The organism is Marinobacter zhanjiangensis (assembly GCF_014651935.1).
In the GTDB taxonomy this organism is placed as follows: Bacteria; Pseudomonadota; Gammaproteobacteria; order Pseudomonadales; family Oleiphilaceae; genus Marinobacter; species Marinobacter zhanjiangensis.
This window is the reverse complement of the sequence record NZ_BMXV01000005.1, coordinates 170,989-228,659: the sequence shown is the minus strand read 5'-3', so window position 1 is coordinate 228,659 and position 57,671 is coordinate 170,989. Positions and strand designations below refer to the sequence as shown.

Annotated in this window: 52 protein-coding genes (1 of these 52 running past the window's edge); 15 read left to right on the top strand and 37 right to left on the bottom strand. The window is 61.9% G+C overall.

Features of this window, described 5'->3' with window-relative positions:
• Window positions 1-399, bottom strand: the beginning of a protein-coding gene (gene ppc / locus IE079_RS12085; protein ID WP_189576754.1) for a phosphoenolpyruvate carboxylase. The gene continues 2,274 nt to the left of window position 1, outside the view; 399 of the gene's 2,673 nt are visible here — the first part of the coding sequence; its start codon is at window positions 397-399; the stop codon falls past the left edge of the window.
• A gap of 172 nt (window positions 400-571) precedes the next feature.
• Between ppc and IE079_RS12080 the strand changes: the two genes are divergently transcribed.
• The gene (locus IE079_RS12080) at window positions 572-799 is read left to right on the top strand and encodes a hypothetical protein (protein ID WP_189576752.1); all 228 of its coding nucleotides are present in this window, start codon (window positions 572-574) and stop codon (window positions 797-799) included.
• Between the two features lie 75 nt (window positions 800-874).
• Here IE079_RS12080 and IE079_RS12075 read toward each other — a convergent pair whose 3' ends face one another.
• The 5 genes from IE079_RS12075 to cysM all read right to left on the bottom strand — a co-directional run bounded on the left by IE079_RS12075 (window position 875) and on the right by cysM (window position 6,778).
• Entirely contained in the window at window positions 875-1,219 is a 345-nt protein-coding gene (locus tag IE079_RS12075; protein ID WP_189576750.1) for a pilin assembly protein, read from the bottom strand.
• Between the two features lie 177 nt (window positions 1,220-1,396).
• On the bottom strand, window positions 1,397-2,251 hold the full coding sequence (gene mazG / locus IE079_RS12070; protein WP_189576747.1) for a nucleoside triphosphate pyrophosphohydrolase: 855 nt from the start codon (window positions 2,249-2,251) through the stop codon (window positions 1,397-1,399).
• Window positions 2,248-4,485, bottom strand: coding sequence for a GTP diphosphokinase (gene relA, locus IE079_RS12065; protein WP_189576745.1), 2,238 nt, complete (start codon window positions 4,483-4,485; stop codon window positions 2,248-2,250). Before relA ends, mazG begins: the two co-directional genes overlap by 4 nt.
• Window positions 4,486-4,525: 40 nt before the next feature.
• Entirely contained in the window at window positions 4,526-5,857 is a 1,332-nt protein-coding gene (gene rlmD, locus IE079_RS12060; protein ID WP_189576743.1) for a 23S rRNA (uracil(1939)-C(5))-methyltransferase RlmD, read from the bottom strand.
• A gap of 27 nt (window positions 5,858-5,884) precedes the next feature.
• Complete coding sequence (cysM, locus tag IE079_RS12055; RefSeq protein ID WP_189576741.1) at window positions 5,885-6,778, bottom strand: cysteine synthase CysM; 894 nt, start codon at window positions 6,776-6,778, stop codon at window positions 5,885-5,887.
• A 285-nt stretch (window positions 6,779-7,063) separates the two neighbouring features.
• Between cysM and IE079_RS12050 the strand changes: the two genes are divergently transcribed.
• Complete coding sequence (locus IE079_RS12050) at window positions 7,064-9,952, top strand: ATP-binding protein (protein ID WP_189576739.1); 2,889 nt, start codon at window positions 7,064-7,066, stop codon at window positions 9,950-9,952.
• A 5-nt stretch (window positions 9,953-9,957) separates the two neighbouring features.
• Here IE079_RS12050 and pdxJ read toward each other — a convergent pair whose 3' ends face one another.
• The 13 genes from pdxJ to rpoE form a co-directional block, all read right to left on the bottom strand.
• Window positions 9,958-10,692, bottom strand: a complete 735-nt coding sequence (gene pdxJ / locus IE079_RS12045; protein ID WP_189576737.1) for a pyridoxine 5'-phosphate synthase — start codon at window positions 10,690-10,692, stop codon at window positions 9,958-9,960.
• A 12-nt stretch (window positions 10,693-10,704) separates the two neighbouring features.
• Complete coding sequence (gene recO, locus IE079_RS12040; protein ID WP_189576735.1) at window positions 10,705-11,430, bottom strand: DNA repair protein RecO; 726 nt, start codon at window positions 11,428-11,430, stop codon at window positions 10,705-10,707.
• An 8-nt stretch (window positions 11,431-11,438) separates the two neighbouring features.
• A complete protein-coding gene (gene era / locus IE079_RS12035; protein WP_189576733.1) occupies window positions 11,439-12,356 on the bottom strand; it encodes a GTPase Era in 918 nt (305 codons plus the stop codon).
• Window positions 12,353-13,042, bottom strand: coding sequence for a ribonuclease III (gene rnc, locus IE079_RS12030; protein WP_227712473.1), 690 nt, complete (start codon window positions 13,040-13,042; stop codon window positions 12,353-12,355). Before rnc ends, era begins: the two co-directional genes overlap by 4 nt.
• On the bottom strand, window positions 13,042-13,416 hold the full coding sequence (locus tag IE079_RS12025) for a DUF4845 domain-containing protein (protein WP_189576729.1): 375 nt from the start codon (window positions 13,414-13,416) through the stop codon (window positions 13,042-13,044). Before IE079_RS12025 ends, rnc begins: the two co-directional genes overlap by 1 nt.
• A gap of 38 nt (window positions 13,417-13,454) precedes the next feature.
• On the bottom strand, window positions 13,455-14,285 hold the full coding sequence (gene lepB, locus IE079_RS12020) for a signal peptidase I (RefSeq protein ID WP_189576727.1): 831 nt from the start codon (window positions 14,283-14,285) through the stop codon (window positions 13,455-13,457).
• 11 nt (window positions 14,286-14,296) lie between these two features.
• Window positions 14,297-16,099, bottom strand: coding sequence for a translation elongation factor 4 (gene lepA / locus IE079_RS12015; protein WP_189576725.1), 1,803 nt, complete (start codon window positions 16,097-16,099; stop codon window positions 14,297-14,299).
• Window positions 16,100-16,304: 205 nt separating this feature from the next.
• Window positions 16,305-19,031: a bifunctional diguanylate cyclase/phosphodiesterase gene (locus IE079_RS12010; protein ID WP_189576723.1), complete on the bottom strand. Its 2,727-nt coding sequence runs from the start codon at window positions 19,029-19,031 to the stop codon at window positions 16,305-16,307.
• A gap of 297 nt (window positions 19,032-19,328) precedes the next feature.
• Window positions 19,329-20,696 carry a DegQ family serine endoprotease gene (locus IE079_RS12005; protein WP_227712495.1) on the bottom strand — a complete coding sequence of 456 codons (1,368 nt, stop codon included), beginning with the start codon at window positions 20,694-20,696 and terminating at the stop codon, window positions 19,329-19,331.
• A 180-nt stretch (window positions 20,697-20,876) separates the two neighbouring features.
• The gene (locus tag IE079_RS12000; RefSeq protein WP_189576719.1) at window positions 20,877-21,365 is read right to left on the bottom strand and encodes a SoxR reducing system RseC family protein; all 489 of its coding nucleotides are present in this window, start codon (window positions 21,363-21,365) and stop codon (window positions 20,877-20,879) included.
• Between the two features lie 12 nt (window positions 21,366-21,377).
• A complete protein-coding gene (locus IE079_RS11995) occupies window positions 21,378-22,391 on the bottom strand; it encodes a MucB/RseB C-terminal domain-containing protein (RefSeq protein WP_227712494.1) in 1,014 nt (337 codons plus the stop codon).
• Window positions 22,392-22,464: 73 nt separating this feature from the next.
• Window positions 22,465-23,052, bottom strand: coding sequence for a sigma-E factor negative regulatory protein (locus IE079_RS11990; RefSeq protein ID WP_227712472.1), 588 nt, complete (start codon window positions 23,050-23,052; stop codon window positions 22,465-22,467).
• Window positions 23,049-23,660 (bottom strand): RNA polymerase sigma factor RpoE, encoded by a 612-nt coding sequence (gene rpoE, locus IE079_RS11985; protein ID WP_227712471.1) that lies wholly within the window; start codon window positions 23,658-23,660, stop codon window positions 23,049-23,051. Before rpoE ends, IE079_RS11990 begins: the two co-directional genes overlap by 4 nt.
• A 218-nt stretch (window positions 23,661-23,878) precedes the next feature.
• On the opposite strand from rpoE, the gene nadB reads away from it, so the two are divergent.
• From nadB to IE079_RS11960, 5 genes are all read left to right on the top strand, one after another.
• Window positions 23,879-25,483 (top strand): L-aspartate oxidase, encoded by a 1,605-nt coding sequence (nadB, locus tag IE079_RS11980; RefSeq protein WP_189576715.1) that lies wholly within the window; start codon window positions 23,879-23,881, stop codon window positions 25,481-25,483.
• A gap of 49 nt (window positions 25,484-25,532) precedes the next feature.
• Complete coding sequence (locus tag IE079_RS11975; RefSeq protein ID WP_189576713.1) at window positions 25,533-25,793, top strand: FAD assembly factor SdhE; 261 nt, start codon at window positions 25,533-25,535, stop codon at window positions 25,791-25,793.
• A complete protein-coding gene (locus IE079_RS11970) occupies window positions 25,777-26,295 on the top strand; it encodes a hypothetical protein (protein WP_189576711.1) in 519 nt (172 codons plus the stop codon). Before IE079_RS11975 ends, IE079_RS11970 begins: the two co-directional genes overlap by 17 nt.
• Window positions 26,285-27,283, top strand: coding sequence for a CAF17-like 4Fe-4S cluster assembly/insertion protein YgfZ (gene ygfZ, locus IE079_RS11965; RefSeq protein ID WP_189576709.1), 999 nt, complete (start codon window positions 26,285-26,287; stop codon window positions 27,281-27,283). The genes IE079_RS11970 and ygfZ overlap by 11 nt, the downstream gene beginning before the upstream one ends.
• An 83-nt stretch (window positions 27,284-27,366) precedes the next feature.
• Complete coding sequence (locus IE079_RS11960) at window positions 27,367-28,200, top strand: HDOD domain-containing protein (protein ID WP_189576707.1); 834 nt, start codon at window positions 27,367-27,369, stop codon at window positions 28,198-28,200.
• 107 nt (window positions 28,201-28,307) lie between these two features.
• Here IE079_RS11960 and ung read toward each other — a convergent pair whose 3' ends face one another.
• From ung to IE079_RS11940, 4 genes are all read right to left on the bottom strand, one after another.
• A complete protein-coding gene (gene ung / locus IE079_RS11955; RefSeq protein WP_189576705.1) occupies window positions 28,308-29,042 on the bottom strand; it encodes a uracil-DNA glycosylase in 735 nt (244 codons plus the stop codon).
• 3 nt (window positions 29,043-29,045) lie between these two features.
• Window positions 29,046-30,578, bottom strand: a complete 1,533-nt coding sequence (lysS, locus tag IE079_RS11950) for a lysine--tRNA ligase (RefSeq protein ID WP_189576703.1) — start codon at window positions 30,576-30,578, stop codon at window positions 29,046-29,048.
• 54 nt (window positions 30,579-30,632) lie between these two features.
• Window positions 30,633-31,728 (bottom strand): peptide chain release factor 2 gene (gene prfB / locus IE079_RS11945; RefSeq protein ID WP_189577064.1). Its coding sequence is split into 2 segments (ribosomal slippage): window positions 30,633-31,655 and window positions 31,657-31,728, totalling 1,095 coding nucleotides; the frame shifts between segments, so codons are not numbered across the junction.
• A 124-nt stretch (window positions 31,729-31,852) separates the two neighbouring features.
• Window positions 31,853-32,413, bottom strand: coding sequence for a zinc ribbon-containing protein (locus IE079_RS11940; protein WP_189576701.1), 561 nt, complete (start codon window positions 32,411-32,413; stop codon window positions 31,853-31,855).
• Between the two features lie 168 nt (window positions 32,414-32,581).
• On the opposite strand from IE079_RS11940, the gene leuS reads away from it, so the two are divergent.
• From leuS to holA, 3 genes are read left to right on the top strand one after another with little or no spacing between them, the layout of a single operon-like run.
• On the top strand, window positions 32,582-35,167 hold the full coding sequence (leuS, locus tag IE079_RS11935) for a leucine--tRNA ligase (RefSeq protein ID WP_189577062.1): 2,586 nt from the start codon (window positions 32,582-32,584) through the stop codon (window positions 35,165-35,167).
• A 32-nt stretch (window positions 35,168-35,199) separates the two neighbouring features.
• Window positions 35,200-35,754 (top strand): LPS-assembly lipoprotein LptE, encoded by a 555-nt coding sequence (locus IE079_RS11930; RefSeq protein ID WP_227712470.1) that lies wholly within the window; start codon window positions 35,200-35,202, stop codon window positions 35,752-35,754.
• On the top strand, window positions 35,751-36,752 hold the full coding sequence (gene holA / locus IE079_RS11925) for a DNA polymerase III subunit delta (RefSeq protein ID WP_189576698.1): 1,002 nt from the start codon (window positions 35,751-35,753) through the stop codon (window positions 36,750-36,752). The genes IE079_RS11930 and holA overlap by 4 nt, the downstream gene beginning before the upstream one ends.
• Before the next feature lie 3 nt (window positions 36,753-36,755).
• Here the strand turns inward: holA and IE079_RS11920 are convergent, their stop codons facing one another.
• The 8 genes from IE079_RS11920 to bioB form a co-directional block, all read right to left on the bottom strand.
• The gene (locus tag IE079_RS11920; protein ID WP_189576696.1) at window positions 36,756-37,019 is read right to left on the bottom strand and encodes a hypothetical protein; all 264 of its coding nucleotides are present in this window, start codon (window positions 37,017-37,019) and stop codon (window positions 36,756-36,758) included.
• Window positions 37,020-37,155: 136 nt separating this feature from the next.
• A complete protein-coding gene (locus tag IE079_RS11915) occupies window positions 37,156-38,946 on the bottom strand; it encodes an acyl-CoA dehydrogenase C-terminal domain-containing protein (RefSeq protein ID WP_189576694.1) in 1,791 nt (596 codons plus the stop codon).
• A gap of 277 nt (window positions 38,947-39,223) precedes the next feature.
• The gene (locus tag IE079_RS11910) at window positions 39,224-41,023 is read right to left on the bottom strand and encodes an acyl-CoA dehydrogenase C-terminal domain-containing protein (RefSeq protein WP_189576692.1); all 1,800 of its coding nucleotides are present in this window, start codon (window positions 41,021-41,023) and stop codon (window positions 39,224-39,226) included.
• 240 nt (window positions 41,024-41,263) lie between these two features.
• A complete protein-coding gene (locus tag IE079_RS11905; RefSeq protein WP_189576690.1) occupies window positions 41,264-41,962 on the bottom strand; it encodes a putative metalloprotease CJM1_0395 family protein in 699 nt (232 codons plus the stop codon).
• Between the two features lie 198 nt (window positions 41,963-42,160).
• Window positions 42,161-42,406: a flagellar biosynthesis protein FlgE gene (locus IE079_RS11900; protein WP_189577060.1), complete on the bottom strand. Its 246-nt coding sequence runs from the start codon at window positions 42,404-42,406 to the stop codon at window positions 42,161-42,163.
• 259 nt (window positions 42,407-42,665) lie between these two features.
• Window positions 42,666-43,367 (bottom strand): dethiobiotin synthase, encoded by a 702-nt coding sequence (gene bioD, locus IE079_RS11895; RefSeq protein ID WP_189576688.1) that lies wholly within the window; start codon window positions 43,365-43,367, stop codon window positions 42,666-42,668.
• A 116-nt stretch (window positions 43,368-43,483) separates the two neighbouring features.
• Entirely contained in the window at window positions 43,484-44,665 is a 1,182-nt protein-coding gene (bioF, locus tag IE079_RS11890) for an 8-amino-7-oxononanoate synthase (RefSeq protein WP_189576686.1), read from the bottom strand.
• A complete protein-coding gene (gene bioB / locus IE079_RS11885; RefSeq protein WP_189576684.1) occupies window positions 44,665-45,720 on the bottom strand; it encodes a biotin synthase BioB in 1,056 nt (351 codons plus the stop codon). Before bioB ends, bioF begins: the two co-directional genes overlap by 1 nt.
• A gap of 49 nt (window positions 45,721-45,769) precedes the next feature.
• On the opposite strand from bioB, the gene IE079_RS11880 reads away from it, so the two are divergent.
• On the top strand, window positions 45,770-46,609 hold the full coding sequence (locus IE079_RS11880; protein ID WP_189576682.1) for a ComFC family protein: 840 nt from the start codon (window positions 45,770-45,772) through the stop codon (window positions 46,607-46,609).
• On the opposite strand, the gene IE079_RS11875 is transcribed toward IE079_RS11880, so the two are convergent.
• A complete protein-coding gene (locus tag IE079_RS11875; RefSeq protein WP_189576681.1) occupies window positions 46,559-47,662 on the bottom strand; it encodes an NAD(P)/FAD-dependent oxidoreductase in 1,104 nt (367 codons plus the stop codon). The genes IE079_RS11880 and IE079_RS11875 overlap by 51 nt on opposite strands.
• Before the next feature lie 346 nt (window positions 47,663-48,008).
• Between IE079_RS11875 and IE079_RS11870 the strand changes: the two genes are divergently transcribed.
• The 4 genes from IE079_RS11870 to cmoB are packed head-to-tail and all read left to right on the top strand — an operon-like array spanning window position 48,009 to window position 51,225.
• A complete protein-coding gene (locus IE079_RS11870; protein WP_189576680.1) occupies window positions 48,009-49,028 on the top strand; it encodes a serine/threonine protein kinase in 1,020 nt (339 codons plus the stop codon).
• 49 nt (window positions 49,029-49,077) lie between these two features.
• Window positions 49,078-49,443: a PA3694 family proteiin gene (locus IE079_RS11865; protein ID WP_227712468.1), complete on the top strand. Its 366-nt coding sequence runs from the start codon at window positions 49,078-49,080 to the stop codon at window positions 49,441-49,443.
• 10 nt (window positions 49,444-49,453) lie between these two features.
• Window positions 49,454-50,215: a carboxy-S-adenosyl-L-methionine synthase CmoA gene (gene cmoA / locus IE079_RS11860; RefSeq protein WP_189576679.1), complete on the top strand. Its 762-nt coding sequence runs from the start codon at window positions 49,454-49,456 to the stop codon at window positions 50,213-50,215.
• A gap of 14 nt (window positions 50,216-50,229) precedes the next feature.
• Entirely contained in the window at window positions 50,230-51,225 is a 996-nt protein-coding gene (cmoB, locus tag IE079_RS11855; RefSeq protein ID WP_189576678.1) for a tRNA 5-methoxyuridine(34)/uridine 5-oxyacetic acid(34) synthase CmoB, read from the top strand.
• Window positions 51,226-51,305: 80 nt separating this feature from the next.
• Here cmoB and IE079_RS11850 read toward each other — a convergent pair whose 3' ends face one another.
• From IE079_RS11850 to hflX, 5 genes are all read right to left on the bottom strand, one after another.
• On the bottom strand, window positions 51,306-52,601 hold the full coding sequence (locus IE079_RS11850) for an adenylosuccinate synthase (RefSeq protein WP_189576677.1): 1,296 nt from the start codon (window positions 52,599-52,601) through the stop codon (window positions 51,306-51,308).
• A gap of 85 nt (window positions 52,602-52,686) precedes the next feature.
• On the bottom strand, window positions 52,687-53,877 hold the full coding sequence (locus IE079_RS11845) for an ATP phosphoribosyltransferase regulatory subunit (protein ID WP_189576676.1): 1,191 nt from the start codon (window positions 53,875-53,877) through the stop codon (window positions 52,687-52,689).
• 194 nt (window positions 53,878-54,071) lie between these two features.
• Window positions 54,072-54,953, bottom strand: a complete 882-nt coding sequence (hflC, locus tag IE079_RS11840) for a protease modulator HflC (RefSeq protein ID WP_189576675.1) — start codon at window positions 54,951-54,953, stop codon at window positions 54,072-54,074.
• A 2-nt stretch (window positions 54,954-54,955) separates the two neighbouring features.
• Window positions 54,956-56,167 (bottom strand): FtsH protease activity modulator HflK, encoded by a 1,212-nt coding sequence (gene hflK, locus IE079_RS11835; RefSeq protein WP_189576673.1) that lies wholly within the window; start codon window positions 56,165-56,167, stop codon window positions 54,956-54,958.
• 145 nt (window positions 56,168-56,312) lie between these two features.
• Window positions 56,313-57,608, bottom strand: a complete 1,296-nt coding sequence (gene hflX, locus IE079_RS11830) for a ribosome rescue GTPase HflX (protein WP_189576671.1) — start codon at window positions 57,606-57,608, stop codon at window positions 56,313-56,315.
• Window positions 57,609-57,671: the final 63 nt, after the last annotated feature.

Genomic DNA, 57,671 nt, shown 5'->3' with positions numbered 1-57,671 from the left:
CTCCAGACGCAGGTCCGACACCTTGCGGTGCAACTCACCGGCATCGACGCCGCCCTGCTTGAGGCGGCCGAAGACATCCTCCAGCGACTCCACCGTCAGATCGGATTCATGCCCCCGTTTGCGGCGGATGCCGTGGTACTGCTCGGCCAGATTGGCCAGGTTCAGGAACTGGTTGAAGGCGCGGGTGACAGGCAGCAACTGGTCATCCCGGAGGTTGCTCAGCAAACTCACCAGTCGCTGACCAGAGCCGCTTTCGTGACGCCGGTCGGCTTTGGCGGCTGCACGGATTTCCTCAATCAGGTGATAGATGTCTTCGCCCGGATAATTGCGGATATTTTCACCCAGCAACTCACCCAGCAGGCGAACGTTCTCTCTCAGCTCGGGGTGCAGTTCGGCCACGGCAGCTTCCTTTTGGTCAAAATCGGTTCGTTTATAAAAGGTAAGATCAATTGACGAATGCTTAACACTATACTGATACTGATAGTGATGACACAGCCGAACCGCAAGGGTCTGGTGCTCTGAGAAGGGAATTCGTTAAGCTTCCGCACCGACACCATCGAAAGGAGATGCAATGAAAGTTACCGACCTTCCCAGGCACTGGCAGGAAGACAAGAAGACTGCCGATCGCACCCACGACTACAACCTGCGCCTGCCCCTGGAAGACGCCGCCCGGGTGGCCGCACTGGCGGAAATGTACCCGGATCGCAGTGAGGCGGATATTCTCAATGACATGATTGCGGCAGCGCTGGATGATCTGGCGGAGAGTACGCCGCTGAAGGAGAAGCTGAAGCGGTCTTGAGCGGGCGCTATAAGGGCGGCTCAAACCCCTCTCCCTTGAGGGAGAGGGAATGTACGTCTAAACGGCGGGGTAGTCTCAGGCTACGGAAACCAGTTGCCGGCGCTTGAGGTCTTCCATGTGCTTCTGGCCGAGAGCAATAAACCGGGGTGTCAGGCCAACGTCTTCGTAGATCTCGAACCCGTCCTCGTCATACGCCACAACCTTGTCGCCTTCCACGTAGGGGAAGGAGGTTTCCAGCTCGTCCAGAGCGGCGGACAAGAGGTCGCGCATCAGGTCCTGGGGCGATTTCATGGGATAGAGGGTGGCCAGCTTCGACAACTCTTCATGGTGGTTGTCGGCCAGCTTGACGTAGTAGGGATCGCGGGTCAGACGACCCTTGGCGTGTTTGTCCCAGTGTGTAACCAGATCACGGATCTTCATAATAATGCTACTCCTGCCTTCAACTGCGGCCCGATTGTTGTCGATCTGAGGGCTATGACGAGGGGGAGACATTACCGGCTTTCCCTCTCAACCCGCAGTGTAGTCGAATCGTGCAGAATGCAAGCCACGAAATCGGTAACGAATTGTACTTATTTGTGATTTTCCCCGGCCTGCTGCTCACTTTCCCTGTGAACGCTCCACACCCTTGACCGAGTTCCAGATCTCATCAAGAGCCTCCAGGGGTTCGTCTTCCATGGTTCTGCCCTGCTCCCGCAATATCGCTTCTATGGCCTGGAATCGAGCCTCGAATTTACGATTGGTACGACGCAATGCCTGGTCCGGATTGACTTTCAAGAAGCGCGCCAGATTCACACAGACAAACATCAGGTCGCCCAGTTCGTCTTCCACGGCATCCTGCGCCGCCGGATCCTGTTGCGCATTCTGCCAGGCCTCCCGGAGCTCTCCCAGTTCCTCCTCGAGCTTGTCGAAGACCGGGTTGATATCCGGCCAGTCAAAGGCATAACGGGAGGCCCGGCGCTGCAGCTTGTCCGCCCGGGTCAGCGCCGGCAGGGAACCGGGGATATCGTCCAGACGGCTGCCGGGTTGCTGAGGCTTCGCCTCACCCTTGCTCGCCCGCTCCTCGGCCTTGATTCGTTCCCAGCTGGCGGCGATCCATTCCTCACCGGGCCGGTTGTCGGGATCCACCCGGCTTTCCAGGGTGCCTTCCGGAAATACATGGGGGTGCCGGCGCAACAATTTCTGCACCAGGGTGTGCACCACTGCATCAAAATCGAACAGTGCCTGCTCCCGCCCCATCTCGCTGTAGAAGATGACCTGAAACAGCAGATCCCCCAGTTCCTCCTTCAGGTGGCCATAGTCTTCCCGCTCGATGGTGTCGGCCACCTCATGGGCTTCTTCCAGAGTGTGGGGCACGATGGTGCGGAAGGTCTGTCTGGTATCCCACGGACAACCGGTATCGGGATCCCTGAGGCGTGCCATCAGGGTTTTCAGGTCCTCGATGGTATAGCTCATGACCGTTTGCGCCTTACCTCGATGATATTTGGCAGGTTGCGGATCTGCGCCAGCAGCCGGGCCAGCTGCTCCAGGCTGTGGATTTCCACCGTGACCAGCATGGTGGCGGTGTTATCGTCGGGGTCCGACAGGGTATTCAGGGACAGCACATTGCTGCGGGAGGCTGTCAGCACCTCGGTGATGTCCCGCAGCAGGCCGTAGCGGTCGTAGGCCTGGATTTCGATATCCACCGGGTAGGTGGCCTCGGGCTGGCCGCCCCAGCTGACCTCGATAATCCGGTTGGGCTCATATTCCTTGTGGTGGAGGAAGGTCAGGCAGTCCTGACGATGCACGGTGACACCGCGCCCCACGGTGATGTAGCCACCGATGGCGTCCCCCGGCAGCGGCTTGCAGCACTTGGCCACCTGGGTCTTGAGCTTGCCCACGCCGCGGATCTGTATGTCCGATTCGGTATCGTACTGACGATTGCGGTTGCCCAGCAGCTTGAGGTCCAGCTGTTTTTCCCGGGGGTCCAGCATCTGCTGGCCGACGTGAGCCACATGGGTGGGCCGCAGGTCGCCGGCGCCGATGGCGGCAAACATGTCGTCCGCCGCCGGCTGGTTGACCTTGCGGGCAAGCTCGTTCAGATCCACGTCGTAGATCGACAGCCGCTTGAACTCATCCTCCAGAATGGCCCGCCCGTCGGCAATGTTCTGCTCACGGTTCTGTTGTTTGAACCAGTGGGTGACCTTGGCCCGGGCCCGTGAGGTCTGGATATAGCCCAGGCTGGGATTGAGCCAGTCACGGCTGGGCGCCTGGTTGTTGGAGGTGAGGATATAGACCTGATCACCGGTTTTCAGCGGATAGGTCAGGGGCACGATGCGGCCGTTGACCCGCGCACCACGACAGGCATGCCCCACCTCGGTGTGCACCCGGTAGGCGAAGTCCACCGGTGTCGCGCCCTGGGGCAGGTCGACCACGTGGCCCTCTGGGGTGAACACATACACCCGGTCGGAGCCGATATCGCTGGTCAGGTGATCCGACAGGCCGGACAGGTCACCCAGCTCCTCCTGCCACTCCAGTACCTGGCGCAGCCAGTTGATCTTGGCCTCGTAGCCGGTCGAGCGGTTGCCGGTGTCGGTGCCCTTGTAGAGCCAGTGGGCGCAGACTCCCAGTTCCGCTTCCTCATGCATGTGATGGGTACGGATCTGCACTTCCATGACCTTGCCCTCGGGCCCGATCACGGCGGTGTGGAGCGACTGGTAGCCGTTCTCCTTGGGGTTGGCGATGTAGTCGTCAAACTCGTTGGGAATGTGCCGCCAGAGACTGTGGACAATACCCAGGGCGGCGTAGCAGTCCCGCATTTCCGGTACCAGGATGCGCACGGCGCGTACATCGTAGACCTGGGAGAAGTCGATACCCTTGCGGCGCATCTTCCGCCAGATGCTGTAGATATGCTTGGCGCGACCGGCCAGTTCGGCGTTGATGCCAGAACGGCGCAACTCGCTGCCCAGATCCCGCAGGACTTTCTGGATGTAGCTTTCCCGGTCCAGCCGCTTCTCGTCCAGTTGCCTGGCGATCTTCTTGTAGGCGGTTTCATGCAGGTAGCGGAACGACAGGTCCTCCAGCTCCCACTTGATATGGCCGATACCAAGCCGGTGGGCCAGGGGCGCATAGATATCGAACACTTCCCGGGCCACCCGCATGCGTTTCTCGTAGACGGCGTTTTTCACCGCCCGCAGGGCACAGGTCCGCTCCGCCAGCTTGATCAGCGCCACCCGCACGTCGTCGATCATGGTCACCAGCATCTTGCGGACGTTGTCCAGCTGGCCTTCGTTCTGGCCCAGCACATTGCCCTTGAGAGGGTGATGGATGGATGAGATGGCGGCCATCTGCCCCACCCCATCGATCAGCCTGGCCACTTCGTCACCGAACTCGCCGCGGATTTCCTCAAGGCCGATACGGCCCTCACGCACCGCCCGGTAGAGAATCGCCGCCACCAGGCAGGCCTGATCCAGGTGCAGTTCCACCAGTACCTGGGCCATTTCTATGCCGGTGCGGAAACTGCTCGCTCCCGGTGCCCACAGGCGGTCTTCCTGTACCGCCCGGAGGTCGATCTCGGCGCTGAGTTCACAGGCCCGCCGGAACTGGTCCGGATTCTCCAGCCGGGTCTGGGCGGCAATCTGGCGTACCCAGCCCTCGATATCCACCTGTCCGTCGGCGGTAACGGCGTAGTCTTCCCGTACTTTTACCATGGCATTGTCTCTGTCCTTACCAGGCCAGGCCCTTGTGTGTTCAGTTCTTCTCGAACAGGGCGATGGACTCTACATGGGTGGTGTGCGGAAACATGTCCATCACACCCGCCTGCTTCAGGCGGTACCCCTTGCTGACAATCACGCCTGCGTCCCGCGCCAGGGTGGCGGGATTACAGGAGACGTACACAATTCGCCTGGCACCGAATGCCGTCAGGTGCTCGCAGATTTCCTGGGCACCGGAGCGCGGCGGGTCTATCAGGATGCGATCGAAACCCTCCGAGGCCCAGCTCTCACGGGTAAAGTCACCGTGCAGATTGGCGCCATGGAAGGCTACATTGTCGAGCCCGTTGCGTTCAGCGTTTTCGCGCCCGCGCACCACCATGGCGTCATCGCCCTCCACTCCGACCACCTGGCCAGCCTTGCGGGCCAGCGGCAGGGTAAAGTTGCCCAGTCCGCAGAACAGGTCCAGCACCCGGTCCCCCGGTTGCACATCCAGCCAGTCAACGGCTCTGTGTACCATGCGCTGGTTGATGTCGGCATTGACCTGGGTAAAGTCCATGGGATGAAAGCCCATGGTCAGGTCAAATTCCGGTAACCGGTAGCTCAGCCGTTCCTCGCCCTCTTCCGGCCAGATCCGGTGGACGGTATCCGGTCCCTTCGGCTGCAGATAGATATGCAAACCATGGGCCTGACCGAAGGCCACCAGGGCCGCACGGTCGGCATCGCCAAGGGGGATCATGTTACGGAAGATCATGGCCGCATCGTCGTCGCCACAGGCCACTTCCACCTGGGCAATATCCTGGTGGGCCTGCAGGGTGTAGAGCAGCCGCCGCAGGTCATCAATGTGCTCCCCGATACGCGGATCCAGCACCACACAGCGGTCAATGTCCGCCAGGAAGCTGTTGCGCTTCTCCCGGAAACCCACCAGCACCGAGTCCCGCTTGGGCACGAAACGTACCCCCAGACGGGCCTTGCGGCGATAGCCCAGGGAGGGCGAGCGCATGGGCTCGATCCATTGCTCCGGCTCGATACCCCCGAAATGGGCAAAGTGCTCCCGCAGGGTATTTTCCTTGAACCGGATCTGGGCATCGGGGGCCATATGCTGCAGGCTGCAGCCACCACACAGGTCGGCGAAATCACACGGTGGTGAGACACGCTCCGGTGAGGCCTCCAGCACTTCCTCGGTACGCAGCTCGTCGAACTTGCTGCGGGTGGAGATCATCTTTGCCATCACCCGCTCACCGGGCAGTGCACCATCCACGAAACGGGTCTTGCCCTCTTCGCGGGCAATGCCCCGGCCATCATGGCTGAATGCCTCGATCGTGCAAGGCAAGGGTTCCCTGGGCAGGGGCTTCCTGCGTCTGCGACTCATATACAAGGTCTCTGGTCAGTAAAACAATCAGGCGCCCGGGAACACCCCGGTGGACAGGTATCGGTCACCACGGTCACAGATGATGGCCACGATCACGGCGTTTTCAACCTGTTCGGAGAGCTTGAGCGCCGCCGCGATGGAGCCACCGGAGGAGACGCCACAGAAAATGCCCTCTTCCCGGGCCAGCGCCCGCATGGTGTTCTCGGACTCTTCCTGGCCCACATCAAGCACCTCATCCACCCGTGAGGCGTCGTAGATCTTTGGCAGGTATTCCTCGGGCCAGCGGCGGATGCCGGGGATGGACGAACCTTCCTTCGGCTGCAGGCCAATAATGCGGATGTCCGGGTTGCGCTCCTTCAGGTAGCGGGAGACGCCCATGATGGTACCGGTGGTGCCCATGGAACTGACGAAATGGGTCACAAGCCCCCGGGTCTGTTCCCAGATCTCGGGCCCGGTGGTGCGGTAATGGGACAGCGGGTTATCCGGGTTGGCAAACTGATCCAGCACCAGCCCTTCGCCCTGCGCCTGCATGCGTGCGGCCATGTCCCGGGCAGCTTCCATACCCTCTTCCTTCGACACGGTGATGATCTCGGCACCATAGGCACGCATGGAAGCCCGGCGCTCCTCGCTCATGTTGGCGGGCATGATCAGCTTCATCCGGTAGCCCTTGATGGCGGCCGCCATGGCCAGGGCAATACCGGTATTGCCGCTGGTGGCCTCGATGAGGGTATCTCCGGGCTTGATCTCGCCACGCTTCTCCGCTTCCTGGATCATGCTGACGGCCGGACGATCCTTGACCGAGCCTGCCGGATTGTCGCCCTCCAGTTTGGCCAGGATGACGTTGCTGGTCTGGCCGGGCAAGCGCTGCAAGCGCACCAGCGGCGTGTGGCCGACATAGTCCTCAATGGTGGGGAAATGCATGACGTTCCTGCTCCTCGTCGAGATGGGCTGCACAGCTTTTCAAAACGCGTATGTTACACTTGAAGAGCCTTTGAGACAGTTTTCTGCCGTTAAGTTCAGAAAGCAAAAACAGAACGGTATTACCACACTTCTGAGGTGCGCATCATACGCGTAACCGGGCACCTCGCCCAATACAGGTTCCCGCTATAACCATTGCCGCTGGCTATAAGCAGGCTTTGGCAACCACAATGCCGGAAAAGGGCGCCGTTTCGTACCAGGGATCGGACAAGGGGTAGGCACAGACGTATGCGTCGTTGGGGTATTCGTAAAAAAGTCCTGGTGGTAACCCTGGTTCCCACCCTGGTTACCACACTTCTGCTGGGGCTGTTCTTCACCTGGAGCTGGGTGCAGAACATCAACCAGTTGCTGGATGATCGTGGTGAGTCTCTGTCCCGCCAGCTGTCGGCGGCTGCCGAATATGGCATGTTCACCTCCAACCGCAGCCTGCTGAGCAGCCTGTCAAACGCCCTGCTGGAAGAGCGGGACGTACGCTCCATCACCTTCTACGATGCGCGCAAGGAGCGCCTGCTCCATACCGGCCCCGCCAGCACCATGGAAACACCGGACCAGTTTCCAGGGAATTCGTCGGTGTCCCGCTGGACCACCTCCGGCAAAACGGTGTTCATGTCGCCGGTCTACCTGCAGGACCTGATGCTGGACAACCTGCTGGACCTGGAATCGGGCACCACCACCGCGCCGGACAGGGTGGAGCCCATTGGCTGGGCGGCGGTGGAAATGTCCCACGTGCGCACCGAAAAGGAAACCTGGAAGGCCCTGTTCATCTCGCTGCTGGTGATCGTGGCGGGCGTGCTGCTCAGCCTGACCATTGCCCTGCGCCTGAGCCGCTCCTTCACTCACCCGGTGTTCGAGCTGAACAATGCCGTCGCCCGCCTCAAGGAAGGCCACCTGGACACCCGCGTGTACACCGGCGCCGGCCCCGAGTTCGAGCAGCTGGAGTCCGGCCTCAACGCCATGGCAGGAGAGCTGAGCAAGGCCCAGGCCGAAATGCAGCAGAACATCGACCAGGCCACCGAGGACCTGCGGGAAACCCTGGAAACCATCGAGATCCAGAACATTGAACTGGACTTCGCCCGCAAGGATGCCCTGGAAGCCAGCCGCATCAAGTCGGAATTCCTGGCCAACATGTCCCACGAAATCCGCACGCCCCTCAACGGCATCATCGGATTCACCGAACTGCTGCTCAAGAGCCCCCTGCAGAAGCAGCAGGCCGAGCACCTGAACACCATCCGCAAGTCCTCGGAAATCCTGCTCACCATCATCAATGACATCCTGGATTTCTCCAAGATCGAGGCCGGCAAGCTGATCCTCGACCGGGTACCCTTCCACCTGCGGGAAATCGTCGAGGAAGTGATGGTCATGCTGGCCCCCGCCGCCCACGGCAAGAACCTGGACCTGGTGCACCTGGTCTACGCCGACGTGCCCGACAACATGATGGGCGATCCACTGCGGGTGAAGCAGGTAATCACCAACCTGGTCAACAACGCCATCAAGTTCACCCAGACCGGCGAGGTGGTCCTGCGGGCCAGCCTGGAAGAGGAGGACCCCGAGAGCAACCAGGTGACCCTGCGCATCAGCATTTCCGACTCCGGCGTGGGCCTGTCACGGGCCCAGCAGCAGTCGCTGTTCAATGCCTTCAGCCAGGCGGATGCTTCCACCGCCCGCCAGTATGGCGGTACCGGCCTCGGCCTGGTGATTTCCAAACGCCTGGTGGAGGAAATGGGTGGCGATATTGGTCTGGAGAGTGAGCTGGGCAAGGGTTCTACCTTCTGGTTCACGCTCACCACGGAGCTGGCCGCCGGTACCGAGGCCCCACTGCCCCACGATGCGCTGCGGGGCGAGCGGGTGGTCTACCTGGAACAACAGAAAACCACGGGCCTTGCAGTGGAGCATATCCTGCGGGACTGGGGCATCGAAGTAACCCGGGTCAACTCACCGGCGGAGCTGATTGAACAGGTGGCAGACGCCCAGCAGAACCAGTCGGGCTATGCCCTGGCCATCGTGGGCATCACCCGACACCTGCTCCATTCCAGCCAGTACCGGGAGCTGATCCGTGGTCTGGAAGTGGACAGGGACTGCCGCACGCTGCTGTTGACCCCGACACTGGAGTCCCACGACACCACCCTCACCGGGATGGCCAGTGGCCACATGATCAAGCCCATCTGCCGCGGGCCGCTCTACGATGAACTGCTGATGCTGGTCCATGGCATCGACACCCGTAACCGGCAACACGTGCCGGAACGGAAGACAGGCGCCCTGCCCCCACCCCGCAGCACCACGCCGAACCTGCCGAGGGTGATGGCGGTGGACGACAACGAGGCCAACCTGAAGCTGGTTCTGACCCTGCTGAAGGATTGCGGCATTCCCGCGGAAGGCGCCGCCAGTGGCTTCGAGGCCCTGAGTAAGGCCCGCAGCCAGGATTTCGATGCCATCTTCATGGACCTGCAGATGCCGGGCATGGATGGCGTGGAAACCACCGCCCGCCTGCGGGGGCTGGATAACAACCACCATCGCACCGCGATCATCGCCCTGACCGCCCACGCCCTGGCGGACGAACAGGAGCGCCTGATGCAGCAGGGTTTTGACGGCTACCTGGTCAAGCCGGTGAACAGCAGCCAGCTGGTGGAGACCCTCACCGATTTCACCGGTTACCAGCCGCCGGAGCAGCAGGAGACCGGCTCCCGGAGTATCGCCGAATTCCGGGACACCCGCCGGCCATTACGACCGTCAACCCGCCGTCGGCAGAAACCGATCGTGGATGTGGAGGAGAGCATTCGCCTGGCCGCCGGCAAGCCGGACCTGGCGGAAGAACTGTTCAGCATGCTGCTGGAACAGCTCAGGCCCGACCAGGAAACCATCCGGGCGCGCTGGGCGGCGGAAGACTACGAGGCGGTGCTGGAATGCGTCCACAAGCTCCACGGCGCCACCCGCTACTGTGGCGTACCGGAACTGAGGGATGCCTCGGAACAGTTCGAGACTGCCCTCAAACGTCGTTCGGCTGACATGGAAAGCCTGCGCCAGAACCTGCTGGCGGCCATGGAACGACTGGATATCTGGGGGGACCAGACTGACTGGCAGGCTATGTTCCGCAACAGTGATCAGTTGAATCCTGTTTAAAACAATCAGTCCCGGGCCCGATCCAGAATAAACCGCATATCCCGAACCGCCTCTTTAAGACCAGTAAACACAGACCGGGCAATAATCGCATGCCCGATATTCAACTCATGGATACCGGGAATGGCAGCCACCGCCAACGTATTGTGATAGTTCAAGCCATGCCCGGCATTGACCACCAGCCCCTTGCGACGGGCGTATTCCACCGCTTCCCTGAGATTCTCAAGGGTATGGGCCTGCTCCGCAGCGGTATCCGCCTCGGCATACTCGCCGGTGTGCAGCTCGATCACCGGGGCGCCACAGCGCACGGCGGAGTCGATCTGAGACGGATCCGGGTCGATAAACAGTGACACCTCGGCACCAATACGGGCCAGCCGCTCGCAGGCCTTCGCCACACGATCCTCGTTGCCCTCCACATCCAGACCACCTTCCGTGGTCAGCTCCTCCCGTTTTTCCGGCACCAGGCAGACACACTCCGGCCGCACCGTCTCGGCGAACGCGAGCATGGCATCGGTCACCGCCATTTCCAGGTTCATGCGGGTATTGAGGGTCTGACGCATCAGCAACACATCCCGGTCCTGGATATGGCGACGGTCTTCCCGGGGATGGATGGTAATGCTGTCGGCACCGGCTTCCTCGGCCACCATGGCGGCCTGAACCGGATCGGGGAAGCGGGTGCCCCGGGCCTGACGCAGCGTGGCCACATGGTCCACATTCACTCCCAGCAATACACGGTCTTTCATGAAACGTGTTCCTTATCGGTCGGTGGAACGCCCGCCGGCAAACAGTGCGCGGCTGTTCAGGGGCTTGCCCTGCAGCAGGAAATCGGTCAGTGCCCGCATCACCTGCTTCGCGGTTCGGCGGGCGTCGGCATCCTGCAGGTCGCTGTCGGCCAGGGCCAGCAAGGCCCGCCCCGATAACCCCGTCAGACGTACGGTGTCGTCGGAACCCGCAAGGATGCCATGCTGGGGATCATAGCAGTAGCGACGGTCCGGCTGCACCGGCTCACCAGTGTCCATGGCCCGGGCCCAGTGGAAACCGTAGCCCAGGCTGGCCGCCAGCTGCATCTCGAAGCGACGCAGCACCGGCTCCACATCGCCACCGGCGGTGGACAACTGCTGCAGGGCATCAATGTAGGCGGCGAAAAGCTCCTGGGCAGGATCGAAGGGGGACAGCAGTTTTTGCAGCAGTTCGTTGAGATAGAAGCCGCTGTAGAGCGCCTTGCCATGCCCCAGGTGAACACCGGGGCGGTTCTCCACATGGGTCAGGGTCTTGAGATCGGAGCGGCCGGTCCAGTCCACCAGTACCGGCTGGAATGGCTGGAGCTGAGCCTTGGTGGCGCTGCGGGCACTGCTGGCGCCGCGGGCAACCAGGCCGACCTTGCCGTGGTTGAGGGTAAACAGGTCAACCAGCAGGCTGGTCTCCCGGAACGGGCGCCGGTGGAGAACATAGGCGGGTTCCTGCTGTACTGACCCGGCCATGGCAGCGCTCAGCCGTCGTTCATGCCCAGGCTCTTGAGCGCCCGGTCACTGTCAGCCCAGCCCCGCTTCACCTTGACCCAGAGCCGCAGCATCACCTTGCTCTCGAACATGCGCTCCATGTCTGCCCGGGCTTCCTGGCCGATCCGGCGCAGGCGCTCGCCCTTGTCACCGATGACGATCTTCTTCTGGCCTTCCCGCTCCACCAGGATCAGTGCGGCAATGTGCAGCGTCTTGCCATCGTGTTTGAATTCCTCGATTTCCACGGCCACGGAATATGGCAGTTCCGCACCCAGCTGACGGGTAATCTTCTCGCGCACCATTTCGGCGGCGACAAAGCGTTCGCTGCGGTCGGTAATCTGGTCATCCGGGTAGAAATGGACGCTTTGCGGCAGGAAGCGCGCGACGGCTTCTTCCAGCGGCGCCAGGTTCTGTTCCTTCAGGGCCGACATGGGGATGATCTCGGCGAACTCCCGCTTTTTGGCCAGTTGCTCGAGCACCGGCAACAGGGTCTCGCGCTTCTCGACCTGGTCCACCTTGTTGACCGCCAGAATCACCGGGCAGGTCAGGTGCGTCAGCTTGTTCAGCACCATTTCGTCCGCCGGGGTCCAGTGATGGCGGTCCACCACGAACACCACCACATCCACATGCTTGAGCGCCGCGGACGCGGTGCGGTTCATGTAGCGATTGAGCGCGCGGGGCTCTTCCTCATGCATGCCCGGGGTATCCACATAGATGGCCTGCACCGGCCCCTCGGTCTTGATGCCCAGGATCTGGTGGCGGGTGGTCTGCGGCTTGCGCGAGGTGATGCTCAGTTTCTGACCGAGGATGTGATTCAGCAACGTGGACTTGCCCACATTGGGGCGGCCGACAATGGCCACAAAGCCACAGCGGCTTTCGGGATCATCAGGCTGGGTAATGTTGTTCATTCGTTCGGCTCCACGCCCAGTTGCTTGAGAGCTGCCCGGGCGGCCTGCTGCTCGGCGATGCGCCGGCTGCTGCCCACTCCGGTAGTCTTGCGGTCCTGTGACGGCAGGGCACAGGCGACATGAAAGGTCTGTGCGTGGGCTTCGCCATCCACCGAAATCACCTCGTACCGGGGCAGCGGAAACTGCCGTGACTGCAGGTACTCCTGCAGCCGGGTCTTGGGGTCCTTCTGGGTGTCCTGGATGTCGAGGCGCTCAAGGCGCTTGTCGAACCAGGACAGTACCCGTTCCCGGCAGGTGTCGAAATCGCTGTCGAGATACATGGCCCCGATGATGGACTCCACCGCATCGGCCAGAATCGAATCGCGCCGGAAGCCGCCGCTTTTCTTTTCACCCGACCCGAGCCTCAGGTACTGCCCCAGCTCGAACTCGCGGCCGATCTCCGCCAGGGTCACCCCTTTTACCATCCGCGCCCGCAGACGACTGAGCTGGCCCTCCCGGGCCCTCTCGAAATGATGGTAGAGATACTCGGCGATGATCATGTTGACCAGCGAATCGCCCAGGAACTCCAGCCGTTCGTTGTTGTCGTTGCCGAAGCTGCGATGGGTCATCGCCAGCAACAGCCGTTCCGGGTCGTCGAACGTGTAGCCGATACGGCGCTGCAGTCGATCCAGGTCGGGTTGGTTCATCACTGTCCGCTGAGCTCATAGAAATGACTGAAACTGATGACGGCATCCACGTTGGAAACCACGGGGGTACGAACCTCGTAATCAAGGCTGATGATCACCAGATCGCCGTCCTTCTCGATATTGATGTCCTTGGCGTTGAAGCCGTCCACGTTATTGACGCTCAGCCGCTTGGTGACCAGGCGACGCACGTCTGCCGGGGTCATCTGCGACAAGCCCTCCTCGCCGTCCAGCCCCTCCAGGGCTCCCTGTATAGTATAGTCGTCAAGATAGACAGGCCCCAGCTTGATCACCAGGGTCAGCAGGCTGGCGAAGAACAGCACGGCAACCAGGATACCGATAGTGGAAGCGCCTTGCTGGCGGAATGGGTGTTTCATACGCACGTACCTCACACAATAGACGGCGAATCAGTCGCTCATCCGTCGATGGGGCCCACCCGGTCGAATGACGGCAGGCTGGTCAGTGATGGCCACTGCATCCAGATCAGGAATGCCTTGCCAACCACCATCTCATCGGGAACCATACCCCAGAATCGGCTGTCATTACTGTTATCCCGGTTGTCTCCCATCATGAAATAGTGCCCATTCGGCACAATCCATTCCCCTTCCCCGGCACCACGCATGCTGCCAAGGTTCCGATAGATCAGGTGCTCCACATCGCCGAGCTGCTCTTCCAGCATCTGGAACGGGGGCAGGTTGGCAACAAAGCGCGTGGGCACTTCGTCACCATTGATATAGAGCGTCTTGTTGCGATAACCGATGCGGTCGCCGGGCAGGCCGACAACCCGCTTGATGTAGTTGGTGGTGCCATCTTCGGGATAGCGGAAGACCATGATGTCGCCACGCTCGGGGTCACCGATATCCAGGATCTTGGTGCCGGCCACCGGCAGCCGCAGTCCGTAGGCATACTTGTTCACCAGGATGAAATCACCCACTTCCAGGGTCGGCAGCATGGAGCCGGAGGGAATCTGGAAGGGCTCCACCAGGAACGAGCGCAGCACCAGCACAATGGCCAGCACCGGGAAGAATGAGCGGCTGAGGTCGACCAGGTAGGGCTCCGGCGGCCCGGCCCGCTCTTCCTCCGCGCCAGCTTTCCCGCCGGACGCATCGCCGCCGCTCGCGGCCGCTGCCCCCGACTGCTGCCAGGCGGCCTCCCGGCGCGGCCTGAGGAACAGCCGGTCAGCCAGCCAGATAAGGCCCGTGGCAAAGGTCAGCACGACCAGGATCAGCGGAAAATTGATGTCCATTCAGAAAAGCCCTAGTTGTCCACTTTCAACACCGCCAGGAAGGCTTCCTGGGGCACTTCGACGTTGCCAAGCTGCTTCATCCGCTTCTTGCCTTCCTTCTGCTTCTGCAGCAGCTTTTTCTTGCGGCTGACGTCACCGCCGTAACACTTGGCGGTCACATTCTTGCGCAGGGCCTTGACGGTGACCCTGGCCACGATCTGGTTGCCAATGGCGGCCTGGATGGCGATATCGAACATCTGCCGCGGGATCAGCTCTTTCATCTTGTCGATCAGTGCGCGGCCCCGGTAGTGGGCCTGCTCCCGGTGCACGATCAGTGCCAGGGCGTCGACCCGTTCGCCATTGATCATCACATCCAGGCGTACCAGGTTGGCGGGCTGGAAGCGCTGGAAGTGATAGTCCAGGGACGCAAAACCACGGCTGGCGGATTTGATGCGGTCAAAGAAGTCCAGCACCACTTCCGCCATGGGCAGTTCATAAGTCAGTTGCACCTGATTCGCCAGGAACAGCATGTTGGTCTGTACGCCACGCTTTTCCTCACACAGGGCAATCACGTTGCCCAAGTGTTCCTGGGGCACCAGGATGCTGGCCTCAACGATGGGCTCGCGCATTTCCTCGATGGAGCCGAGATCCGGCAAGCTGGACGGATTCGACACCGTGATCGTTTCGCCCTCCCGGTTCACCACTTCGTAAATCACGGTGGGGGCGGTGGTGATCAGGTCGATGTTGTATTCCCGTTCCAGCCGCTCCTGGATGATCTCCATGTGGAGCATGCCCAGGAAACCGCAGCGAAACCCGAAGCCGAGGGCGTCGGAGTTTTCCGGCTCGAAGAACAGCGAGGCGTCGTTGAGGGTCAGCTTGGACAGGGCGTCGCGGAATTCCTCGTAGTCATCGGAGCTGACCGGGAACAGGCCGGCGTACACCTGGGGCTTTACCTTCTTGAAGCCGGGAATCTGGGGGGTTTCGGCGGCATACTTGTTGGACACAATGGTGTCCCCCACCGGGGCGCCATGAATATCCTTGATGCCGGCGACCACGAAACCCACCTCGCCGGTGCCCAGCTCGCCGGTTTCGGTCGGTTTCGGCGTAAAGATACCCACCTTGTCGGCGTTCCAGGCCTTGCCGGTGGACTTGATCTGGATCTTGTCGCCCTTGCGCATCACACCCTGGCGCACCCGCACCAGTGAGACAACGCCCAGATAGTTGTCGAACCAGGAGTCGATAATCAGTGCCTGCAAGGGTGCGTTTTCGTCTCCCTCGGGCGGCGGAATCCGCTTGATCAGGTCCTCCAGCACATCTTCCACGCCGATGCCGCTCTTGGCGCTGCAGCGCACGGCATCGGTTGCCTCGATGCCGATAATATCCTCAATTTCCTGGGACACCCGGTCCGGTTCAGCCTGGGGCAGGTCCATCTTGTTCAGCACCGGAACCACTTCCAGCCCCTGTTCGATGGCGGTGTAGCAGTTGGCCACGGACTGGGCCTCGACGCCCTGGCCGGCATCCACCACCAGCAAGGCGCCCTCGCAGGCAAACAGCGACCGGGATACCTCGTAGGAGAAGTCCACGTGACCGGGGGTGTCGATGAAGTTGAGCTTGTACTCGACCCCGTCCCGGGCCTTGTAGTTCAGGGTAACGCTCTGGGCCTTGATGGTGATGCCCCGTTCCCGCTCAAGGTCCATGGAATCCAGCACCTGCTCCGCCATTTCCCGGTTGGTCAGGCCTCCGCAGACCTGGATAAAGCGGTCAGCCAGTGTGGACTTGCCATGGTCAATATGGGCGATGATCGAGAAGTTACGAATGCGGCTCAGTTCAGTCACAGACAAATGGTTACCCGTAGCAGACTTGATCACCCGACAGCCGGGCCCCGGGTGCTTCCGGTGGCTGGCGTTCCGGTGGAGAATTTCAGGACTGGCGCGACATGGCGGCCCGGCTCCTGCAAAGGCGGGATTTTACCGGTTGTGGGGCCTCATTACCATCGGCGGGGCCGAGAACCGCATCCCGTCGTGAGCAGGGCGCGACTGCTTACGGAATCAGCGCACGCTCGTACTGGTTGACCAGGAAGCTGATCAGCGAATCCTCATCCAGCGGGTAGCTGAACAGGTTACCCTGGCACTGGGCACAGCCGGCCCGCTCGAGGAACTGCAACTGATGCGGGGTCTCCACGCCTTCAGCCACCACGGTAAGCCGCAGTTTATGGGCCAGGGCAATTACCGCCGAGGCCACGTCTGTGGCGTTGGTGTTGTAGGGAATATCGCGGATAAAGCGGTCATCGATCTTGACCGCATCCAGGGGCAGTTGTTGCAGCGCGGCCAGTGAACAGGCGCCACTGCCAAAGTCATCCAGTATCAGCCTGGCGCCGGTCTCATGGAGGGCGCCGAGCATCGTGCGCAGCATTTTCGGGTCTTCGTTGAGCAGTGCCGCGGGCAGCTCCAGCTCCAGGCGGTCGGGCATCACACCGGTCTCGGTAATGACCCGGCGAAACCGGTCCAGAAAGCCCGGATCGACAATCTGACGGACAGACAGGTTGACCGCCACCCGCAGGCGCTCGAACCCGGCCCGCTCGAGCGCCTGGATCTGGATGCAGGCCTGACGCAGTGCCATCTCACCCAGGCGGATGATCAGCCCGGACTCCTCTGCCAGAGTAATGAACTGACTGGCGGACACCAGCCCACGCTCCGGATGCTGCCAGCGCAGGAAGGCCTCAACGCCTACCACCCGCTGTTCCTGCAGGTCCACCTTGGGCTGATAGTGCAGTACGAAGCGATCCTCGTCCAGGGCGTTGGCCAGTTCCTCCTGCTGCAGCAGCCGCCGGGCCGCCTGCAGGTTCATGGCCGGGGTGAAGAACTGGTAGTTGTTGCGGCCCCGTTCCTTGGCCCGGTACATGGCGAGATCGGCATACTTCATCAGCACCCCGGGGTCTTCGCTGTCATAGGGGATCATGGTCACCCCGATACTGACGGTGATGCCCACATCATGCTCATTGAGACGAACCCGCTGACACAGTCGTCGCAGGATGGTTTCCGCCACCTTGGCGGTGGCTTCCGGACTGCTGATTCGCGACAGCAGAACCACGAATTCATCACCCCCGAGCCGGGCCACGGAATCCTCTTCCCGCACACATCCGGTCAGCCAGCGGGCGACGTGTTCCAGCAACTGGTCGCCGGCGTCATGGCCCAGGGTATCGTTGATACTCTTGAAACCGTCCAGATCCAGGAACATCAGCGCCGCCGGCTCCTGGCTGCGACGACTGCGGCGCACCACATGGGCCAGCCGGTCACGGAACAGCTGGCGATTGGCGAGCCCGGTCAGCGGATCGTAGAACGCCAGGCGGTGCAGCTCGGACTGGGCCGCCCGCAACTGGGTAAGGTCCCGCAGGCTGAGCACCACGCCTTCCACACCGGGCACTTCCAGCATGGCAGTGAACGACCCTTCCATTTCCCGCCATTCACCAGTGGCATCGCGGATCCGTGCCCGCATCACGGGCATCTGCTCCCCAGGCTTTGCCAGCGCTTCGCGGAAAGCGTCCTGCAGTCTCGGCCAGTCATCACTGTGCACCCGGGATTCAATCTCAACCGACCTTGCCTCATCCGGGTCGTAACCGAGGATGGTATGGCTGGACGGGCTGACGTAGGTGGGCCGACCCTGGCGGTCCATGACCACGGTAATATTGCTGGCACCCTCGGTGATAGCGCGGTAGCGGCCGGCACTCTTGTGGGCCAGCACCCGGGAGCGGATCAGCAACAGCGAGAAGGAAAACAGCAGCAGGCTGACCAGAATACCGGAACCCAGCACAATGGCCGGGCGGGGATCGGACGCCAGGTAATCAAAGGCCGGCGTCGAGCGGGTCTGCATCACCCAGGTTCGGCCCCCGTATTCGATCTGCTGGGACTTCTCGAAACTGAACTCCTCGTCGAGTGAACCCAGGCTGGAGCCATACATCCGGGTTTCCCGCCCGATGTTGCTGCCGTCGTATATACGCACATCAAGGAACGGCGCAATCAGCCCGACAATGCCATCAAGCAGGTTATTGGTACGGAAGGCACTGAATACGAAGCCCCTGAGCAGTATACGGCGCTCACTGAGGGACGTTGGCACCACACCGCCATGGTAGACCGGGTAGTACATCAGGAAACCGGCCTGATCCTCCGCCAGTTCCTCCTGTACCAGTACCACCTTGCCGGTGACCACCGGGCGGGCGGTGTCACGGGCCCGCTCCATGGCGCGGCGATGAATATCATCCTGGTAGGCGTCGTAGCCGAAGGCCCGGCGGTTACGGTCGGTAGCCGGCTCCAGGTAGACAATGGGATGAAATTCCTCCCTCAGACCCCGTGGCCTGACCACGTAATCCTCGAAGCCCTCGGCATGGAGCTCATCCAGGTGACCACGCAGCCCGTTGATACCAATGCGGCGGGTCACCCCGATACCCTGGATGCCCGGGTAATAACGGTCGATATCCACCTTCTCAACGTAGGTGCGCCATTCCTCGCGGCTGACCTCACCGGCGACGGAAAACAGGCCGGCACTGCCTGCCAGCACCTGTTCATAATTGAGCAGGCGTTCCTCGATGGCGGTCTTGAGCTGAAGGGATTGGGTATTGAAGCGGCTTTCGGTGCGGTCTTCCACCAGGCGCATGGACAGGCCCCACAGCGCGGCGGTAACACCCAGGGCAATGACCAGTACCAGCCACGCCATGCGGGAATGCTGCGGGCGCAACAGGTCTTTGAGCGCAATGTCCTTTTTGTTGATCATGTCCGGATCCGTTCCCTGGCCAGTTCCCTGGTTAAGCCGGCGAGTGTTCGGGTCACCCTGTCAGAGCTCGCCCCTCCAGGCGCCTCGCCAACATCGCCAGTGTGGCTAAATGGTAACAAAAACGCCAGTAATTACGCCGAATTGCCTGCATGTAGTGTCGTATTTGTCAACACATAAAGCTATCAGAAAACCCGTCGTCGCAACAGTTCCCCGGCCACAAAAAAACCGCCAACTGCTTCACAGCGGGCGGTTTTGAGACGGGCTGCTCCATGAGCCCTCAAGGAACCGGAACCGGACTCAGGGCTTCATGACCAGGTAGGTTGCACGGCCCTCGCGGATAATCCTCACGGAAACCGCGCGATCATCCGGCAACGCTTCCACGGCCGCGCGGAAATCGTCCAGGCTGGTGACTGGCTGACGGTTCAGCTCGGTAATGATGTCATTGCGACGGATACCGGCCTGGAAAGCAGGACCACGGCCTACCTGGGTGACCAGCACGCCACCGGAAATATCCAGCCGGCTGGCCAGCTGATCCGGCAAGGGTTCAACCTCCAGGCCCAGCGGACCACCGGCGGCCCCGGACGGCTCGTCCTGGGCACTGGCTGCGCCCTCCTCTTCCGGCAGTCGCCCGATTTCCACCTCAATGGTGCGCTTCTCGCCCTGGCGCAGAATGGTCAGTTTCGCCGCTTCGCCGATGGGGGTACGGCCAACCATGGGCGGCAGATCCGCAGAACGTTCAATGGCCTCACCTTCGTAAGAGAGCACGATGTCACCGGCCTCGAGGCCAGCCTGCCGGGCTGGCGAATCCGGCATGACCTCGGCAATCAGCGCGCCACGGGGGCGACTCAGCCCGAAGGACTCGGCCAGATCCCGGTTCACCTCCTGAATCAGCACACCGAGCCAGCCCCGGGCCACACGACCGTCATCGCGGAGCTGTTGAAACACATTCATGGCGTCGTCAATGGGAATGGCGAAGGACACGCCCATAAAGCCACCGGAACGGGTGTAGATCTGGGAGTTGATGCCGATAACCTCGCCATCCATGTTGAACAGCGGCCCACCGGAGTTGCCCGGGTTGATCGCCACATCCGTCTGGATGAAGGGGACATAGTTTTCGCTGGGCAACGACCGGCCAATGGCGCTGATGATGCCGGACGTTACGGTGTAGTCGAACCCGAACGGTGAACCGATGGCAAAGACCCACTCACCCGGCTTGAGGGTGGAAGAGTCGCCAATGCTGACCACGGGCAGCGGCTCGTCGTCCTCGATCTTGAGCACAGCCATGTCCGAGCGGGGATCGGTTCCGATCACCTCGGCAGGCAGTTCGCGGCGGTCGTTCAGGCGGACAATGACTTCGTCGGCCCCTTCGACCACATGGTTGTTGGTCAGCACGTAGCCGTCTTCAGACACGATGAAACCGGACCCCATGGAACGGCGAGGCCGGGATGGCCCACCATAGGGTGACTGGGGGCCCTCGAAGAAGCGGCGGAAGAACTCCGGCATCTGTTCCAGCTCGCGATCACTGAAGGGTGATTGCTGGCGCTGAGAATCCCGCTCGGTGACGGTACTGATATTCACCACGGCGGCGGAGTTCTCCTCGACCAGGCCGGTGAAGTCGGGCAATGACTGCGCTGCCGCGGACTGGGCCGTGAGCAGCGATGCCATCAGAAGGAACAGAAGGGATGGCAGCCAGGCACGGTGGCCTGATAAAAACCTTGGCTGGAACTGTCTGGTCATGAATGCTCCCCGTAACTCACTGGTTTTACTTTATCTCTCCTGAAAAGCACCAAACCCGGCCCAAGGCGGCCAGCACGGACACTCCCCCGGAGTATTTCCGAAATGGTGTCAGGAACGAATGTTTTCAACTGAACAAGGGACAGGTTTCTGATCGTGAAGTTCAGCCCGAACGGGAATCAGCCTCCCCATCACCGGCTGCCAGCGGCCAGCATCCCGCCTTGAATACCAACCGGCCAACAGCAGACCCGCGCCCAGCCCCAGCAGCGCGGACACCACGGCCAACCCGTCACGGCCCGGCATGATGGTACCCACCAGAGCCGTGGCAACCACCATCAGCAACAGCGGCAATGCGTAGACCAGCAGCGAGGCCCTGAGCAGGGCCGATTCCTCGATGGCAACGGTTACCTCATCTCCCGGACGGGCGTGCAGGGTATTGGCCACCCGGATCTGGCGGGACTGACCGGATGTCATTCCCGCCAGGGCTTTCTGACCGCAGCCATGACGGGCCTTACAGGACTGGCAGGCACTCTCGCGAATGGTCTGGACCCAGGCCTCGTCACCACTGACGGAGATCACTGTTCCGGTTTCATGAATCATGCACCGCTCCTGTCAGTCTGCCAGCGTTCGCGCCAGGGCATTGCGATCGTCCACGGCCACCGACTGCGCCACCCGCATGGCCGTACGGGGCGGGATCTCGCCCACGACCGTTACCAGGAAACGGTCCTGCGACCCGGCACCGGGGCTGACATAGTGCATGTAGACGGTTGTGGCGCCAATGCGCGAGGCGCCCTCGGGCATTTCCGTGCCACCGGCCGCTTCGACAAACACCGAGAAAGTCGCCAGACCATCGGAGAAGGCAACCGCCTGCCCACGGCTGGTGCGGGGTGCGTCGACCGGCATGAAACCATCCGGCTGCCAACCCAGGTTCCAGCCGTCCATTTCGCCAGCGTCGCCGGATACGGGCAGGTAGGGGGTCACCTCTTTCATCTCGACGCCGGAGCGGATCTCGAATTCCGAATCCGGCAGTTCATCGGTGATCTCCAGCATGGTGAACTGGAAATGCTCAAGCACTTCGCCGTCCTGGCGCACATGGCTTTTCAGCAGCAGGCCGGTATGCTTTTCCATCCACAGGCGATAGCCGTAGCGGTCGTCATCCCGGGGCTCCAGCCCGATGACCACCGCCGGGTAACCGGCAATGCGGTCTTCCCCCAGCATCTGCGGCTGATACCAGGCTCCCACCGGCACCTGCTGGCTGGCAAAGGCCTCACCGAAGGGGCCGGAGGGGATAACCTGATCAAGATGGATGCGGCCCTGCTCGGGCAGAACGCACAGCACCCGGTTACCCCGCCTGAGGATCTCCCCGCCGGCCCCGTCCTGCTGCACCAGGCGCTCTTCGACGCTACCATCCCGATAACGGTGGGCGATCATCATGGAGCTCACCTGATCACCCCTGGAATACACGAAAATTCCGCGATAGGTGGTCATGTTCAGGGCTGGCCCCAGCTTCAGCAGCCAGGCGTCAGCGGTCTCCCGCTCGGTGGCCCGAGCCATACCGGTGGCCAGCATGGTAACCACCAGCAACATCCAGATAATCGCGGTATGACCTGCTTCCCGGGTGTGCACTTTCAAGACTGTCCCCTCTGCTCAAACGACGGCCGGCTATTCAATCAATGCCTGGAGCCAACCCGGCCCCGCTTCAGTAGCCCTGCCCGGAACCGGACATACTGGTCAGGCGGGCGTAACCCACGGCACCCTGACCCGCTGCCATGCTGTTGTTCTGGGCATGCTCCAGCAGGTACCGGCTGAACTGCTCGCGCTGACTCGGGTCCAGCCCCTGCAGGGTCACTTCCGGCACGCCCGCAGCCGCCGGCACTTGCGCCTGCACGGGCACCAGGGTGTCGGGCCCGCTACCGGACATCACATCCCAGCCGCTGCCGGCACCAAAACCGATAGCCACACCAACCGCTATCATGGCCACCGCCGACCACCGCCATGGCGCGTATCGCCGGCCTGCGGACTGGTGGCCGCTATCCCCGGCCGCTGGCTGATCCAGGCTGGCGCTCACCGCTTCCCGCACATCCAGGCCCGCATGGCCTGCGGGCGCCTCGTGCATGACATCGCGGATTCGCTGCCAGCGTTGCCACTGGTCCCGTACCGCCTGCTGGTCGTGGTGGGACAGCACCCGTCGCACGGCAAGCTCATCCGCCTGGTCATCCATCATTGCAGACAAGGTTTCTCTGAGCCGGTCATCCATTGCCTGTACCTCGTTGATCGTTTTACTCATGCGTTTTCCAGCATCGGTCCGAGCTGGCGGTCAATGGCGTCCCTTGCCCGGAAAATCCGCGAACGAACCGTTCCGATCGGACATTCCAGAATCTTCGCGATGTCCTCATAGGACAGGCCTTCGTACTCCCGCAGCAGAAACGCGGAACGAAGCTCCTCGGGCAGGCCGTCAATCGCCGCATCCAGCACCTCCCGCAGCTGATCCCGCTGCAGGAATTTCTCCGGCGAGGCGATATCCCGCAACCGGAAACCATCCTCGAAGGACTCGGCATCAACGGCATCCGCCACGCCCTGGGGACGGCGGCCACGGGACTCGAGGAAGTTCTTGGCAGTGTTGACCGCAATCCGGTACAACCAGGTGTAGAAGGCGCTGTCTCCACGAAAACGCTCAATGGCCCGGTAGGCCTTGACGAACGTCTCCTGGGTCAGATCCAGCACTTCCTGGGAGTCGTAGATATAACGACTTATGATGGAGGCCACCCGCGACTGGTACTTGAGCACCAGCAGGTCAAAGGCGGACCGGTCACCCTGCCGTGCCTTACGCACCAGCTGCAGGTCGGTCTGGCCATCAGGTGCCGATGGTCGTGTCTGTTCGGCGTCCGGTTTCATTTTGGGGCCGGCGGGCGCCTCCTTTGATAACTGTGCCGCTGGACCTGCCTGCCGTCTCTCGCTCATGATCATAGGCGCTTCTTCCACAAGTTGGCGGCGGAAACCCCCGGGGCGGTACAACACCCGGGCTCACGCGTCAGTTCCGCTGTGGGCAAATAGACAGCAGGCAGAAAGTTTAGTTCAATACTCACCACATTATGGCCCGCGATAACGATCACATGCCACAGTCCCATGAATACGATGTTCTTATTATCGGCAGCGGCGCTGCCGGCCTTACAGTTGCCCTGAACCTGCCCGCCCATCTGCGCGTGGGCGTGATCAGCAAGGCCGACATTACCAGTGGCGCCACGCTCTGGGCCCAGGGCGGCATTGCCGCTGTGCTCGACAGCGACGACTCACTGGAAGCCCATGCCGCCGACACCCTTGCCGCCGGTGGCGGCCTCTGCCATGAAGATGCCGTGCGCTACACCGTTGAGCATGCCGCCGAAAGCATCCGCTGGCTGATTGACAGCGGCGTCCAGTTCACCCGCGACGAAAACGAGCAGCTGCACCTCACCCGGGAAGGCGGCCACAGCCACCGGCGCATCATTCATGCCGCGGATGCCACCGGCAATGCGGTATCCACCACCCTCAGCGAGCAGGCCGCTGAACGGGATAATATCGATCTGCTGTCCCGGCGGGTGGCGGTGGACCTGATCACCAACCGCAAGCTGGCCCTGCCCGGGAACCGCTGCGTGGGCGCCTATATCCTGAACCTGGAAACCGGCCATGTGGAGCTGTTCCGGGCCAGGTTCACGGTGCTTGCCACCGGTGGCGCCAGCAAGGCCTACCGCTACACCACCAATCCCGACGGTGCTTCCGGTGATGGTATTGCCATGGCCTGGCGTGCCGGTTGCCGGGCCGCCAACATGGAGTTCAACCAGTTTCATCCCACCTGCCTGTACCACCCCCATGCCAAGTCCTTTCTGATCAGTGAGGCGGTGCGTGGCGAAGGCGGCGTACTCACGCTGCCGGATGGCACCCGCTTCATGGACCGGTTTGACAAGCGTGGTGAACTGGCGCCCCGGGATATTGTCGCCCGCGCCATTGACCACGAGATGAAACGCCTGGGTGCCGACCACCTGTACCTGGATATCAGCCACAAACCGACGGACTTCATCCGCGAACACTTCCCCACGATCTACGAGAAGTGTCTCGACTTCGGCATTGACATCACCCGGGAGCCGATCCCGGTCGTGCCGGCGGCCCATTACACCTGTGGCGGCATCATCACCGACGAGCGGGCCCGTACCGACATCAACCAGCTCTATAGCGTGGGCGAAGCCGCTTTTACCGGCCTTCACGGCGCCAACCGCATGGCCAGCAACTCCCTGCTGGAATGCCTGGTGTACGGCCGTGCCGCGGCCGCAGACATTGCCCGGCGCGAGTCAGACATTCCACCGCCGCCAGCGGCGCCGGACTGGGACGAGTCACAGGTGCGTGATTCCGACGAGGACGTCATCATTTCCCACAACTGGGATGAACTTCGTCATTTCATGTGGGACTATGTCGGCATTGTGCGCACCACCAAACGACTACAACGTGCCAAGCACCGGGTCGACCTGCTGTCCCGGGAAATCGGCGAGTTCTACAGCAACTACCGGGTCAGCAACGACCTGCTGGAACTGCGTAACCTGGTCACGGTGTCGGACCTGATCATCTGCTCCGCGTTGCAGCGCAAGGAAAGCCGCGGCCTGCATTTCACCCTGGACTACCCGGGGCTGCAGAGCGAACCGGAAGATACGGTGCTGGTACCGACAACCTACCGGATTGCATCACCCTGAGTGCGGCCCCCATACCGCAGCACCTCACTTTCAAGCGAGCACTGAGTCAATGTCCGAAAAGAGCAACCCCGAGTTCAACCGCCTGTGGTGGCACAGCCGCCGCGGCATGCTGGAACTGGACGTCCTGCTACTGCCTTTCCTGGAGGAGGCCTACCGCTCCCTGCCAGAGGAAGACCAGCAGTGCTATCACAAGCTGCTTGAATGCGAGGACACGGACATGTTCGAGTGGTTCATGCAGCGCAGCGAGCCGGACGATCCGGATCTGCGCCGCATCGTGAAGCTGATTCTGGACCGTGTACAACCGGATTGATCTGCCATTGTCGCCATCCCGGCTTGCCGGGTTGCTGGCGGCCGGACCCTGGCTGGGGCTGTCGCTGGCCGTGTTGATTGGCGCCGGGTACAGCTCGCCCTGGGTTGCACTGTCCATGCCCCTGGCGCTGGCAGGCGCTGTGGACCGATGGCGTCGGTGCGGCACCCTGACCCACCCCCGCGCGGTGGTGCGGCTGGTCACCATGGGCCCGCGATTGTTCGTTACCCTGGCGGACCACACCACAACCGAGATGCGGCCATTACCGGAAAGCCGGCTCTCCGGCCGGTTCCTGTTTCTGGCACTACAGGATATGCAGGGCGGCGGCCGTCGGCAGGCCGTACTGATCCGTAAGCCCGGCGGCAACGCTCCGCCGGAGGCACTGCGGCGGCTGCGAACCTGGCTGCGGTTGATGCCGGAGGCGCCCGCCCCCATACAATCCCCAGTCTCACATAAAAATGCACTGCAACGTCTATGGCCCGGAGGCCAGCACCATGACCACTGACGCAAAGCCCGTTGCCCGCAAACACCCGGAACTGCCGGCGGCTGCGCTGCTTTCCGACCGGGTCCTGTATCGCATCAGCGGCCCTGGCACCGACGATTTCCTGCAGGGACAAATGAGCCAGAATCTGGCCGATGTGGCCGCCGGCTATTCCCCCCGCGCCGCGGCCAGCACGCCGAAGGGTCGTGCCTACCTGCTGACCCGGCTGGTGCGCGACGGTGAAGACATCCTGCTGTCGATGCCCGCCTCCATCGCCGACGAGGTGGCCCGCCACCTCAACAAGTACCTGATGCTGTTCCGGGGAACCTCGATGGAGCGACTGGACGACGGCCAGGTTTTTGGCCTGTTCGGCGAGGAGGCCGCGACGGCTCTGTCCGGAGACAAAAGCGCCCTGCCCGGTAGCGCCAGTGCGAGCACGGCCGTCGAGGGAGGCTACCTGGTGCGCACCAACAGCACCCCGGAAGGCGTCGGCCGGTTCGAACTATGGCTGCCTTCAGGACGTTCCGAGGCCCAGCAGGCAAGACTCGACAACCTTGGGGAGGCAACCCTGGCAGACTGGGACGCCAGCGAAATCGCCGCCGGCATTGCCGAGCTGGAACCGGAAACCCGCGAAACCTGGGTACCGCAGATGCTGAACTGGCAACACCTGCAGGGGATCCACTTCAAAAAAGGGTGTTATACCGGCCAGGAAATCATCGCCCGCATGCACTTCCTCGGGCAGCTCAAGAAGAGTCTGTTTCGGCTGGGTGCCTCCGGCGGCGATACCCCGGCCGCCGGGTCAGCGATGGTTGCTGATGGCAAGCCGGTGGGCGAGGTGGTGCGCTCCGTGGCCCTGGATGACGGCAGCGTGGAACTGCTGGGGGTGCTCAAACATGCGGCGGCCGGTAGCGAGCTGCAGCTGCAGGAAAGCGGGCAGCCACTGACCATTCTGCCACTGCCTTATACGGTTCCCGAAAGGGAAGAAGTGGAGGAAAATCCCACGGATACATAAGGTGACAGGAAAACCCGCCGCCTTCTGCTATAACAGTATCCGTTAATAGATGTTATCAATAGGATCGGGGACCCGAACACACTATGTCCAACTTTGTTGACACCATTCGTAACGATATCCTGGAGGCCATCGAGAGCGACAAGCTGATATTACCGACGCTTCCGGAAGTCGCTCTGCAGGTACGCGACATTGCCGAAGGCGAAGACTCTTCAATCATTGATCTGGTCAAGGTCATCAGCAATGACACCGCGCTGTCGGCTCGCCTGATAAGGGTCTGCAACAGCCCGCTGTTCCGCGGTTCGCGGGCTATCGAGAACCTGAACATGGCGGTCAGCCGCCTGGGCATGGCCTATACCAGCAACCTGGCCATGGGTCTGGCGATGGAGCAGATGTTCCAGGCCACCACGGACATGATCGACAAGCGTCTGCGCGCCACCTGGCAGACCAGCACCGAGGTGGCGGGTGTATGCCATGTGCTGGCGCAACACTACACCCGTCTCAAGCCGGACCAGGCGACCCTGGCCGGGCTGGTGCATCTGATCGGTGTGCTGCCCATCCTTCGCTACGTGGAGGATCGCGATGTGCAGGTCAGCAGCGTGATGCTGGACAATGTGGTCGACGAGATTCACCCGCGCATCGGCGCCACCATCCTCAAGCGCTGGGAGTTTCCGGAAGAGCTGCAGCTGGTGCCGCTGGAGTACCAGAACTACAAGCGCCAGGTGGCTTCCGCGGATTATGCGGATCTGGTCATGGTCGCCAATCTGCAACTGCTGGCAGGTACCCGGCATCCGGTGAACGAGATGGACTGGTCCACGATCAGCGCATTCGACCGGCTGGGGCTGGATCCGAATATGGATATGAGTCAGGAAGAGGATCTGAACGCGCAGATGGATGCGGCTATGGCTTTGCTGAAGTGATGCTTTAGCCCCTCTCCCTCGTTGGGGAGAGGGAACGTTCGTCGCATACTCGGTTTAGCCCCCTTGACTCGACGAGAGGACCAAGTTTACAGCGACCCATCCACCCGCTATTTCTTCTTATACCGCTCCAGCAATTCCGCCTTGCTGGGCAGGGACCAGTCGATCGGCGTCTGGCCCTGTTCCTGCAGCCACTGGTTGGCGCGGGAGAAGTGTCTGCAGCCGAAGAAACCGCGGTAGGCACTGAGCGGGGAAGGGTGTGGACCCTCCAGCACCAGGTGACGGTCACGATCGATGATGCGTCCCTTCTTGCGGGCATAACTGCCCCAGAGCAGGAACACCACGCCCTGGCGGTGCTGGTTGATGGTTTCGATGACCTTGTCGGTGAAGGTTTCCCAGCCCTTGCCCTGGTGGGCGCCGGCATTACCCTGCTCCACCGTCAGCACCGCATTGAGCAGCAGTACGCCCTGCTCCGTCCAGGGCTGCAGGCAGCCGTGATCCGGCGGGGCGATGCCCAGGTCGTCCTGGATTTCCTTGAAGATATTCACCAGCGACGGCGGCACCTGCACACCGGGCCTGACCGAGAAGCACAGGCCATGGGCCTGCCCCGGGCCGTGGTAGGGGTCCTGCCCCAGAATCACCACCTTCACCTGATCCAGCGGTGTACTGTTGAGAGCGTTGAAGCAGTGGCGGCTTTCCGGAAACAACACCTTGTCGGTCCGCTCCTCGCTGGCCAGGAACTCCGCCAGCTGTTCCATGTAGGGCTGACGGAATTCATCGGCAAGGTACTGGTCCCAGCCACAGCCGGGGCGCAGTTGCTGCGCCAGTCCTTCGACCGGGGTCATGGGTTATTCTCCGTGCCCGTGTCCGGCCTTCTGTTCCGGGCGCATGGCCGGGAACAGGATGACGTCACGGATGGACGCCGAGTCCGTCAGCAGCATGGCCAGGCGGTCGATACCGATGCCCTCGCCGGCGGTGGGCGGCAGGCCGTACTCCAGGGCCATGACGTAGTCCTCGTCATAGAACATGGCTTCATCGTCACCGGCGTCCTTTTCCGCCACCTGGGCCAGGAAGCGCTCGGCCTGGTCCTCGGCATCGTTCAGCTCCGAGAAGCCATTGGCGATCTCTCGACCACCAACGAAGAACTCGAAACGCTCGGTGACGAACGGGTCATTGTCCTTGCAACGGGCCAGGGGCGACACTTCCTTCGGATAGTCGGTGATGAAGGTGGGCTGCATCAGCCGGTGCTCGGCGGTCGCCTCGAAGATCTCGATCTGCACCTTGCCCAGGCCCCAGCCGGCCTTGAGCTGGATACCCAGCTCCTTCGCCACCTGGCGCGCCCGGGTGTCGTCCGCCAGCTGCTCACGGGTGATGTCCGGATTGTGGCGCAGGATGGCGTCCACCACCGTCAGCCGCTCGAAGGCCTTGCCGAAGTCGTACTCGATGGTGTCCTCACTGCCGTCACCCCGGGTGCGGGTATTGGTGACGGTGGTGGTCCCCAGGACCTTTTCCGCGATGGTCCGCACCATGTCTTCGGTGAGGTCCATCAGGTCATTATAGTCCGCATAGGCCTGGTAGAACTCGACCATGGTGAACTCGGGATTGTGGCGCGTGGACAGCCCCTCGTTACGGAAGTTGCGGTTGATCTCGAATACCCGCTCGAAACCACCCACCACCAGGCGCTTGAGGAAAAGCTCCGGGGCGATACGCAGGTACATGTCGATACCCAGCGCGTTGTGGTGGGTCACAAACGGCTTCGCTGACGCGCCACCGGGAATCACCTGCAGCATGGGGGTTTCCACCTCCATGAAGTCCCGTTCGGTAAAATACTGGCGCATCACACTGATGATTTTCGAGCGCGCGTAGAATACCCGCCGGCTGTCCTCGTTCATCATCAGGTCCACGTACCGGTGGCGGTAGCGGGCCTCGGTGTCGGTCAGCCCCTTGTGCTTTTCCGGCAGCGGGCGCAGCGACTTGGTGAGTAACACGTACTCGTCCATGGTCACGTAGAGATCGCCCTTGCCGGACTTGGACAGGGTGCCACGAACGCCGACGATATCCCCCAGATCCCAGTGTTTGGTGTCCTTCTGAACCTCCTTGGAGGCATGGATCTGGATGCGACCGGTCATGTCCTGGACCACCTTGAACGCCTTGCGGTCCAGCATCATGCGGCCGGCAATCGCCACCTGGATGCCCATGGACGCCAACTCTTCCTTGGTTTTGTCACCGTATTTCTGCTGCAGCTCGGCGGCGGTGGCGTCACGGCGGAAGTCGTTGGGGAATGGATGACCGCTCTCGCGCAGTTCGGCCAGCTTGGCGCGGCGCTCCGCAATCAGCTTGTTATCCTCGGAATGGGTGGCGTTCGGGTTGTGGTCAGTCATGTTCACTCACGATAGGTCGGGATTTCCGGGTTAAAACGGTGGTGACGGCGCCGGTTACAGCGCCATCTTCAGGCTGGCTTCGATGAACTTGTCGATATCGCCATCCAGAACGTTCTGGGTACTGCTGGTTTCCACTTTGGTGCGCAGGTCCTTGATGCGACCGTCGTCCAGCACATAGGAGCGGATCTGGCTGCCCCAGCCGATATCAGCCTTGGCATCTTCCTGCTTTTGCTTCTCGGCGTTGCGCTCCTGCATCTCCCGCTCGAACAGCTTGGCCTTGAGCTGTTTCATGGCCTTGTCCTTGTTCTGATGCTGGCTGCGACCAGCCTGACAGGCCACCACGATACCGGTGGGGTTGTGGGTCAGGCGCACCGCCGATTCGGTCCGGTTGACGTGCTGGCCGCCGGCACCGGAAGCGCGATACACGTCCACACGCAGGTCTGACGGGTCGATCTCGATCTCGAAGCTGTCATCCACCTCTGGCGACACGAACACCGATGAGAAGGACGTATGACGTCGGTTGCCGGAATCGAACGGCGACTTGCGCACCAGGCGATGGACGCCGGTCTCGGTGCGCAACCAGCCATAGGCGTAGTCCCCCTGGATATGGACAGTGGCGCTCTTGACGCCGGCCACATCCCCCTCCTGGAGTTCGACGATTTCAGCCTTGAAGCCACGACGCTCGGCCCAGCGCAGGTACATGCGCAGCAGCATGTTGGCCCAGTCCTGGGCTTCGGTGCCGCCGGAGCCGGACTGGATGTCCAGATAGGCGTTGTTGGCGTCCATTTCACCGGAGAACATGCGGCGGAACTCAAGCTTTTCCAGCTCCTTGTCCATCCGGGCCAGATCCGACTCGATGTCGTTCACGGCTCCCTCGTCCTCTTCCTCTGCCGCCATTTCCAGCAGGCTGTCGGCGTCATCGAGGCCGGTGGAGAGATTATCGATCGTGCGGACGATCAGCTCCAGGTCTGCGCGCTCCTTGCCAAGGGCCTGGGCGCGGTCCGGATCATCCCACACCGTGGGCTGTTCCAGTTCACGTTCGACTTCGGTCAGTCGCTCACTACGCTGATCGTAGTCAAAGATACCCCCTGAGCGCTTCAGTGCGCTCACGAAGTTCCTTGATCTTCGTAACAATGGGATTGATTTCCATGGAACCCTTACTCGTGTTGGTCAATGGCATTGCGGAACCTCCGGAAACAGCATCGGGTGCCGCGCCGGAGGGTCCTGAAAACAGAGGCAGGATTCTACCGGAAAATCGGGCTCAGTTCAGCCTGTCACTGGGACCGTTCGGGCCACTGCCCGGAGACCCGTTCGAAGTAGTGACTTTCACAGGCTTCACAGGGTTCCAGCTGGCTGGTGGCGGTGAGGCATTTCATGTGGCCGCAGCTGAGGCAGCGGAACATGCCGGCGGTAGCCACTTCACCCGCCAGGTAGTGGGTCACATCCTCGTTGTGGAGTTTCTGGTCCAGCTCGAGGGTGTCCAGCCGGGTCTTGTCGGCGATGGAGAACAGCAGGTCCGCCAGCTTGTGCTCCAGTAGTGACAGGTCCAGTTGCAGCCATTCCCTGAGGCCCTCACCGGTGCCTTCCACGTAGGTTACCAGGTGTTCCAGGTCGCGACGCAGGTAGGCGGCGAGCAGGCTGGCCTCATCCCGCGTCAGGCGCTTGAGTTCGGACTCGAACTCCACCGCGTCATCGATTTCCTCGCGCAGGGTGTCCAGGGTGCGCTCCTCGGTTTCTGCCAGGCGGGACTCGACCCGCTCGAGCATCCGGTCATAGGCCTTCAGGGCCTGGCTTGAGAGCTGTTTTGGCTGATCTTTTCTGTCCTGGTCGGTCATGGCCACTCCTTACAGGGTTATTTTGTCCAGTGTGGCACAAAGCAGGCCATTTGGCAGGCTACCTGTTGTGCCGCCAGTACGTTAGAATGTCCGGCCCTCTTATTCACTCTTTTCTGACAGAGGCTTTGGGCCTCTTTCGACACAAGGTACCGTACGGCAATGGCAGGAATGGACCAGCAATACAATCCCCGCGATGTTGAGCAGAATGCCCGCAAATTCTGGGAAGACAACGACACCTTCACGGTGAAGGAGGAGCCCGGCAAGCCCAAATACTACTGCCTGTCCATGTTCCCCTACCCCAGTGGCAAGCTGCACATGGGCCACGTGCGCAACTACACTATCGGCGACGTGATCTCCCGTTACCAGCGCATGCAGGGCAAGAATGTGATGCAGCCCATGGGCTGGGACGCCTTCGGCCTGCCGGCCGAGAATGCCGCCATTGCCAACAGGTCGGCGCCCGCCAAATGGACCCGCTCCAACATCGACTACATGAAACAGCAGCTCAGGCAGCTGGGCTTCGGCTACGACTGGAACCGCGAACTGGCCACCTGCGACCCGGACTACTACCGCTGGGAGCAGTGGTTCTTCGCCCGTCTGTACGAGAAGGGCCTGGTCTACAAGAAGATGTCCACCGTCAACTGGGACCCGGTGGACCAGACCGTACTGGCCAACGAGCAGGTGGTGGATGGCCGCGGCTGGCGCTCCGGCGCACCCGTTGAACAGAAAAAGATTCCCCAGTGGTTCATTCGCATCACCGACTATGCCGAAGAGCTGCTGGCCGATCTGGACCAGCTGGAAGACTGGCCCGAGCAGGTCAAGACCATGCAGCGTAACTGGATCGGCAAGTCCGTGGGTACCGAGCTGACCTTCCCGCTGAAGGGCCGTGACGATGGCCTGACCGTCTACACCACCCGCCCGGATACCCTCATGGGCGTCACCTACATGGCGGTGGCGGCGGAGCATCCGCTGGCGAAAAAGGCGGCGGAAGAACACACCGATGTCGCCCGCTTCGTGGACGAGTGCAGCAACAGCAAGGTGGCCGAGGCGGAACTCGCCACCATGGACAAGAAAGGTATCGACACCGGCTACAAGGCCATCCACCCCCTCACCCAGGAAGAGATCCCGGTGTGGGTCGCCAACTTCGTGCTGATGGAGTACGGCACCGGCGCCCTGATGGCGGTACCGGGACACGATGAGCGCGATCACGAGTTCGCCCGCAAGTACCGCCTGCCGATCCAGCAGGTTATCGCCGCCCTCGATGGTCGCGAACTGGACGTGCAGGAAGAGGCCTTCACCGAGACCGGCACCCTGGTGTCCTCCGGAAGCTACAGCGGCCTGACCAGCGAGGAAGCCTTCGAGGCGATCGCCGATCACCTGGAAAAGAACGGCATTGGCAAGCGTACCGTCAACTACCGCCTGCGGGACTGGGGCGTATCCCGCCAGCGTTACTGGGGAGCCCCCATTCCCATGATGACCCTGGAAGACGGCACCGAGATGCCGGTACCGGACGACCAGCTGCCGGTGCGCCTGCCGGAGGACGTGCAGATGGACGGCGTGCAGTCGCCGATCAAGGCGGACCCGGAATGGGCGAAAACCGAGTACAACGGCCAGCCGGCCACTCTGGAAACGGACACCTTCGACACCTTCATGGAGTCGTCCTGGTACTACGCCCGCTTCTGCAGCCCCAACTACGACAAGGGCATGCTGGACCCGGCCGCGGCCAACTACTGGCTGCCGGTGGACCAGTATATCGGTGGTATCGAGCACGCCATCCTGCACCTGCTTTATGCCCGCTTCTTCCACAAACTGCTCCGTGACGTGGGCCTGGTGGACAGCTCAGAACCCTTCAACCGTCTGCTGTGCCAGGGCATGGTATTGGCCGAAACCTACTACCGCACCGACGACGCCGGCAAGACCACCTGGATCGCCCCTTCCGATGTCACCGTGGAGCGGGACACCAAGGGCCAGGTGGTAAAGGCAGTGTCCAAAGAAGACGGCCAGCCGGTGGAGATCGGCGGCGTCACCAAGATGTCCAAGTCAAAGAACAACGGCATCGACCCCCAGGCCATCATCGACCAGTACGGGGCGGACACCGTACGCCTGTTCATGATGTTCGCGGCGCCGCCGGAGCAGTCCCTGGAATGGTCCGACAGTGGCGTGGAAGGTGCCAACCGCTTCCTCCGACGGCTGTGGCGCCTGGTTCGCGAGCACACCGCCGGTGGGCCGGTTGCAGCCATTGACGTGGAGCAGCTGAGCGAGGCCCGCAAGGACCTGCGCCGCAAGACCCACGAGACCATTGCCAAGGTCAGCGACGACATCAGCCGTCGGCTGACCTTCAACACCTCCATCGCTGCGATCATGGAACTGCTGAACGACGTCGGCCGGCTGGAAGCAGACGAAGAGCAGGACCGGGCCGTGATCCAGGAAGCCCTGGACGCCGCTGTACTGATGCTGTCACCCATTGCGCCCCATGTCTGTCATGCTCTGTGGCAGGCCATGGGTCACGATGAGCCGGTGGTGGATGCCCGCTGGCCCATCGCCGACGAGAGCGCCATGGTGCGCAGCCAGATCCAGGTGGTGCTGCAGGTGAACGGCAAGGTTCGCGCCAAGGCCGATGTGCCGGCTGATATTGGCAAGGGCGATCTGGAGAAACTGGCCCTGGAAAACGACAACGTTACCCGCTTCACCGAAGGCAAGACAGTCCGTAAGGTGATCGTGGTGCCAGGCAAACTGGTTAACGTGGTCGCCAACTGACAGACACCAGCGGGTCAGCCCGGGAGATGGCAATGAAAACGCTCAGAAATGCTCTGCCCCTTGCTCTGCTGGCCCTGGTGGTCAGTGCCTGCGGGTTCCAGCTGCGTGGTGCCTCACCGGTACCTTCGGCCCTGGAACCCCTGTGGGTCGGCTGCCAGGACGACGTTCCCACCGAGCTGTGCCGCTCGCTGAAATCGCAGTTCACCATCGGCAACGTGGAACTCGCCGACACCCGTGAAGAGGCCGCCCACCTGCTTCTGCTGGGCAATTTCCGGCAGAACCAGCGCACCAGCGCCATCACCGCCCAGGCCGAGGCCGCCGAATACGAGCTGCGCCAGACAGTGAGTGTGGCCCTGCAAACGCGGGATGGTATTCCCCTGTTGGCGGAGACCGATGTCAGCGCCGCCCAGAGCTACCGCTATGATTCCGACAGCGTGCTCGCCAAACGCCGGGAACAACAGGAAATCGAACAGCAGCTGTACGACAACCTGGTACGGCAGATCGGCTACCGGCTGGTGGCTTTCGATCAGCAGCGCATCGACGAGATCCTGGAAGCCACCGAAGAGCAGCAGAAGACGTCACCATGAAGATCAACCCCGGACAACTGGGCCCGGCGCTGGAGAAATCCCTGGCGCCGGTCTATCTGGTCTCCGGGGATGAGCCACTGCTGGTGCAGGAGGCCTGCGACCAGATCCGCACCCGGGCCCGGGGCGCAGGCTTCAATGACCGCCAGGTCTACTACGCCGACCAGCACCTGAACTGGGGGGCGGTGCGGGATGAACTGAGCGCCATGTCACTGTTCGCCGAACAACGCCGGATCGAGATTCACCTGCCCACGGGCAAACTGGGTGATGGTCGCGACGTGATCGAGCAGGCTCTGATCAAACCCGCTGACGACATTCTCCTGCTGCTGATCAGCGCGCGGCTGGATGCGGCTGAAACCAAACGCAAGTGGTACAAGCAGCTGCAGAAAGCCGGCGTGCATGTAACCGTGTGGCCCATCGACCCCGACAAATTCGGGGGCTGGCTACAGCAACGGGCCCGGTCCCGGGGGCTGACCCTGACCCAGGGCGCTCTCAACCTGCTTGCAGAGCGACTGGAAGGCAACTTGCTGGCCGCCAGCCAGGAGCTGGACCGCCTGGAATTGCTGACACCGGACAAGACCATCAACGAGGATGTGGTGGAAGATGCGGTGCAGTACAGTGCGCGCTTCAATATCTTCGAGGTGATTACCGATCTGCTGGCGGGCCGCGCGGCCCATGCCCAGAAGGTCATCGCCACGCTGAGGCAGGAAGGCGAGAATCCTCTCGGCCTGCTGGCCATGCTGGTGAGAGACATCAACATGACCCTGGCCCTGCAACAGGCCATGAAGAACCGGGAAGTGCCCGGCACTTTTCTCAAGAAAAACGGCGTGTTTCAGCCCCAACGCGCCCGGGCGATTGAACAGGCGGCACGACGTCTGAATACCCCACAACTGCACCAGGCCCTGAACCTGTGCAGCAATGCCGACCGCGCTGCCAAGGGCTTCGGCGACTTGCCCCCCTGGCATCACCTGTCGGACCTGGCCACGCTGCTGAGGCAGTAACGCCTACTTCAGCCGCTTGCGAATACGCTCATACCCGGCTTTCAGTTCTTCACCCAGGTTGTAAGCGGTTTCCCGGGTGTCCTGGCCGACGCCATCCGCATCGTGGCGGATATCGTCCAGCTTCTGGCGGAACTTGTCCCAGTATTCATCCAGGTCATCCCACTCGTCACGGACATCCTGCTGGGCCAGGTGCATCTGGACACGCAGTTCGTCCCGGTACTGTTTGACGGTTTCGTTGAGTTTGTTGAGATCGTCTTTCATGCTCATGCTTACCTCCCCTGGTAATGGCTTGTTGGGCTGTTTAACCATGCGCCTGTCAGAGACATGGTGTCAATTGGCCCCAACCACAAGAGGCCGGCAAATGCCGGCCTCTTGTGGTTAATCGCATGCCTGTTGATCTGGATCAGAACTCGTTGTCGGCATGCTTCATCATGGAGCCACTGCCACTGCGTACACTCTCCGCCAGAGCCACTGCCTGGGGCAGCATGCGCTGGAAGTAGAACTGTGCCGTCTTGAGCTTGCCGCTGTAGAAGCCGGAGCTGTCGCCCTCGGCCTTGGGAGCGGCCGCCACCACGATCTTCGCCCACATGAAGGCCAACGCGGTCATGCCGAACAGGTTGGTGTAATCCGCCGACGCCGCACCCGGGGCATCGGGATCGTCCTTGGCCTGCTCCAGCACCTGGTCGGTGACATCGGAGAGACGCTCCAGGGCCGCGGCCAGGGGGCTCAGGAAAGGCTCCAGGGCCGGATTGGCCTGTTCCTCCTCGATGAAGGCCGCCATGTCTTCGGCGAACAGTTCATAGAGCTTGCCCTGGCTACCCACCACCTTGCGGGCCATGAGATCCAGGGCCTGGATGCCGTTGGCACCCTCGTAGATCTGGGTAATACGGGCATCCCGCACCAACTGCTCCTGGCCCCATTCACGGATGTAGCCGTGACCACCGAAGACCTGCTGGCCCACCACACACATATCGAAGCCGCGGTCGGTGAGGAACGCCTTGGCGACCGGAGTGAGCAGCGCTACCAGGCCCTCGGCCTTCTTGCGGTCATCATCGTTGTCGGAAAACTTGGCGATATCCAGCCACTGCCCGACGTAAGTGGAGAAGGCACGCCCGCCCTCCACATAGCCTTTCATGGTCAGCAGCATGCGCCGCACGTCCGGATGGACCACCAGCGGGTCTGCCGCCTTGTCCGGGTTGCGGGCACCAGTGGGAGCGCGGCTCTGGGTGCGCTCGAAGGCATATTCCCGGGCACTCTGCAGCGACGCCTCGGCAGCGGCGAGACCCTGGATGCCCACACCCAGGCGCTCGTAGTTCATCATGGTGAACATGGCTGCCAGGCCCTTGTTCTCTTCACCCACCAGCCAGCCTTTGGCGCCATCAAAGTTCATGACACAGGTGGCGGAGCCCTTGATGCCCATTTTCTTCTCGAGGGAACCACAGCTGAACTCGTTGCGCTCGCCCAGGGAGCCATCGTCATTGACCAGGAACTTGGGCACCAGGAACAGGGAGATACCCTTAGGCCCCTTGGGGGCGTCCGGCAGCTTGGCCAGTACGAAATGGACGATGTTCTCGGCCATGTCGTGCTCGCCCCAGGTGATAAAGATCTTGGTGCCGGTGAGGCGATAGCTGCCGTCGCCCTGCGGTTCCGCCCTGGTACGCATGATGCCCAGGTCGGTGCCACAGTGAGGCTCGGTCAGGTCCATGGAACCGGACCAGACGCCGGAATAAAGATTGGGCAGATACTTTTCCTTCAGCGCTTCGCTGCCATGGGCGTCCAGGGCCAGGCAGGCACCGGCGGTCAGCATGGGAGCCAGGCCCAGAGCCATGTTGGAGGCCTGCAGCATCTCTTCGAACTGCACCACCAGGGTCTTGGGCATACCCATGCCACCAAAGTCCGGATTGCCACCAAGGCCATTCCAGCCGCCTTCCACGATGGTCTGGTAGGCTTCGCGGAAGCCCTCAGGGGTGGTGACCTCGCCATTGTTCCACTGGCAACCCTGCTCGTCGCCTTCACGGTTCAGGGGTGCAATGACATTGGTGGTGACCTTGCCGGCTTCCTCGACAATGGCGTCGGCGGTATCCGGGTCCACACGGTCTGCCAGACGGGGCATGGACGCCCAGAGTGACGGGGCGTCGAACACCTCGTTCATCACGAATCGGATTTCCTGTAACGGGGCCTTGTAGTCAGCCATCAGGTTTTCTCCACTACTGTCGGTATGGGGGTATTGAATGTACTGTCCGTTGCCGGATACAGATTATTATCGGGGAGCCACAGTTTAACGCATCGATCCGGATGCACCAGTTTGGATTGGCCCCTGGTAACAAAAAAGCCCGCCTCCTTGCGGAATGCGGGCTGGACTGGCATCAGAAGTCTGCAAGTGTATACCGAACAGACTCCCGGGCCGAAACCGGCAGGAAGCCATGATCAACCCCGACCGCCACCCGGCGGCCGTGGTCAGTCAGCATTCCTTAAAACGCGAAGTGCTCTTCCTGCATGTCCAGCAGGCTGTCGGCACCGGCGAACATGGTTTCCACGTGGGTACGGGTGCGCGGCAGCAGGCGCTTGAAGTAGAAGCGCGCGGTCTGCACCTTGGCATTGTAGAAGGCTTCCTCGGGGGTGCCTTCCCGCATCGCGCCCAGGGCCACCTTGGCGGAGCGGGCCCACAGGTAAGCGAAGACGGCATAACCGGAGTACATCAGGTAGTCCACCGCAGCGGCACCCACTTCTTCACGGTTCTGCATGGCCGTCATGCCCAGCTTCATGGTGATGTCACCCCACTCCTTGTTGAGCTTCTGGAGCGGCTCGATGAATTCCTTCATCTGTTCGTCGTCGGCGTTTTCCTTGCAGAATACGTGAACGATCTTGGTAAATTGCTTGAGCGCCTCACCCTGGCTCATCAACACCTTGCGACCCAGCAGGTCCAGCGCCTGAATGCCGGTGGTGCCTTCGTAGATGGTGCCGATACGGGCATCACGAACGTTCTGTTCCATGCCCCACTCGGAGATGAAACCGTGGCCACCGAAGACCTGCATGCCCAGGTTGGCGGATTCGTAACCGATTTCGGTCAGGAACGCCTTGGCGATCGGGGTCAGGAAGCCCAGCATGGCGTCGGCGGCCTTGCGCTCTTCCTCGGTCTTGCCGCGAACCACAATGTCGGACTGCTGTGCCGCCAGGTAGATCAGGGCACGGGCGCCCTCTGCGACGGCTTTCTGGGTCAGCAGCATGCGACGGACGTCGGGGTGCACAATGATCGGGTCGGCGATACCGTCCGGGTTCTTGGCACCGGACAGGGAACGCATGGCCAGACGGTCCTTGGCATAGGCCAGCGAACCCTGGAAGCCCAGCTCGGCGGAGCCCAGGCCCTGGATGGCGGTACCGATACGGGCTACGTTCATAAAGGTGAACATGCAGTTCAGGCCCTTGTTCTCGGGCCCGATCAGCCAGCCTTTGGCGCCGTCGAAGTTCATCACGCAGGTGGCGTTTCCGTGGATGCCCATCTTGTGCTCCAGGGAGCCACAGGACAGGGCGTTGCGCTCACCAGCGGCGCCGTCTTCATTGGGCAGGCACTTGGGTACGATAAAGAGCGAAATACCTTTGGTGCCTTCCGGGGCACCCGGCAGACGCGCCAGTACGATGTGGACGATATTATCGGCCATGTCGTGCTCGCCGGCGGAGATGAAAATCTTGGTGCCGGTAATGCTGTAGCTGCCGTCGGCGTTGGGCTCGGCCTTGGTGCGCAGGGTGCCCAGGTCGGAGCCGCAATGGGACTCGGTCAGGCACATGGTGCCGGTCCACTCACCGCTGATCAGCCTGGTGAGGTAGGTCTGCTTCTGTTCTTCGGTGCCGTGGGCTTCCAGGGTGTTCATGGCGCCGTGGCTCAGCCCCGGGTACATGCCCCAGGACCAGTTGGCGGTGCCCACCATTTCGCTCATCACGATACCCACGGAGCTGGGCAGGCCCTGGCCGCCATACTCGGTGTCGGATGTCATGGAGGGCCAGCCGCCTTCGACATACTGCTGGTAGGCTTCACGGAAACCGGTGGGGGTTTTCACGCCGTCTTCGCCCAGGGTGCAGCCTTCGCGGTCACCTACCTGGTTCAGGGGTGAAAGCACCTGCTCACAGAACTTGGCACCTTCCTGGATAATGGCATCCACCATGTCCGGGGTGGCGTCTTCCGCACCCTCGATGGAAGCATAATGCTGTTCGCTGCCAAGCAGCTCCTTCATTACGAACTGGATATCACGCAGGGGCGCTTTATATTCGGGCATGAAATTCACCTCACGTCGATCAGGTTCGATCACAGATCGGGCCTGATGGTATTACTGGTTAAACCGGTCAATCCCTGTCAGGGCAAACCGGAAGTCCGGGATTTGATGCTCAGCGATATTCTCTAATGGTCGCTTCAAACAGCTGTTTGAAACATACGTTTATAGCAGTCGTGTTGTCAAGACATTTCCCGGGCACAAGCGGGTATTTTGGACAGAGAGGTGGCAGGCGAAGGAGAGGTATCAGGCAACGGCCTGAAAGGAGGACCTGTCTCTGGCAGGGTCAGCCAGTCCGGAAACGTCCCGGTAGGCATTGGCGGCGCTGATACTCTGGTTGCGACCGGGTTCACTGTCCTGGCCATTTTCGCCATCGGCGCTTTGCCCGGAGGAGAGTTCCATCTGCGCCTGGAGCATCAGCTGCATGGCCTGGGCGGCCACGGCGCGGTCCTGCCCCGAGGGTTCGGCGGGGGCCATGGCGGCGGCGCGTACGGTGCGCATTTTTTCGATGGTCGCCTGGGGATCGCCTTGTACCGGGGACAGATCAATGGATACTTCACCGCCCACGGCATACTGGTTGCCGTCGGGGCCGCGCTGGTAGGTATAACTGACGGAGCCCGCGTGCTGACCGCCAACAGCCTGGTGCGCCTGCTCGTGGGCCCTGACTTCCCGGTCACGGGCTTTCAGTTCCCGCAGTTCCTTGAGCTGGGCTTCCTCGAGCTGCTGGCCGTTCTGGCCGCTTTTTTCCTGCCCGGCGTCGGGGCGCTGTTCGTTGCGGGCGTCGCGGTTTTCCGGTGTTTCGTCGGTGGCGCGGGCGGTTTCCGGGTTGCGGGATTCGGCGATGCTGCGGCTTTCCGAGGCAGTGACCGGTGGTACGCTGCCACGAGCGGTGGCCGGCTGTACCGGGAACGGGGTAACGGACGGTAATGCGGAGGATATTGCCATGGCCAGGCCCGCTAGTGTCCCGCTTGGTTAATTCGTTGATCTACTGAGCCACTGAGAGCCTTGAGAGCAAGGCGCAGTGGCGAAGGTTTGGTGGTTCCAAATCGAGTCAGTGCAACACAGCTATCAAGGCTCTCAGTGGCTCCCGAAGGGCGCGAGGTCGCGCAGTAGGTCAACGAATTAACCAAGCGGGACACCACGTCAGGCTTTGAGATCCAGCAGGGTGCCGAGGGTTTCGTCGGCGGTCTTGACCACCTGGGCGGAGGCTTCGACGCTGCGTTTATAGAGCTTCAGGTCGATGATGGGCTCGATCATGCTATTGCCGCCTTCGGCGGTGCCACGGGGGCCATCTGCGCCGCCGCGGGCGATCTTGCGGGCAGCACCTTCCATTCCCTGCATGCCGTCCTGGATACCCTGGATGCCAATATTCAGCGAATTGTTGATCATCATGGGACTGCTCTCCGGACTCCGAACCAGACTATAGTGGGCCACAGGTGTGTATATAATTCAAACAGATTTGGTTACGGAATGTTGCTGAGCCAGGCCTTCGAACTTGGCGGACTGAGCGATCAATTGGGAACCCTGTTCCGGGACACGCCGTGAATACATCCCTGTAGGCTCTTCGAAAACGTCCCTGTTTTCGAAGGTCCCGGAACAGGGTTCCCAATCGCTCGCTCTCGGACTTCTGTGCTGTCCTCCTTAAAAACTAGACCGTGGTTCGGCCGGTCAGGGGCTCAATATCCAGCTGCGACGCCAATGCTTTTATATCCAGATTTGCCAACCAGGGCAGTACTCCCAGGCAGGGCGCCCCCATATGCCCTTTCAGGAAATCAAGGGTTTCTTCCTCGCAGCTCATGACCGCTTCATCGGGCCGGTTGGCGACCCAGCCGGCGACGGTCAGGCCGTCGTGGCGGATGGCCTCGGCGGTGAGGAGGGCGTGGTTGATGCAGCCCAGGCGCAGGGGGACGACGATGATGACGCCCAGACCCAGTTCGCCGGGGACGCGGGCGTAGGTTTCCCGCTCGTTGAGGGGCACACGCCAGCCGCCGGCGCCTTCGATGAGCATCAGGTCGGCGGGTTTCATCATCAGGCCGCGGGCCAGGCCGACCAGGCGTTGGGTGGCGAGTTTGCGGCCGGCCTGGGCGGCGGCGACATGGGGGGCGATGGCCGGCTCCAGGGCGATGGGGTTGACCTGTTCGTAGGGCAGCGCCTCGGTCATGTGCTCCATCAGCAGCAGGGCGTCTTCGTTTTTGAGGCCGTCCGGTGTCTGTTCGCAGCCGGAGGCCACGGGTTTCATGGCGACGGTGCGCAAGTGCAGGTCCGCGGCTTTCCGGAGGATGGCCGCAGAGACCACGCTCTTGCCGACTTCGGTGTCGGTGCCGGTGACAAAATAGGTTCGTCTGGCCAAGGTTCAGTCCTCCCGATGAAGTAAGGAGCAGGTTCGATGGTTAGGGTTCATGTATACGCTGACGACTTGTAGGGCGTTCATCGCCAGATTATAGCCAACAGGCGCCGGAGACCCGTTCAGACACTGGACAGGGCCCGGTCTGCCACGATTTTGGGCGCACTTTCACGCAGGGCAGCGAGTAACTGGTCCAGCTGCTCGTCGGTGTGGGATGCGCTGAAGGTGACCCGGAGCCGCGATTCGCCGTGGGGTACGGTGGGCGGTCGTATCGCCGTGACCAGTAGCCCCCGCTTTTCCAGCTCTCCGCTGAGGCGTATGGCTTCACGTGGGTCGCCGATCATGATGGGCTGGATCGGGGTTGCCGAGGGCATCAGGTCGTAGCCCATGGTTGCCGCTTCCGAGCGGAACCGGTTGATCAGCCGTGTCAGGTGGGTGCGGCGGTGTTCATCCTGCTCCACCAGTTCCACGCTGCGGCAGGAGGCAGTAGCCAGGGCCGGGGGCATGGCGGTGGTGTAGATGTAGGATCTGGCTTTCTGCACCAGGTAGTCCAGCAGCAGGGGCGGGCCGGCAACGAAGGCGCCGCTGGTGCCGAAGGCCTTGCCCAGGGTGCCCACGACCAGGGGCACATTATCTTCCGTGAGGCCGGCTTCCAGCACGGCTCCCCTGCCCTGCGGGCCGATACAGCCGAAGCCGTGGGCGTCGTCCACCACCAGCAGCGCGTCGTGGCGACGGCACAGGGTTGCCAGTTCCCGCAATGGCGCGATGTCGCCGTCCATGCTGAACACGCCGTCGGTCACCACCAGCTTGTGGCCTTCGGTGGCCGCCAGCTGTTCGGCCAGGGTTGCGGTATCGCCGTGGGGATAGATGCGCACGCTGGCGCCACTAAGGCGGCAGCCGTCAATAATGGAGGCGTGGTTGAGAGCGTCCGAGAAGATGGTGTCGCCCTTCCCCGCCAGTGCGGTAATCACGCCCACATTGGCCATGTAGCCGGTGGAGAAGAACAGTGCCCCGGAGCGCCGGGTAAAGGCCGCCAGTTTGTCTTCCAGGCGGTGGTGTTCGCCGTGGTGGCCGCAGATCAGATGGGACGAGGCGCCACCCAGGCCGTGTTCGTCCAGGCCGGAGGTTGCGGCAGCCACCAGCTCCGGGTGACTGGCCAGCCCCAGGTAGTCGTTGGAGCAGAAGGCCAGCACCGGGTCACCGTCGGCCGTCAGCAGCGGCTGATGGGGGCCGGACATCTGGCGGCGTACCCGATAGAGCCCTGCCTCGCGGCGCTGCTCCAGTTCGGCGGCGAAGTCGCGCATCAGGCGATCTGGGCGGCGTCGTAGAACAGGTGACGGTTGCGCTCTTCCTCCAGGGCGTTAACCAGGGCTTCTTCGTGCTCGTCTTCGGTGTGGTTGACGTCACGCTCTTCCGGGCGGATACCGAGACGGTTGAACAGCTGGCGGTCATGGTCCGCTTCCGGGTTGGCGGTGGTCAGCAGTTTTTCGCCGTAGAAGATGGAGTTGGCACCGGCCAGGAAGCACAGGGCCTGCATCTGGTCGTTCATGTCCTCGCGGCCGGCGGACAGGCGCACGTGGGAGTTCGGCATGAGGATTCGGGCCACGGCGATGGTACGTACGAACTCGAAGGGGTCGAGGTCTTCTACGTCCTCCATGGGGGTACCGGCGACCTTGACCAGCATGTTGATGGGCACGCTTTCCGGATGGTGGGGCAGGTTGGCCAGCTGCATCAGCAGACCGGAACGGTCGTCGGAATCCTCGCCCATGCCCATGATGCCACCACAGCAGACCTTCATGCCGGCACTGCGGACCCGCTCCAGGGTATCCAGGCGATCCTGGTAGGTGCGGGTGGTGATGATGTGGCTGTAGTACTTCTCGGAGGTATCCAGGTTGTGGTTGTAGTAGTCCAGCCCCGCGTCGGCCAGTTCGGTGGCCTGGTCGTCATTGAGCATGCCCAGGGTCATGCAGGTTTCCAGGCCCAGGGATTTCACCTGACGAACCATTTCGGTGACATAGGGCATGTCTTTTTTGGTGGGACTGCGCCAGGCAGCACCCATGCAGAACCGGGAAGCGCCCTTCTCTCTCGCGGCCCTGGCTTCCGCTACTACCTGCTCGATTTCCAGCAGCTTTTCCTTTTCCAGACCGGTGTTGTAGTGGCCACTCTGGGGGCAGTACTTGCAGTCTTCCGGACAGGCGCCGGTCTTGATGGATAGCAGGGTACTGACCTGAACCTCGTTGGGATCAAAATGCTGCCGGTGGACACCCTGGGCCCGGAAGATCAGGTCGTTGAAGGGGAGCGCGAACAGCTCGTTGATTTCCTGAAGGGACCAGTCGTGTCGGATGGCGGTAGCAGTCATGGGTTTATCCTGTTAACTTTTGCGCGAATCAGGTTTACGGATAAACCGCATGATAAAGTCCCTCGCTTCCCTGTCAACCGTATTTCACCGTCTGGTTAACCGATTTCCCGGCCGGCGCGCACCAGAATCCCGCCGGTCTCGTCCACTGTTGCCGGATCTGTGCGTCACCTGCCTGGCACACGATGCAACCGACGGACTTTGCCCGGGCTGCCGGCAGGACCTGCCGCGCAATACCACCGCCTGCTACCGCTGTGGACTGCCGCTGACCCTGGCGGCACCCGCTGCCAGCCTCATCTGCGGTGAATGCATCAGGCAACCACCGGCCTTTACCCGGGCCTTCATCCCCTGGTGCTACCAGTTTCCCGTGGACCGCATGATCGGCCATTACAAATACCGGGGGCAGCGGCACTTTGTCCGCCCGTTATTGGCGGATTTCGGCGCCCTGGTGCATCAGGCGATTGAGCAAGACCCGAACCCGCAACCTCAACTGCTGATCCCCGCCCCCATGCACCGCAAGCGCCAGCGCAAGCGTGGCTTCAACCAGGCGGCGGACATCGCCGAGACGCTCAGCCTTGCCACCGGCATCCCCTGGAGCAGTGAGTTGCTGAGAAGAACCCGTGCCACTGCCGCCCAATCCGGCCTGGACCGGCGACAGCGGCTGTCGAACCTTAAAGGGATTTTCGAGGTAACTGGCGAGGTGCCCGCCCACGTTGCATTGGTGGACGATGTGGTCACCACCGGCGCCACGGCCCGCACCCTGGCAGCCCTGCTAAGACAACACGGTGCACAGACCGTGGAAATCTGGGCGCTGGCCCGAACACCGGCACAATCAACCCGCTCAGGCCAGTCGTTCTCTGACCTCGCGGGCGATAGCCAGACTGGCAGTTAACCCAGGTGACTCAATGCCCAGCAGGTGTACCAGTCCGGCAATGCCGTGGTGGCGTTCGTCGTCGATGCGAAAATCCATGAAACCCGCGTCCGGTCCCGCCAGCTTGGGTCGCACCCCGGCGTAGGCCGGCTGCAACCGGTCAGGATCCAGCCCCGGCCACCAGCGCCGGATGGACTTGGCAAAGGCACTGCGGCGCTCCGGGTCAACGGTATAGTCGGGCTCCGGAATCCACTCCACATCGGGGCCGAAGCGGGCCTGGCCGGCCAGATCCAGGGTCAGGTGCACGCCCAGTCCGCCGGGTTCCGGCACCGGATAGATCAGGGTGTCGAAGGGGTGTTTGCCACTGTAGGCAAAGTACACGCCCCGGGCATACCAGGCCTGCGGACAGGTTGACGGGTCCTGGCCCTGCCATGACCGGGCCAAGTCTATGGCAGCCAGGCCGGAGGCGTTCACCACTCGCCGGCAGCGTAACTCGCAGGGCGCGGCACCGCCCACCGTCAGCCAGTGCCCCTGGCCATCGCTTGCAGCCGACTCGACCGGTGCGTGGCAGACCAGCTGACCGCCCTCTGCCTCCAGCTCGCCAAGCAGCGATACCATCAGGTCATGGCTGCTGATAATGCCGGTGCGTGGCGAAAACAGTCCGGCCGCCGCGGTGACATGCGGCAGTTGCCGGGCCAGCTGGTCCTGTTCCGCCACCTGCAGCCCGACGCCGTTGGCCTGAGCCGCCCGATGCACCTGATCAAGCCGCTCAAGCTGACTGTGGTCGCTGGCGATTAGCCATTTGCCGGTCTGACGGTGGCCTACCGGGAAACGCTGGCAGTAATCGTATAGAAGCTCCCTGCCCTCTATACAAAGGCGGGCCTTGAGAGAGCCTTGCGGATAATAGAGGCCGGCGTGGATCACCTCGCTGTTTCGCGACGAAATACCCTCGCCAAAGTGTCCGGCGCCTTCCAGCACAATAACCTGCTGGCCCGCCCGGGCCAGCTCACGGGCTACCGCCAGCCCCACCACGCCGGCGCCGATCACCACGGTATCGATTTCCAGGGTTTCCAAAACATCTCCTTCTTAGTGTGCCTTAACACAAGTTTCTCGACTGTCAGAGCCCGCCATGCCCCTCAGGCCAAGGCGCGACTCGCCGGTAAGGGTGGTTCCCTTGCCAAGAGGCGCAACACCGGCCTGAGGGGCATGGCGGACTCCCGCAGGGCGAGCCTGTGTGAACGTTGGGCTGTGTTGCACTCGCTTGAATTGGCCCACCAGTCCTGCACTCGTGCGCCTTGCCCAACGTTCACACAGGCTCGCTGACAATCGATAAACTTGTGTTAAGGCACACCAGCACTGAACTGTCGGCAACAGAAACGGTATACTGTCTCTCTTATTCGCAAGACGCAACGGGAGCACCATGTCCTCGGACCAACAGTCGGCCAGTGCCAGCAGCCATCCCTACGACGCCCTGAAACCGGACGTTCTCCTGGATGCGGTGGAGGACGAGGGGTTTCCCGTCAGCGGCCGGCTGTTCGCCCTGAACAGTTACGAGAACCGGGTCTACCAGATCGGTCTCGATGATGCCCAGCCGGTGATCGCCAAGTTCTACCGCCCCGGCCGCTGGACTGAAGCGCAGATCCGCGAGGAGCATGACTTCACCCTGGAACTGGAAGAAGCCGGCGTGCCGGTGGTGGCGCCGCTGCGGCTTCCCTCCGGCGGCACCCTGGGGCGTGGCGGGGAGTTCCTGTTTGCGGTATTTCCCCAGCGCGGAGGGCACGCACCGGACACCAGCACCCCGGACACCCTCTATCGGCTGGGCCAGTGGCTGGGGCAGCTACACAATATCGGCGCCAGCAAACCGTTCCGGCACCGGCCTGCCATGTCGATCCTGCCCGCCATTACCGATTTCAGCCGCTACCTGACGGAAAATGACTGGGTACCGAAGGATCTTCGCCCGGCCTGGGACAGTCTGATTCCGGACCTGATCGACGGCTGCGCCCGCCTTGTCGAGGAAGCCGGCGAACTGACCAGCATCCGCCTGCACGGCGATTGCCACGCCGGCAACATCCTGGTGAGGGAAGACCGGCTGCTGTTCGTGGATCTGGACGACTGCCGCAGCGGGCCGGCCATTCAGGACCTCTGGCTGCTGCTTAACGGCGACGACCAGGAACGCAGCCTGCAGTTCGGTGAGCTGCTGGAAGGCTACGAAATGTTCCGGGACTTCAACCGCCGGGAACGCTATCTGATCGAGCCGTTGCGCTGCTACCGCCAGCTTTCCCACTGCGCCTGGCTGGCCCAGCGCTGGGACGACCCGGCCTTTCCCCGCTTCTTTCCCTGGTTCGCCCAGCCCCGGTTCTGGTCCGACCAGATTCTGTCACTGCGGGAACAGCTTGCCGCCCTGCAGGGGCCGGTGCTGAACATTCCCGGCCAGTACTAGTGTCCCGGACGGGACACTTAACCCCCTCTGCCATGCATTCGGAGACACCATGAGCCAACGCGAGGCCACGTTTACCATCCGCAGCCTGATCGTTACCGCGATCGCCAGCATTATTGGCACCGTCCTGGTGCTGGAGCTCAGTGGCAAGATCAGCCACAGCGACAACAAGGACCATGTGCCGGTGGGCCAGTTCGAGGCCATCCACATTACCCCGGACGAGCCGTTTCGCATGTCCTCCCGGCTGTCGGAACTGCATGCCACCTGCGAGAACGGCTTCCTGGCCATTGCCGCCGACGCGGACCCCGAGTACCGGGGCATCCTGGTGGACTACAAGAACCGTGGCGTGCGCTGCCACCCGATGGCACTGGGCAAAAATGGCGGCCAGAACGACCAGGCCGGTCAGGATAACGAGTGACAGCAACCCCATGACCGATAACCGCAAACCGACAAAATCCGCCCAGGCCCTGGATACCCTGTACGCGGCGGACCAGCCGCGACAGGATTTCCGCTTCGATGCCGCCGTGGCCCGGGTCTTCCCGGACATGATCCGGCGCTCGGTGCCCGGCTACACCACCATCATCCCGATGATTCAGGTGATTACCGAGCAGTATGTGCAACCCGGATCCCGCTGTTACGACCTGGGATGCTCCCTGGGCGCGTCGACCCTGGCCATGCGCCATGGCATGCCGGCCTCCGGCTGCACCCTGACAGGGGTGGACAACTCCGACGCCATGATCGAGCGATGTGAGCACTTCATCGCCCTCGACGATCACCCGCTGCCGGTGGAGTTACGCTGCGAGGATATCCTCGACACCCCCATCGAGAACGCCTCGGTCACCACACTGAACTTCACCCTGCAGTTTGTGGATCCGGAGCGGCGCGTCGAATTGCTGGCGCGCATCGCGGCGGCCACGCGCCCCGGTGGTGTACTGATCCTGTCGGAAAAAATCCGCTTCGAGAGCGCCAACGAGCAGGATACCCAGACCCGCCTGCACCACGAGTTCAAGCGCGCCAATGGCTACTCCGACATGGAGATCAGCCAGAAACGTTCAGCCCTGGAACAGGTACTGATTCCCGAAACACTGGCACAACACCGCCAACGGCTGGAACAGGCCGGGTTCGAGAACATCATGGTCTGGTACCAGTGCTTCAATTTCGTATCCATGCTGGCCTTCAAGCCGGCCTGACTGAGGAGCTGACAATGGCGGAGTTCAACTGGCGGACCACCTGGTCAGACATGCTGCTGCGCCTTGAGAAGGAAGGCTGGCAGGACTGGGCGGAAGCCATCCACCAACAACTGCATCGCCGCTTTGTAGAGAACCCCCATGGTGACCTGCCCCGCTGGCAGGCTGCCCTGAATCAACTGCCCGACCGGCGGGATGCGATTGTCTACAATGATCGCAGCGAAGTGACGGTGGACAGCCTGGTGCCCCTGTCGAGCCCGGAATCGGAACAAATGGAACAGGGCTTGCGGGGGCTGATGCCCTGGCGCAAGGGCCCGTTCCGCTTCTTCGGCACCCTGATCGACACCGAGTGGCGCTCCGACTGGAAATGGGACCGGGTGGCGCCGGCCCTCTCCAGCCTGGAAGGTCGCCGCGTACTCGATGTGGGGTGCGGTTCCGGCTACCACCTGTGGCGCATGTTCGGCGCCGGCGCGGCGGAAGTGATCGGTATCGATCCGGGCCTGCTGTTCCTGTGCCAGTTTCTGGCGGTAAAACGTTACCAGCCGGCGTCACCGGTCGACCTGCTGCCACTGCGTATCGAGGAGCTGGCCCGACCCCTGGAATATTTTGATACCACCTTTTCCATGGGCGTGCTCTATCACCGGCGTTCGCCCATCGACCATCTGCTGGAACTGAAGGATACCCTGCGCCCCGGCGGTGAACTGGTCCTCGAGACCCTGGTGGTGGAAGGCCCGCAGGGATATACCCTGATGCCCGAGGACCGCTACGGCCGCATGCGCAACGTCTGGTTCCTGCCGTCCTGCGATACCCTGCTGAGGTGGATGGCCCGGGCCGGCCTGGAAGAAGCGAGAGTGGTGGATATGACGATAACCACCACGGAAGAGCAGCGGGCCACGGACTGGATGCAGTTCCAGTCGCTGGAACATTTCCTGGATCCGAATGACCCCACCCGCACTATCGAAGGTTATCCCGGCCCCCGCAGGGCAACCATTATCGCCCGCAAGCCCGGATAATCCTACGCCTGAAATACGAAAGCCCCTGAGCGATGGCCGCTTCAGGGGCTTTTGACGATCAATAGAGCCTGGTTAAAGGATCAGACGCCGAACGGGTGGCGCATGGTGATGGTTTCCACCCGGTCCGGACCGGTGGAGATGATGTCGATGGGCGCCTCGATCTGCTCTTCCAGGAAATGGATATAGGCGCGGGCATTGGCAGGCAGCTGGTCAACAGACGTAAGACCAACGGTGCTTTCGCTCCAGCCGGGCAGTTCCTCGAAGACCGGTTCGATCAGGCCGTACTCCTCGATGTTGATCGGTGGACGATTCATCTTGCCGTCCGGAGTCTTGTAGCCCACACATACCTTGACCGTTTCCATACCATCGAGTACATCCAGCTTGGTCAGGCAGATACCCGACACACTGTTGATCTGGATGGCATGGCGCAGGGCCACGGCATCAAACCATCCACAGCGGCGGGACCGGCCGGTAGTGGTGCCGATCTCGTTGCCTTTGACGGCCAGGTGCTGGCCCATGTCATCGAACAGCTCCGTGGGGAAGGGCCCCGAGCCTACGCGGGTGGTATAGGCCTTGGTGATGCCCAGCACATAGTCCAGGAACAACGGACCAAAGCCGGTACCGGTCGCTGTGCCGCCTGCGGTGGTATTGGATGACGTCACATAGGGGTAGGTGCCCAGATCGATATCCAGCAGTGACCCCTGCGCCCCTTCAAACAGGATGTTCTCGCCGCGCTTGCGGTAGTCGTGCAGCAGATCGGTGACGTCCGCCGCCATGGGCAGAATTTCCTCGCCCATCTGCTTCAGGGTGGCGAGGGCCTGGTCCACGTCCTCAGGCTCTTCCCTGAAGTACTCGGTCAGCACGAAGTTGTGGTACTGCATGATTTCCCGCAGCTTCTGTTCGAACGCCTCGGGGTTGTGCAGATCCCCCAGACGCAGGCCACGGCGGGACACCTTGTCTTCGTAGGCCGGGCCGATCCCCCGGCCGGTGGTGCCGATCTTGTCGTTACCCCGGGCGCGTTCACGGGCCTGGTCGATACGCACGTGAGTGGGCAGGATCAAAGGGCAGGCATAGCTGATACGCAGGCGGTCCCTGACTGCCACGCCATTTGCCTCCAGCTCACGGACTTCCTTGAGCAGGGCGTCCGGGGACAACACCACGCCGTTGCCGATCAGGCACTGGACATGCTTGCGCAGGATGCCCGAGGGAATCAGGTGCAGTGCGGTTTTCTTGCCTTCGATCACCAGGGTATGGCCGGCGTTGTGACCACCCTGAAAACGCACCACGGCCGCTACCTGGTCGGTCAGCAGATCGACAATCTTGCCCTTGCCTTCGTCACCCCATTGGGTGCCCAGCACTACGACGTTCTTTCCCATGACAATCTCTCATACCATCCGGCCAGGGACCGGCCACTGTCAAAAATGAATGCAGGCGTATCGGTGAACCGGGCGTTCGCCCGGCTCAGCACGCCCCGATGTGTTCAACAACCCATTGGCCGCCACGCTTGACCAGGATCCGGTCACAGCCCCGCTCTGCGGGGTTAACGCTGACATCCTCCGGCAGCGCCCGCACGACGGTTTCCGTCATGCGCAGGCCCGCGATGGTGGCGCCCAACGCAGGGTCAGGATCCGCCGGCGCCCAGATGGCCGCGGCGGCCCGTGGGGCCTGATGGCGCCCCAGGGCGACCAGCGCCCTGACATCCAGACTGAAGCCGGTGGCCGGCCGGGCGCGGCCAAAATCCTGGCCGATGGCGTCGTAACGGCCGCCCTTGCCCACCGCGTCACCGTAGCCGGGCACATAGACCGCGAATACCAGCCCGGTATGGTAGTTGTAGCCACGCAACTCGCAGAAATCGAAACCGAGCTTCAGATCCGGGTGGCTGACCTTCAGATAGTCCGACACCCGCTGCAGCTGATCCAGTGCCCTGAGAACCGTCTTCGGGGCGCCGGCCATTGCTTTGCGCGCCTTCTTCAGGGCATCACGGCCACCACTGACCCGCGCCAGCTCCCGCAGCAGAGCGCCGGGTGACCCGGGCGGACAATCGCCCAGCAACTGGTCCAGCTCGGGAATCGACTTGCGGGCCATGGCATCGAAAATCGCCGCCTCGGTCTGCTCGTCAAACTCCGCCGCCTCGATCAGCGACTGGTAAATGGCCACGTGGGCGAGATCCAGATGTACCTCATTGATGCCTGCCACTCGCAGGGCCTCCAGCATCAGCCGGATGACTTCCAGATCGGCCTCTTCCGAGGCACTGCCGAACAGCTCGCAACCGGCCTGGATCGGCGTACGCCCGGTCAGCATGTGCTGGGGCCGGGCATGGAGCACATGGCCGGCATAGCAAAGACGGGTAATGCCTTCCTGGTGCAGGGTGTGGGCATCGATGCGGGCCGCCTGGGGCGTCATGTCGGCACGAACACCCATCATGCGTCCGGTGAGCTGATCAGTCAGCTTGAAAGTCTGCAGGGCCAGGTCATGGCCGGTGCCGGTAAACAGGGACTCCAGGTATTCAATCAGCGGCGGAATCACCAGCTGGTAACCCCAGCGCTGGCAGGTATCCATCACTTCCCGGCGCAGGGACTCAATCTGGCCCGCCAGTGGCGGCAGAATATCCTCGACACCATCCGGGAGTAGCCAGCGGTCAGAAACCGTCATAACCTGTTTACCTTCTGCTGAATTCAGGGTGGGCTGGGGAATCCGGAAGTTCCGGGCACGGGCATTGGCGGTCACCGGTATTTACCCAAACCCGAAGGATTCTACACTTTTGCAGGCCCCAAAAAAACCAGCAACCTCAGGTGCAAGGACCGTTGGTTGCTGGCTGGTGGTTCCGTCTGAAGAAATTCAGGGAACTATGGTGTCGCGGTATTCACCGGCTCTTCCAGGTATTTAAGAAATTTGCTGTCAGAGTCGATTACCATCAGATCATCCTTGTTGGCAAAGGTTTTACGATAAGCCTCGAGACTGCGATAGAAGCTATAGAATTCACCATTCGATGAATAGGCTTCGGCGTAGGTTTCGGCCGCCTGACCATCACCCTCGCCTCGCAACTCTTCTGCCTTGGCGAAAGCCTCGGCCAACACCACGGTACGCTGCCGATCCGCGTCTGCACGAATGCCTTCAGCCAACTCCCGGCCCCGGGACCGATATTCCTGGGCGAGCTTCTCGCGCTCTGTCGCCATGCGACGGAATACATTTTCCCGCACAGACTGGGGCAGTTCAATTGCCTTGATCCGGATATCAACCACTTCGATACCGAACGCTTCCCGGACGCGCTCATTGACCTGAGACTGCAGCATCGACATCAATTCATCCCGCTCACCGGAAACCACCTCATACATGGTCCGGACACCGAATTCGTCCCGCAGCCCATTGTCGATACGGGAGAGCAACAGGGATTCCGCCCGCAGCTCATCCCCTCCGGTAGCGCGATAGTACTGATCGACATCCTGAATATGCCAGGCGACATAGGAATCGACATCCAGCGGCTTTTTCTCAATGGTCAGATACTGCTTGGCAGGCAGATCGGTGGTCAGCAGACGCACATCGAACTTTCTGACCTCGTCCACTACCGGGACCTTGAAGTGAAGGCCCGCCTCAATATCTGTCTCAATCAACTCCCCGAACCGAAGCACCACGCCCCGGTGTGTCTCAGGAATGATGAATACGCTTGAGAGAACCAGCAGGATAACGATTAAAGCTCCCGCCAGACCGGCGATTGACTTGGAACCCATACTTATCTCCCCGTCCTGCTGTCATTACTCAGAGCCTGTCGTTGCCTGAGCTCATCGATCACACGGTCAGTCAGGGCCTCCAGGCTCTGCTCATCCCGGCGTTGACTGCTGTCATCGGAAGCCGAATCCTGCGAACTTTGCTGCCTCTGCTTCAGTATCTGGTCCAGAGGCAGATACATCATGTTGCCGCTGCCTTCCGTATCAATCAGCACTTTGCTGACATTGCTGTAGACCTCTTCCATGGTCTGAATGTACATGCGGTCACGCGTTACTTCCGGCGCATTGCCGTATACCCCAAGCAAGGCCAGGAAACGGGAGGTTTCACCCTTCGCCCGCTCGATGACCTGTTCCTTGTAGGCCATGGCTTCTTCCAGCATCCGCTGGGCACGACCCCGGGCCTCCGGAACAACTCGATTGCGATAGGTTTCGGCTTCTTCCTTGAAGCGCTGCTCATCCTCTCTGGCACGCTGGACCTCCCGAAATGCTTCCTGTACAGCCTCTGGTGGCTGGGTACTCTCCACATTCACCTGGACAATCTGTAGCCCGGTTGCATAGTCTGCCATGAAACTTTGCAGGCGCTGTTCAACCTCGATCGCCAACTGGGCCCGTCCTTCTGTCAGCACCTGATCCAGTGTCGTGCTGGCAACCTCATGGCGCAGCGCACTGTCGGTGGCGAACGACAGGGCCTGATTCGAATCCCTGACGTTGAGCACATAGGCCTGAGCGTCCGAGACGCGGTACTGAACCTGAAGGTCAACCGACACCAGATTTTCGTCCTGGGTCAGCATCTGGCCCTGGGAGTCGGCGGTACGCACGTTGGTCACGCCCACCTTGAAGACAGACTCGATCAGCGGCATCTTGAACTGAAGGCCCGGGTTCTCGGTTCGGTGATACTCGCCAAAGCGGAGAACAACGGCCCGTTCCTGCTCGTCGACAGTGTAGAAGGACTGGAATACCACATAACCCACCACAATGATGGCACCCAGAGCGAACACGGCGGCCAGCCCGGCACCACCCCCCATGCTGCCACCTGAGCCGCCGGAACCACCGGAACGTTTGCCGCCCTTGCCTCCGAGCATGCGGTTGAGCTTGTCGAGCCCTTTTTTCAGCGCCTCATCCAGGTCCGGCGGACCCTGGTCCTTGCCGCCACGACCGCCACCGGTACCCCAGGGGTCATTGTCGTTGCGATTTCCACCCGGTTCATTCCAGGCCATAAATCTCTCCGTCTATACGTTTAAAGCGTTACGAATGGGTGCAAATACTAGGGATTTATACGGGCCCCGGCAATAGCTGGTGTGCCTTAACACCAGTTGATCGACTGTCAGAGCCCGCCATGCCCCTCAGGCCAGGGCACAGCGGTCAGGGGGCGTCCACCCTGACCTGCTCCGCGGGCAGACCGGCACGGCTGAGCAACTGGTACCAGTCCCGGCTCTGCAGACGCACTTCCACCACCACATCGCCATTATCGCGGTATTCCTCGCCAATGACAGAACCTACCTCGTGCAACAGTGCCCGCAGCTTGCCGTCCTCCGGCCCGAGCACCACGCACTGGTGGAGCAGATCCTCTGCCAGCCGTTCGACAATGGCATCAAAAAGCAGTTCCATCCCTGCACCGGTGTGGGCAGACACCCACACCCGGACCGGCTCACCCGTCTCGTTACGTTCCACCCTCGGCTCAAAGTCGTCAAGCAGGTCAATCTTGTTGAACACCTGCAGCACCGGAACCTCATCGGCGCCGATTTCATGGAGCACAGAATCCACCTGCTCCATGTTCTCTTCCCGGCGCTCGTCGTGGCAGTCCACCACATGCAGCAACAGGGAGGCCAGCGTGGTTTCCTCCAGGGTCGCCCGGAAAGCCTCCACCAGCTTGTGCGGCAGGTGCCGGATGAACCCTACCGTGTCCGCTATAACGACAGGTCCGATATCCGGAAGTTCCAGCCGCCGCAGCGTCGGATCCAGGGTGGCAAACAACTGGTCCGCCGCATAGACCCCGGATTCGGTGATGTGATTGAACAGGGTGGATTTGCCGGCGTTGGTATAACCCACCAGGGATACCGTGGGGATATCGGCACGCTTGCGCGCCCGACGCCCCTGGTCCCGCTGGCGACGGACCTTTTCCAGCCGCTTGTGGATCGCCTTGATGCGCTCCCGCAGCAGGCGGCGGTCGGTTTCCAGCTGGGTCTCACCCGGGCCGCGCAGACCAATACCCCCTTTCTGGCGTTCGAGGTGCGTCCAGCCCCGAACCAGGCGAGTGGCCATATGGTCCAGCTGGGCCAGCTCTACCTGAAGCTTGCCCTCATGGGTACGAGCCCGCTGGGCAAAGATATCCAGAATCACACCGGTGCGGTCCAGCACGCGGCATTTCAGCTCCCGCTCGACATTACGCTCCTGGCTCGGGCTCAGGGCATGGTTGAACAGTACCACATCCGCTTCGCAGGCCCGGGCCACATCGCCGATTTCCTCGAGCTTGCCCTCACCCACGAACAGGCGCGGGCTGGGCTGGTTGCGGGAGCCGGTGACTTCCGCCACTGGCTCCACGCCAGCGGAGGTCACAAGCTCGCGGAATTCCCCCAGGTCTTCGGCCTCGCTGCCGCGGGAGCTGAATTCGATGTGAACGAGCACCGCTCGTTCGCCGACATCAGGACGTTCAAACAATCAGTCTTTCTCCAGTCATTGCAATGCAAAAACCCGCACAGCCCGGACCAGTAAACTGGCACA

Excerpts from the sequence above, each read along its gene's own strand:
- IE079_RS12080 (WP_189576752.1), top strand. The coding sequence starts at position 572 with ATGAAAGTTACCGACCTTCCCAGGCACTGGCAGGAAGACAAGAAGACT.
- IE079_RS12075 (WP_189576750.1), bottom strand. The coding sequence starts at position 1,219 with ATGAAGATCCGTGATCTGGTTACACACTGGGACAAACACGCCAAGGGT.
- mazG (WP_189576747.1), bottom strand. The coding sequence starts at position 2,251 with ATGAGCTATACCATCGAGGACCTGAAAACCCTGATGGCACGCCTCAGG.
- relA (WP_189576745.1), bottom strand. The coding sequence starts at position 4,485 with ATGGTAAAAGTACGGGAAGACTACGCCGTTACCGCCGACGGACAGGTG.
- rlmD (WP_189576743.1), bottom strand. The coding sequence starts at position 5,857 with ATGAGTCGCAGACGCAGGAAGCCCCTGCCCAGGGAACCCTTGCCTTGC.
- cysM (WP_189576741.1), bottom strand. The coding sequence starts at position 6,778 with ATGCATTTCCCCACCATTGAGGACTATGTCGGCCACACGCCGCTGGTG.
- IE079_RS12050 (WP_189576739.1), top strand. The coding sequence starts at position 7,064 with ATGCGTCGTTGGGGTATTCGTAAAAAAGTCCTGGTGGTAACCCTGGTT.
- pdxJ (WP_189576737.1), bottom strand. The coding sequence starts at position 10,692 with ATGAAAGACCGTGTATTGCTGGGAGTGAATGTGGACCATGTGGCCACG.
- recO (WP_189576735.1), bottom strand. The coding sequence starts at position 11,430 with ATGGCCGGGTCAGTACAGCAGGAACCCGCCTATGTTCTCCACCGGCGC.
- era (WP_189576733.1), bottom strand. The coding sequence starts at position 12,356 with ATGAACAACATTACCCAGCCTGATGATCCCGAAAGCCGCTGTGGCTTT.
- rnc (WP_227712473.1), bottom strand. The coding sequence starts at position 13,042 with ATGAACCAACCCGACCTGGATCGACTGCAGCGCCGTATCGGCTACACG.
- IE079_RS12025 (WP_189576729.1), bottom strand. The coding sequence starts at position 13,416 with ATGAAACACCCATTCCGCCAGCAAGGCGCTTCCACTATCGGTATCCTG.
- lepB (WP_189576727.1), bottom strand. The coding sequence starts at position 14,285 with ATGGACATCAATTTTCCGCTGATCCTGGTCGTGCTGACCTTTGCCACG.
- IE079_RS12010 (WP_189576723.1), bottom strand. The coding sequence starts at position 19,031 with ATGATCAACAAAAAGGACATTGCGCTCAAAGACCTGTTGCGCCCGCAG.
- IE079_RS12005 (WP_227712495.1), bottom strand. The coding sequence starts at position 20,696 with ATGGCATCGCTGCTCACGGCCCAGTCCGCGGCAGCGCAGTCATTGCCC.
- IE079_RS12000 (WP_189576719.1), bottom strand. The coding sequence starts at position 21,365 with ATGATTCATGAAACCGGAACAGTGATCTCCGTCAGTGGTGACGAGGCC.
- IE079_RS11990 (WP_227712472.1), bottom strand. The coding sequence starts at position 23,052 with ATGAGTAAAACGATCAACGAGGTACAGGCAATGGATGACCGGCTCAGA.
- rpoE (WP_227712471.1), bottom strand. The coding sequence starts at position 23,660 with ATGAAACCGGACGCCGAACAGACACGACCATCGGCACCTGATGGCCAG.
- nadB (WP_189576715.1), top strand. The coding sequence starts at position 23,879 with ATGCCACAGTCCCATGAATACGATGTTCTTATTATCGGCAGCGGCGCT.
- IE079_RS11975 (WP_189576713.1), top strand. The coding sequence starts at position 25,533 with ATGTCCGAAAAGAGCAACCCCGAGTTCAACCGCCTGTGGTGGCACAGC.
- ygfZ (WP_189576709.1), top strand. The coding sequence starts at position 26,285 with ATGACCACTGACGCAAAGCCCGTTGCCCGCAAACACCCGGAACTGCCG.
- IE079_RS11960 (WP_189576707.1), top strand. The coding sequence starts at position 27,367 with ATGTCCAACTTTGTTGACACCATTCGTAACGATATCCTGGAGGCCATC.
- ung (WP_189576705.1), bottom strand. The coding sequence starts at position 29,042 with ATGACCCCGGTCGAAGGACTGGCGCAGCAACTGCGCCCCGGCTGTGGC.
- lysS (WP_189576703.1), bottom strand. The coding sequence starts at position 30,578 with ATGACTGACCACAACCCGAACGCCACCCATTCCGAGGATAACAAGCTG.
- IE079_RS11940 (WP_189576701.1), bottom strand. The coding sequence starts at position 32,413 with ATGACCGACCAGGACAGAAAAGATCAGCCAAAACAGCTCTCAAGCCAG.
- leuS (WP_189577062.1), top strand. The coding sequence starts at position 32,582 with ATGGACCAGCAATACAATCCCCGCGATGTTGAGCAGAATGCCCGCAAA.
- IE079_RS11930 (WP_227712470.1), top strand. The coding sequence starts at position 35,200 with ATGAAAACGCTCAGAAATGCTCTGCCCCTTGCTCTGCTGGCCCTGGTG.
- holA (WP_189576698.1), top strand. The coding sequence starts at position 35,751 with ATGAAGATCAACCCCGGACAACTGGGCCCGGCGCTGGAGAAATCCCTG.
- IE079_RS11920 (WP_189576696.1), bottom strand. The coding sequence starts at position 37,019 with ATGAGCATGAAAGACGATCTCAACAAACTCAACGAAACCGTCAAACAG.
- IE079_RS11915 (WP_189576694.1), bottom strand. The coding sequence starts at position 38,946 with ATGGCTGACTACAAGGCCCCGTTACAGGAAATCCGATTCGTGATGAAC.
- IE079_RS11910 (WP_189576692.1), bottom strand. The coding sequence starts at position 41,023 with ATGCCCGAATATAAAGCGCCCCTGCGTGATATCCAGTTCGTAATGAAG.
- IE079_RS11905 (WP_189576690.1), bottom strand. The coding sequence starts at position 41,962 with ATGGCAATATCCTCCGCATTACCGTCCGTTACCCCGTTCCCGGTACAG.
- IE079_RS11900 (WP_189577060.1), bottom strand. The coding sequence starts at position 42,406 with ATGATCAACAATTCGCTGAATATTGGCATCCAGGGTATCCAGGACGGC.
- bioF (WP_189576686.1), bottom strand. The coding sequence starts at position 44,665 with ATGCGCGACTTCGCCGCCGAACTGGAGCAGCGCCGCGAGGCAGGGCTC.
- bioB (WP_189576684.1), bottom strand. The coding sequence starts at position 45,720 with ATGACTGCTACCGCCATCCGACACGACTGGTCCCTTCAGGAAATCAAC.
- IE079_RS11880 (WP_189576682.1), top strand. The coding sequence starts at position 45,770 with ATGATAAAGTCCCTCGCTTCCCTGTCAACCGTATTTCACCGTCTGGTT.
- IE079_RS11870 (WP_189576680.1), top strand. The coding sequence starts at position 48,009 with ATGTCCTCGGACCAACAGTCGGCCAGTGCCAGCAGCCATCCCTACGAC.
- IE079_RS11865 (WP_227712468.1), top strand. The coding sequence starts at position 49,078 with ATGAGCCAACGCGAGGCCACGTTTACCATCCGCAGCCTGATCGTTACC.
- cmoA (WP_189576679.1), top strand. The coding sequence starts at position 49,454 with ATGACCGATAACCGCAAACCGACAAAATCCGCCCAGGCCCTGGATACC.
- cmoB (WP_189576678.1), top strand. The coding sequence starts at position 50,230 with ATGGCGGAGTTCAACTGGCGGACCACCTGGTCAGACATGCTGCTGCGC.
- IE079_RS11850 (WP_189576677.1), bottom strand. The coding sequence starts at position 52,601 with ATGGGAAAGAACGTCGTAGTGCTGGGCACCCAATGGGGTGACGAAGGC.
- IE079_RS11845 (WP_189576676.1), bottom strand. The coding sequence starts at position 53,877 with ATGACGGTTTCTGACCGCTGGCTACTCCCGGATGGTGTCGAGGATATT.
- hflC (WP_189576675.1), bottom strand. The coding sequence starts at position 54,953 with ATGGGTTCCAAGTCAATCGCCGGTCTGGCGGGAGCTTTAATCGTTATC.
- hflK (WP_189576673.1), bottom strand. The coding sequence starts at position 56,167 with ATGGCCTGGAATGAACCGGGTGGAAATCGCAACGACAATGACCCCTGG.